This window comes from Actinosynnema sp. NPDC049800 (assembly GCF_040656635.1).
Taxonomy (GTDB): domain Bacteria; phylum Actinomycetota; class Actinomycetes; order Mycobacteriales; family Pseudonocardiaceae; genus Actinosynnema.
Map to the genome: position 1 here is coordinate 110,660 of NZ_JBFAMT010000003.1, position 57,671 is coordinate 168,330.

46 protein-coding genes (2 of these 46 running past the window's edge) are annotated in these 57,671 nt (G+C 72.2%); 17 read left to right on the plus strand and 29 right to left on the minus strand.

The window, feature by feature from the left end; all coding sequences use genetic code 11:
- The 3 genes in view from AB0I91_RS05800 to AB0I91_RS05810 are tightly spaced (at most 56 nt apart) and all read left to right on the plus strand, a layout consistent with a single transcriptional unit that may run on beyond the window.
- A protein-coding gene (locus tag AB0I91_RS05800) for a GNAT family N-acetyltransferase (protein ID WP_499607499.1) crosses the window boundary here: on the plus strand, positions 1 to 69 show its 3' portion. The gene continues 384 nt to the left of window position 1, outside the view; the window shows 69 of its 453 coding nt (coding positions 385-453); its start codon lies beyond the left edge, outside the window; it ends in the stop codon at positions 67 to 69.
- A gap of 56 nt (positions 70 to 125) precedes the next feature.
- Entirely contained in the window at positions 126 to 1,328 is a 1,203-nt protein-coding gene (locus AB0I91_RS05805; protein ID WP_498782947.1) for an acetyl-CoA C-acetyltransferase, read from the plus strand.
- Positions 1,328 to 3,391 carry a 3-hydroxyacyl-CoA dehydrogenase NAD-binding domain-containing protein gene (locus AB0I91_RS05810; RefSeq protein WP_498782945.1) on the plus strand — a complete coding sequence of 688 codons (2,064 nt, stop codon included), beginning with the start codon at positions 1,328 to 1,330 and terminating at the stop codon, positions 3,389 to 3,391. Before AB0I91_RS05805 ends, AB0I91_RS05810 begins: the two co-directional genes overlap by 1 nt.
- A gap of 48 nt (positions 3,392 to 3,439) precedes the next feature.
- Here the strand turns inward: AB0I91_RS05810 and AB0I91_RS05815 are convergent, their stop codons facing one another.
- From AB0I91_RS05815 to AB0I91_RS05825, 3 genes are all read right to left on the minus strand, one after another.
- Positions 3,440 to 6,823, minus strand: coding sequence for a phosphodiester glycosidase family protein (locus AB0I91_RS05815; RefSeq protein WP_499635485.1), 3,384 nt, complete (start codon positions 6,821 to 6,823; stop codon positions 3,440 to 3,442).
- Positions 6,824 to 6,939: 116 nt separating this feature from the next.
- Positions 6,940 to 7,932 carry an AraC family transcriptional regulator gene (locus AB0I91_RS05820; RefSeq protein ID WP_499607492.1) on the minus strand — a complete coding sequence of 331 codons (993 nt, stop codon included), beginning with the start codon at positions 7,930 to 7,932 and terminating at the stop codon, positions 6,940 to 6,942.
- A 248-nt stretch (positions 7,933 to 8,180) separates the two neighbouring features.
- Positions 8,181 to 8,735: a DM13 domain-containing protein gene (locus tag AB0I91_RS05825; protein WP_498782941.1), complete on the minus strand. Its 555-nt coding sequence runs from the start codon at positions 8,733 to 8,735 to the stop codon at positions 8,181 to 8,183.
- Between the two features lie 121 nt (positions 8,736 to 8,856).
- On the opposite strand from AB0I91_RS05825, the gene AB0I91_RS05830 reads away from it, so the two are divergent.
- Both AB0I91_RS05830 and AB0I91_RS05835 read left to right on the plus strand, forming a co-directional pair.
- Positions 8,857 to 9,252, plus strand: a complete 396-nt coding sequence (locus tag AB0I91_RS05830) for a hypothetical protein (RefSeq protein ID WP_498782940.1) — start codon at positions 8,857 to 8,859, stop codon at positions 9,250 to 9,252.
- Positions 9,249 to 10,349 carry a winged helix DNA-binding domain-containing protein gene (locus AB0I91_RS05835; protein ID WP_499635488.1) on the plus strand — a complete coding sequence of 367 codons (1,101 nt, stop codon included), beginning with the start codon at positions 9,249 to 9,251 and terminating at the stop codon, positions 10,347 to 10,349. Before AB0I91_RS05830 ends, AB0I91_RS05835 begins: the two co-directional genes overlap by 4 nt.
- A gap of 168 nt (positions 10,350 to 10,517) precedes the next feature.
- On the opposite strand, the gene AB0I91_RS05840 is transcribed toward AB0I91_RS05835, so the two are convergent.
- Positions 10,518 to 10,772, minus strand: coding sequence for a hypothetical protein (locus AB0I91_RS05840; protein ID WP_498782936.1), 255 nt, complete (start codon positions 10,770 to 10,772; stop codon positions 10,518 to 10,520).
- Between the two features lie 108 nt (positions 10,773 to 10,880).
- On the opposite strand from AB0I91_RS05840, the gene AB0I91_RS05845 reads away from it, so the two are divergent.
- A complete protein-coding gene (locus tag AB0I91_RS05845) occupies positions 10,881 to 12,059 on the plus strand; it encodes a GNAT family N-acetyltransferase (RefSeq protein WP_499635491.1) in 1,179 nt (392 codons plus the stop codon).
- Positions 12,060 to 12,142: 83 nt separating this feature from the next.
- Complete coding sequence (locus AB0I91_RS05850) at positions 12,143 to 13,129, plus strand: LacI family DNA-binding transcriptional regulator (RefSeq protein ID WP_499635494.1); 987 nt, start codon at positions 12,143 to 12,145, stop codon at positions 13,127 to 13,129.
- 97 nt (positions 13,130 to 13,226) lie between these two features.
- Here AB0I91_RS05850 and AB0I91_RS05855 read toward each other — a convergent pair whose 3' ends face one another.
- The 4 genes from AB0I91_RS05855 to AB0I91_RS05870 form a co-directional block, all read right to left on the minus strand.
- The gene (locus tag AB0I91_RS05855) at positions 13,227 to 14,645 is read right to left on the minus strand and encodes a GH1 family beta-glucosidase (RefSeq protein ID WP_499607479.1); all 1,419 of its coding nucleotides are present in this window, start codon (positions 14,643 to 14,645) and stop codon (positions 13,227 to 13,229) included.
- Between the two features lie 8 nt (positions 14,646 to 14,653).
- Positions 14,654 to 15,487, minus strand: coding sequence for a carbohydrate ABC transporter permease (locus AB0I91_RS05860; protein WP_498785825.1), 834 nt, complete (start codon positions 15,485 to 15,487; stop codon positions 14,654 to 14,656).
- A gap of 5 nt (positions 15,488 to 15,492) precedes the next feature.
- Positions 15,493 to 16,407, minus strand: a complete 915-nt coding sequence (locus AB0I91_RS05865) for a carbohydrate ABC transporter permease (RefSeq protein WP_498785833.1) — start codon at positions 16,405 to 16,407, stop codon at positions 15,493 to 15,495.
- Positions 16,408 to 16,472: 65 nt separating this feature from the next.
- A complete protein-coding gene (locus AB0I91_RS05870) occupies positions 16,473 to 17,756 on the minus strand; it encodes an extracellular solute-binding protein (protein WP_498785823.1) in 1,284 nt (427 codons plus the stop codon).
- Between the two features lie 569 nt (positions 17,757 to 18,325).
- Between AB0I91_RS05870 and AB0I91_RS05875 the strand changes: the two genes are divergently transcribed.
- Positions 18,326 to 18,679 carry a hypothetical protein gene (locus AB0I91_RS05875; RefSeq protein ID WP_499635498.1) on the plus strand — a complete coding sequence of 118 codons (354 nt, stop codon included), beginning with the start codon at positions 18,326 to 18,328 and terminating at the stop codon, positions 18,677 to 18,679.
- Positions 18,680 to 18,728: 49 nt separating this feature from the next.
- Here AB0I91_RS05875 and AB0I91_RS05880 read toward each other — a convergent pair whose 3' ends face one another.
- The 5 genes from AB0I91_RS05880 to AB0I91_RS05900 all read right to left on the minus strand — a co-directional run bounded on the left by AB0I91_RS05880 (position 18,729) and on the right by AB0I91_RS05900 (position 27,846).
- Entirely contained in the window at positions 18,729 to 21,266 is a 2,538-nt protein-coding gene (locus AB0I91_RS05880; RefSeq protein WP_499635501.1) for an ABC transporter permease, read from the minus strand.
- Complete coding sequence (locus AB0I91_RS05885) at positions 21,259 to 22,011, minus strand: ABC transporter ATP-binding protein (protein ID WP_498785817.1); 753 nt, start codon at positions 22,009 to 22,011, stop codon at positions 21,259 to 21,261. The genes AB0I91_RS05880 and AB0I91_RS05885 overlap by 8 nt, the downstream gene beginning before the upstream one ends.
- 89 nt (positions 22,012 to 22,100) lie before the next feature.
- The gene (locus AB0I91_RS05890) at positions 22,101 to 25,136 is read right to left on the minus strand and encodes a helix-turn-helix transcriptional regulator (RefSeq protein ID WP_498785815.1); all 3,036 of its coding nucleotides are present in this window, start codon (positions 25,134 to 25,136) and stop codon (positions 22,101 to 22,103) included.
- An 11-nt stretch (positions 25,137 to 25,147) separates the two neighbouring features.
- Complete coding sequence (locus tag AB0I91_RS05895; protein WP_498785813.1) at positions 25,148 to 25,336, minus strand: hypothetical protein; 189 nt, start codon at positions 25,334 to 25,336, stop codon at positions 25,148 to 25,150.
- Between the two features lie 182 nt (positions 25,337 to 25,518).
- Positions 25,519 to 27,846 carry a chitinase C-terminal domain-containing protein gene (locus AB0I91_RS05900; protein ID WP_499607462.1) on the minus strand — a complete coding sequence of 776 codons (2,328 nt, stop codon included), beginning with the start codon at positions 27,844 to 27,846 and terminating at the stop codon, positions 25,519 to 25,521.
- A gap of 275 nt (positions 27,847 to 28,121) precedes the next feature.
- Here AB0I91_RS05900 and AB0I91_RS05905 point away from each other — a divergent pair, with 275 nt between their 5' ends.
- Positions 28,122 to 28,790 (plus strand): hypothetical protein, encoded by a 669-nt coding sequence (locus AB0I91_RS05905; RefSeq protein WP_498785809.1) that lies wholly within the window; start codon positions 28,122 to 28,124, stop codon positions 28,788 to 28,790.
- A gap of 10 nt (positions 28,791 to 28,800) precedes the next feature.
- Here AB0I91_RS05905 and AB0I91_RS05910 read toward each other — a convergent pair whose 3' ends face one another.
- The 4 genes from AB0I91_RS05910 to AB0I91_RS05925 all read right to left on the minus strand — a co-directional run bounded on the left by AB0I91_RS05910 (position 28,801) and on the right by AB0I91_RS05925 (position 34,273).
- Positions 28,801 to 31,656: an AfsR/SARP family transcriptional regulator gene (locus AB0I91_RS05910; RefSeq protein WP_498785807.1), complete on the minus strand. Its 2,856-nt coding sequence runs from the start codon at positions 31,654 to 31,656 to the stop codon at positions 28,801 to 28,803.
- A gap of 723 nt (positions 31,657 to 32,379) precedes the next feature.
- Entirely contained in the window at positions 32,380 to 33,030 is a 651-nt protein-coding gene (locus tag AB0I91_RS05915; RefSeq protein WP_498785805.1) for a DedA family protein, read from the minus strand.
- 185 nt (positions 33,031 to 33,215) lie between these two features.
- A complete protein-coding gene (locus tag AB0I91_RS05920) occupies positions 33,216 to 33,407 on the minus strand; it encodes a DUF397 domain-containing protein (RefSeq protein WP_498785803.1) in 192 nt (63 codons plus the stop codon).
- Between the two features lie 17 nt (positions 33,408 to 33,424).
- A complete protein-coding gene (locus AB0I91_RS05925; RefSeq protein ID WP_498785801.1) occupies positions 33,425 to 34,273 on the minus strand; it encodes a helix-turn-helix domain-containing protein in 849 nt (282 codons plus the stop codon).
- Positions 34,274 to 34,441: 168 nt separating this feature from the next.
- On the opposite strand from AB0I91_RS05925, the gene AB0I91_RS05930 reads away from it, so the two are divergent.
- Positions 34,442 to 34,765 (plus strand): hypothetical protein, encoded by a 324-nt coding sequence (locus AB0I91_RS05930; RefSeq protein ID WP_499607457.1) that lies wholly within the window; start codon positions 34,442 to 34,444, stop codon positions 34,763 to 34,765.
- A 413-nt stretch (positions 34,766 to 35,178) separates the two neighbouring features.
- Here AB0I91_RS05930 and AB0I91_RS05935 read toward each other — a convergent pair whose 3' ends face one another.
- The 3 genes from AB0I91_RS05935 to gnd form a co-directional block, all read right to left on the minus strand.
- Entirely contained in the window at positions 35,179 to 37,383 is a 2,205-nt protein-coding gene (locus AB0I91_RS05935; RefSeq protein WP_498785795.1) for a SulP family inorganic anion transporter, read from the minus strand.
- 313 nt (positions 37,384 to 37,696) lie between these two features.
- On the minus strand, positions 37,697 to 38,314 hold the full coding sequence (locus AB0I91_RS05940; RefSeq protein WP_499635505.1) for a rhomboid-like protein: 618 nt from the start codon (positions 38,312 to 38,314) through the stop codon (positions 37,697 to 37,699).
- Positions 38,315 to 38,339: 25 nt separating this feature from the next.
- On the minus strand, positions 38,340 to 39,779 hold the full coding sequence (gene gnd / locus AB0I91_RS05945) for an NADP-dependent phosphogluconate dehydrogenase (RefSeq protein WP_498785789.1): 1,440 nt from the start codon (positions 39,777 to 39,779) through the stop codon (positions 38,340 to 38,342).
- Positions 39,780 to 39,901: 122 nt separating this feature from the next.
- Between gnd and AB0I91_RS05950 the strand changes: the two genes are divergently transcribed.
- The 3 genes from AB0I91_RS05950 to AB0I91_RS05960 all read left to right on the plus strand — a co-directional run bounded on the left by AB0I91_RS05950 (position 39,902) and on the right by AB0I91_RS05960 (position 44,515).
- Positions 39,902 to 40,909: a LacI family DNA-binding transcriptional regulator gene (locus AB0I91_RS05950; protein WP_499635508.1), complete on the plus strand. Its 1,008-nt coding sequence runs from the start codon at positions 39,902 to 39,904 to the stop codon at positions 40,907 to 40,909.
- A gap of 168 nt (positions 40,910 to 41,077) precedes the next feature.
- Positions 41,078 to 42,958 (plus strand): ricin-type beta-trefoil lectin domain protein, encoded by a 1,881-nt coding sequence (locus AB0I91_RS05955; protein ID WP_498785785.1) that lies wholly within the window; start codon positions 41,078 to 41,080, stop codon positions 42,956 to 42,958.
- Positions 42,959 to 43,129: 171 nt separating this feature from the next.
- The gene (locus AB0I91_RS05960; protein WP_499635510.1) at positions 43,130 to 44,515 is read left to right on the plus strand and encodes a hypothetical protein; all 1,386 of its coding nucleotides are present in this window, start codon (positions 43,130 to 43,132) and stop codon (positions 44,513 to 44,515) included.
- Positions 44,516 to 44,601: 86 nt separating this feature from the next.
- Here the strand turns inward: AB0I91_RS05960 and AB0I91_RS05965 are convergent, their stop codons facing one another.
- Both AB0I91_RS05965 and AB0I91_RS05970 read right to left on the minus strand, forming a co-directional pair.
- Positions 44,602 to 46,371 (minus strand): sigma-70 family RNA polymerase sigma factor, encoded by a 1,770-nt coding sequence (locus AB0I91_RS05965; RefSeq protein WP_499635513.1) that lies wholly within the window; start codon positions 46,369 to 46,371, stop codon positions 44,602 to 44,604.
- A gap of 68 nt (positions 46,372 to 46,439) precedes the next feature.
- Positions 46,440 to 47,042 (minus strand): LysE family translocator, encoded by a 603-nt coding sequence (locus tag AB0I91_RS05970; RefSeq protein WP_498784356.1) that lies wholly within the window; start codon positions 47,040 to 47,042, stop codon positions 46,440 to 46,442.
- 59 nt (positions 47,043 to 47,101) lie between these two features.
- Here AB0I91_RS05970 and AB0I91_RS05975 point away from each other — a divergent pair, with 59 nt between their 5' ends.
- Together AB0I91_RS05975 and AB0I91_RS05980 are read left to right on the plus strand one after the other, a co-directional pair.
- Complete coding sequence (locus AB0I91_RS05975; RefSeq protein WP_499635516.1) at positions 47,102 to 47,608, plus strand: Lrp/AsnC family transcriptional regulator; 507 nt, start codon at positions 47,102 to 47,104, stop codon at positions 47,606 to 47,608.
- Positions 47,609 to 47,617: 9 nt separating this feature from the next.
- Complete coding sequence (locus AB0I91_RS05980) at positions 47,618 to 49,003, plus strand: pyridoxal phosphate-dependent decarboxylase family protein (protein ID WP_499635519.1); 1,386 nt, start codon at positions 47,618 to 47,620, stop codon at positions 49,001 to 49,003.
- On the opposite strand, the gene AB0I91_RS05985 is transcribed toward AB0I91_RS05980, so the two are convergent.
- The 3 genes from AB0I91_RS05985 to pyk are packed head-to-tail and all read right to left on the minus strand — an operon-like array spanning position 48,993 to position 51,957.
- Entirely contained in the window at positions 48,993 to 49,553 is a 561-nt protein-coding gene (locus AB0I91_RS05985) for a Uma2 family endonuclease (protein ID WP_498784415.1), read from the minus strand. The genes AB0I91_RS05980 and AB0I91_RS05985 overlap by 11 nt on opposite strands.
- A gap of 47 nt (positions 49,554 to 49,600) precedes the next feature.
- The gene (gene tesB / locus AB0I91_RS05990; protein ID WP_498784360.1) at positions 49,601 to 50,524 is read right to left on the minus strand and encodes an acyl-CoA thioesterase II; all 924 of its coding nucleotides are present in this window, start codon (positions 50,522 to 50,524) and stop codon (positions 49,601 to 49,603) included.
- A gap of 8 nt (positions 50,525 to 50,532) precedes the next feature.
- Entirely contained in the window at positions 50,533 to 51,957 is a 1,425-nt protein-coding gene (gene pyk / locus AB0I91_RS05995) for a pyruvate kinase (protein WP_230567130.1), read from the minus strand.
- An 82-nt stretch (positions 51,958 to 52,039) separates the two neighbouring features.
- Here pyk and AB0I91_RS06000 point away from each other — a divergent pair, with 82 nt between their 5' ends.
- Entirely contained in the window at positions 52,040 to 52,390 is a 351-nt protein-coding gene (locus AB0I91_RS06000) for a VanZ family protein (protein ID WP_498784362.1), read from the plus strand.
- Positions 52,391 to 52,767: 377 nt separating this feature from the next.
- Here AB0I91_RS06000 and AB0I91_RS06005 read toward each other — a convergent pair whose 3' ends face one another.
- Positions 52,768 to 53,448 carry a DUF2461 domain-containing protein gene (locus AB0I91_RS06005; RefSeq protein WP_498784364.1) on the minus strand — a complete coding sequence of 227 codons (681 nt, stop codon included), beginning with the start codon at positions 53,446 to 53,448 and terminating at the stop codon, positions 52,768 to 52,770.
- 68 nt (positions 53,449 to 53,516) lie between these two features.
- Between AB0I91_RS06005 and AB0I91_RS06010 the strand changes: the two genes are divergently transcribed.
- Positions 53,517 to 55,469, plus strand: a complete 1,953-nt coding sequence (locus AB0I91_RS06010; protein WP_498784366.1) for a helicase-associated domain-containing protein — start codon at positions 53,517 to 53,519, stop codon at positions 55,467 to 55,469.
- A 44-nt stretch (positions 55,470 to 55,513) separates the two neighbouring features.
- Here the strand turns inward: AB0I91_RS06010 and AB0I91_RS06015 are convergent, their stop codons facing one another.
- From AB0I91_RS06015 to gltB, 3 genes are all read right to left on the minus strand, one after another.
- Complete coding sequence (locus AB0I91_RS06015; RefSeq protein ID WP_499635522.1) at positions 55,514 to 56,020, minus strand: hypothetical protein; 507 nt, start codon at positions 56,018 to 56,020, stop codon at positions 55,514 to 55,516.
- Positions 56,021 to 56,107: 87 nt separating this feature from the next.
- Positions 56,108 to 57,613, minus strand: coding sequence for a glutamate synthase subunit beta (locus tag AB0I91_RS06020; protein ID WP_498784370.1), 1,506 nt, complete (start codon positions 57,611 to 57,613; stop codon positions 56,108 to 56,110).
- Positions 57,606 to 57,671: the 3' end of a glutamate synthase large subunit gene (gltB, locus tag AB0I91_RS06025; RefSeq protein WP_498784372.1), read on the minus strand. It continues 4,473 nt past the right edge of the window; only the last 66 of its 4,539 coding nucleotides appear in the window; its start codon lies beyond the right edge, outside the window; the stop codon is at positions 57,606 to 57,608. The genes AB0I91_RS06020 and gltB overlap by 8 nt, the downstream gene beginning before the upstream one ends.

Consider the following 57,671-nt stretch of genomic DNA (forward strand, 5'->3'; position numbering starts at 1 on the left):
CTGTACGCGCGGCTGGGGTTCGTCGGCGAGGGCGAGATCATGGACTACCCGCTCACGCCGGTGAGCTAATAAGTCACCTCGGGAGGTCATGGGCAACCGCCGGCGTGCTCCCTACCGTGGGGTGCATGAGCGAAGCCTTGATCTTCGACGCGGTGCGCACACCGCGTGGCCGGGGAAAGCGCGGTTCGCTGCACAGCGTCAAGCCGATCACCCTCGCCTCCGGGGTGCTCGCGGCGCTGGCGCGGCGCAACGACCTGGACACCTCCGCCGTGGACGACGTGGTGTTCGGCGTCGTGTCGCCGGTCGGCGAGCAGGGCGCGGACATCGCCCGCACGGCGGTGCTGGCGGCCGGGTGGGACCTGCGGCCCGCCGGCGTGCAGCTCAACCGGTTCTGCGCGTCGGGCCTGGAGTCGGTGAACCTGGCCGCGGCCAAGGTCGCGTCCGGGTTCGAGGACCTGGTGGTGGCGGGCGGCGTCGAGTCGATGTCGCGGGTGCCGATGGGCTCGGACGGCGGCGCGTGGATGGCCGACCCGGAGACCAACATGGCGACCAACTTCGTGCCGCAGGGCGTGAGCGCGGACCTCATCGCCACGCTGGAGGGCTTCACCCGCGAGGACGTGGACGCCTTCGCGCTGCGCTCGCAGCAGCGGGCCACGCTGGCGCGCGACAAGGGCTACTTCGACCGGTCGCTGGTGGCCGTGGTCGACCAGAACGGCTCGGTCGTGCTCGACCACGACGAGGCGATCCGCCCGGAGACCACGCTGGACGGGCTCGGCAAGCTCAAGCCGAGCTTCGCGTTCCACGGCGACCTGGGCTTCGACGCCGTCGCCATCGACCGCTACCCGACCGTGGAGCGCATCGACCACGTCCACACGCCGGGCAACTCGTCGCAGATCGTGGACGGCGCGGCGGCGATGCTGATCGGCAACGCCCGCACCGGGCAGGAGCTGGGCCTCACGCCCCGCGCGCGGATCATCGCGACGGCGGTCGTCGGCTCCGAGCCCACGATCATGCTGACCGGCCCGGCGCCGGCCGCGCGCAAGGCGCTGGACAAGGCCAGGCTGACCGTCGAGGACATCGACCTGTTCGAGATCAACGAGGCGTTCTCGTCGGTGGTGCTGAAGTTCCAGCGGGAGCTGGACCTGCCCGACGACAAGGTCAACGTCAACGGCGGCGCGATCGCCATGGGCCACCCGCTCGGCGCGACCGGCTGCATGATCCTCGGCACCCTGCTCGACGAGCTGGAGCGCCGGGACCTGCGACGGGGTCTGGCCACGCTGTGCGTGGGCGGCGGCATGGGCATCGCGACGATCATCGAGAGGGTCTGATGGCTATCCACTTCGAGCGGGACGACGAGGGCGTCGTCACCCTCACGATGGACATGTCCGGCTCGGCGAACGTGATGAACGCCGAGTACCACAAGGACATGGGCGACGCGGTCGCGCGGCTGGAGGCGGAGCGCGACGACATCACCGGCGTGGTGCTGACGTCGGCCAAGAAGACGTTCTTCGCCGGTGGCGACCTGAACGTGCTGATCCGGATCACGCCCGAGAACGCGGCCGAGGCGCTCGGGTTCCTGGAGGAGATCAAGGGCCAGCTGCGGCGGTTGGAGCTGCTGGGCAAGCCGGTCGTCGCGGCGATCAACGGCAGCGCGCTGGGCGGCGGCCTGGAGATCGCGCTGGCGTGCCACCACCGGGTGGTCCTGGACGACGACAAGATCAAGCTCGGACTGCCCGAGGCGACCCTGGGCCTGCTGCCCGGCGGTGGCGGCGTGACCCGGATGGTGCGGCTGCTGGGCGTGCAGCCGGCGTTGCCGCTGCTGATGGAGGGCAAGCAGCTGCGGCCGGCGCGGGCGTTGCAGGCCGGGATCGTGCACGAGCTGGCGTCCTCGCCCGAGGAGCTGATCGCCAAGGCGCGGGCGTGGATCAAGGAGAACCCGGCGCCGCAGCAGCCGTGGGACCGGCCGGGGTACACCGTGCCGGACGTGCGGGTCGGCGACCCGAACCTGTACGGGCTGCTGGCCGCCGCGCCCGCCGTGCTGCGGAAGAAGACGCACGGCGTGTACCCGGCGCCGGAGAAGGTCCTGGCCGCCGCGGTCGAGGGCGCGCTGGTGGACTTCGACACGGCGCTCAAGGTCGAGGCCCGGTACTTCGTGGAGCTGGCCGCGGGTCAGGTCTCCAAGAACATGATCAACACGTTCTGGTTCCAGCTCAACGAGATCAACGCGGGCGGGTCGCGGCCGGCCGGGGTCGAGCGGTCGAAGGTGGCCAAGGTCGGCGTGCTCGGCGCGGGCATGATGGGCGCGGGCATCGCCGAGGTCACGGCCAAGGCCGGGATCGAGGTCGTGCTGAAGGACGTGACGCTGGAGGCGGCGCGGCGCGGCGCCGGTGACACGCCGGGCATCACGCCGACCGACTCCGACGCCGACCTGGCGGGCTGCGACCTCGTGATCGAGGCGGTGTTCGAGAACCGCGAGCTGAAGAACAAGGTGCTGCCGGCGGCGGAGGCCTCCGCGCTGCCCGACGCGGTGATCGCGTCGAACACCTCCACGTTGCCGATCACCGGGTTGGCGTCGGCGGTGGGCGATCCGTCGCGGTTCATCGGGCTGCACTTCTTCTCGCCGGTGCCGAAGATGCGGCTGGTGGAGATCATCCGCGGGGAGAAGACGTCGGACGAGACGTTGGCGCGGGCGTTCGACTACGTGCTGCGGATCGGGAAGACGCCGATCGTGGTGAACGACAGCCGGGGCTTCTACACGTCGCGGACGTTCGGCACGTACGTCACCGAGGCGGTGTCGATGGTGGCGGAGGGCGTGTCGCCGGCGCTGATCGAGAACGTGGCTCGCCGCGCGGGCATGGCGGTGGGTCCGCTGGCGGTGTCCGACGAGGTCACGTTGACGTTGCAGCTGAAGATCCGCGACCAGACGTTGGCCGACGACCCGGCGGTGGCGGGCGCCCTGGGCGATCACCCGGCGTTCCGCGTGCTGGAGGAGCTGGTCGCGGAGGGGCGCACGGGCAAGTCCGGCGGTGCGGGGTTCTACGAGTACCCCGAGGGCGGGAAGAAGTTCCTGTGGCCGGGCCTGGCGCGGTACGCGCGGGCCGACGCGGGCGTGACGGAGCAGGACGTCGAGGACCGGTTGCTGTTCATCCAGTCGTTGGAGACGGTGCGGTGCCTGGACGAGGGCGTGCTGACGTCGGTCGGTGACGCGAACGTGGGCAGCGTGTTCGGGTTCGGCTTCGCGCCGTGGAGCGGCGGCACCCTCCAGTTCGTCAACTCCTACGGGTTGACGGAGTTCGTGGAGCGCGCGGACTACCTGGCCGACACCTACGGCGAGCGCTTCCGCCCACCGGCCTCGCTGCGCGACCGCGCCACCCGCGGCGAGAAGTTCTGACCGGGAACAGGCCCCTGGGCAACGATCCCAGGGGCCTGTCGCCGCGGGTCAGGCGGTGGCGCGGCCCCGTTCGGGGAACGCCGTGGCCACCTCGGCGCGTTGGGTCACGCCGTTGACGGTGACGGCGACGGTCACCTGGCCGGGGCGCAGCGCGGTCAGGGCGCCGGTGTCGGGGTCGAGCCACGCGACGTGCCACGGGCGCAGGCCGGAGGCCTGGCCGAGGTGCAGGTTCGGTGAGCCGGACCAGTCCGCCGTCACCGGGTAGGCGACCGGGACTCGGCGGGAACCCTGGGTGATCGACGCGCTCACCTCGGTCGGGCTGCCGATGCGGGTGGTGGGCTCGGCGGTCAGGGTCAGGCCGTCCACGTGCGGGCGGATCTCGGCGGCCAGCCAGGTGTCGCCGCGCCGCGGGTCGACGCCCAGCATGGTCCAGCCGGTGAAGCCGCCCCGGCCCGCCTCGCCCGCGGGCGCCTTGCCCGAGTTGCCGTTGACCAGGTACGGCACGCCGTCCACCCGCGAGGCGTGGAACAGCCCCACGTGCGCCCCGATGAACGCCGCGCCCTTCCCGGTGTCACGCCGGAACGCCGCCAGCCAGTCCTCGACCACGTCGGCCTCCATCCGGTCGGACAGCTGGCTGCCCTTGGTCGGCGTCGGGTCGCGCGGCGGGTGGTGCTCCATCACCACGACGGAGTCCACCGAACCGTGGTCGCGCAACGCGTCGCGCAGCATCACGGCCTGGTCGAACCCACCGCCGCGCACCGTCCCGGTCGACGAGTCCAGCAGCACGAACCGCGTGCCCTTGTGGTCGAACACCCGGCTGGTCGACCCGAACTCGCGCCGGAAGTTGTCGATCGTGCCCGGACCCATGATCTCGTGGTTGCCCGGCACGTAGTACCAGGGCAGCTCGTCGCCCAGCTCCTCGGTCAGCACCCGACGCGCCAACGTCAGGTCCGCGGGCGACGCCTCGTCCACGAAGTCGCCGTTGACCACCACGAAGTCCGGCCGCTGCGCCTTGATCTCCCGCAACGTCCGCCGCGCCGCGCGCACCAGCTCGCTGTCCGGGTTGCGCGCCACGAACTGCGCGTCCGACATCACCGCGAACCGCCACGGCCGGTCGGCCACCGTGCCGTCCTGCACCACGAACCGGTCGGCCGGCTCGTCCACCACCGGCAGGTCCACCGCGGGCGGCACCTTGGCCACGATGTCGTCCACGAGCACCTCGCCGGTGTACTGCCGGTCCGCCTTGGTCTCGATCGTGTAGAACCTGTTCACCCGCAACGGGAACGCGAGCCCCGACGGCACCGGCACCTCAAGGTGGCGCCACCCCGTCCAGGTGATGTACGGCCCGTAGAGCGACCGGCTGAGCCCCGAGGAGTCGGTGACGGTGAACGCCGTCCACTCACCGCGACCGTGCCCGTAGACCCACGCGCCCAACGCCAGCGGCTGCCCCGGCACCTCGATCGGCTTCGGCGGGATCGCGTAGGCCGTCCGCGTGCCGGTGGACTTCGAGAAGTCGTACGTCATCCGCAGCCCGGCCCCGGTGCGCCCCTCGGCCACCGGCGCGACCGAGCCGGAGCCCCGCGCCGACCCGAACGTCCACGCCGCGCCGTCGTCGAAACCGGCGATCAGCCGCTCCTCCAGCCCCACGGTCACGGGCACGCGCACCACGTGCGACCCGACCCGCGCGACGACCGTCGTGGCACCCGGCTTCAGCGCGGTGACCCGCAGCGAGCCGTCGGCGCCCGGCGCGACGCCGATCACCGAGCGGTCGTAGTCCAGCGACACGTCCGCGGGCTCGACCGGCGCGGTGAACCCGTCGCCGTCCCGCCCGACCACGCCGAACCCGCTCGTCCCACCCACCTCGGGCAGGCTCAGCCGGCTCGTGGTCGCCGACAGCCCGGCCAACGCGCCCAGCACGGTCAGCTCCACCTCGCCGGTCACGCCGCCGCGTTGCGCCACGGCCGTCGTCGTGCCGGGCCGGCGCGCGTGGAACACGCCGTCGTCGTCCACCCGTCCCACGTCGGCGCGCGCCGTCCGCCACCGGTGCTCGTCGTCCCGCGCCGGGCCGTACGTCTCGTCGTGCCCGTCGGCCACCAGCCGCCGGGTCAGGCCGGGGAACACGCGCTCCGGGTGACCGCCCGGCACGGTGTCCGACCCCGGCGCGGCCCGCGGGTCGATCGCCGTGCGCACCCAGAAGCCCGTGAGCTGCCCGCTGCCGGTCGGCGCGTAGAGCGCGAGCCCGTTCGGCACGGGCCGCTCGCCGCCGTCGGACGGCGTGTTCTCCACCGTCACGGTCTCCGCACCGGGCGTGCGTGCCACCAGGGTGGACGAGCCGCCGCCGTCGAGGTTGAGCGCGTTGTGCGCGCCCATCTCCTTCAGGATCGCGGCCACGTCCTGGAGGTTCAACCCGAGCAGGTAGGCGCCCTGGCGGCCGTCCACGGTGAGCAGGAACATCTTCTTGCCGTCCGCCGAGAAGCCGACCGCCGTGCGCGGGTGCAGCGGATCGGTGGGCGCGACGACCTCGCCGTCCTCGAGCAGCAACTGGTTCCCGCCGATCGCGGCGCGCAACGCGCTGCCGTCGTCGGCCTTCGTCGTGTGCTCGACGGCGACCCGCTCCCCCACGGCCAGCCTCGCGAGCGCGTCGGCGCCCGCCTCCCGGCCGACGAGCACCTGGCCGTCGGCGGGCACGGGGTCGTCACCCGCCCGGTCGCGCCGTTCGGCGACCACGCCCGCGCGCACCACGACCTCGGTCACGCGGGTGGCGCCCTGCACGGCCCGCGCCCGGCTGTAGGAACCCCAGATCGGGTCGAACAGCCCCACGCCGCCGGGCTCGACGGCGGCGCTGTTGAGCTGGTCCAGCCCGATGGACGTGCCGTCCGCGCGGGTGATCTTCCCGTCGAAGAACACCTCCATCACCCGGCCGACGCCCGCGGCGTCGAAGCCGACCGCGCGGCGGTGCCCGGCGACGGGCGACTTGACCGTGCGGCCGTCCTGGACGCCGACGCCGCGCGGCGCGTTGGAGTTGTTGATGTCGAAGAAGTCGCCGTTGACGGCGGCGACCGCGCGGGTCCGGTTCGCCTGCGCGGACAGCGGTTCGGCGGCGGCGACCTGCCCGGGGTGCAGGTAGTCGACCTTCGTCCCGGCGGTGAGGTCGACGGTGAGCGCGTCGCCGCGGATCCACCCGCCCGCGCCGCCCGGCTCGTACCAGTCGAACGAGCTCAGCGACACGCCCGGCGCGACCGGCCGGGTGGTGCTGGCGGTCTCGATGCGGCGGGCGGGGTCGACCGCGGGCGCGACGGCGACGCCCGGCAGGTCGACGACGGACGGCGAGGGAGGAGCGGTCGGCGGGTCGGCGTGGGCCGCGGGCGTGGCCGCCGCCAGTGCGAGGACCAGCGACGCGGCCAGGGCGGCGGAGCGAGGGCGAGGGAACACGGGCACTCCCGCAGGGATGGGTGAGGAACTTACGCGATGTAAGTTCACCGTGTTGACGATTCGCCGGACACGGCCGTTCGGCCGCAGTTGACGACCCGATCGGCCGTCCGGCGACGTCAGCCAACCCCACCACCCCGGTAGGTTCCAGGACTGGCGCCCGTCCACCTCTTGAACGCCCGGTGAAATGCGCTCGCCTCGGAGAAACCCAGCCGCAGCGCCAGTTCCTCCACCGACTCGCCGCCGCGCACCAGGCTCGCGACGGCCTGGTCGCGCAGCAGCTGCTCGCGCACCTCGCGGAACGACGTGCCCTCGGCCGCCAGCTTCCGCCGCAACGTCGGCGCGCTCACGCCCAGCCGCGCGGCCACGTTCTCCAGCCCCACCACGCCGCCGCCGAGCATCCGCCGCACCTGGCTGGACGCGTCCGCGCCGTAATCGCGCCGGGACAGCAACTCGGCGGGTGAATTCCGCAGAAACCGCCTTAATGCGGCTTCGTCCTGCACGACCGGCATCCGCAGAAACCGCGCGTCGAAAGTCAACGTGGTGGCGGGTGCGGAAAACCGCAGCGGAGCACCGAAGATCAGGTGGTATTCCGCGCCGTGCGGCGGTTCCGGATAGTCGAGATCGACCCCGCGCAACGGGATCCGCCGGCCGATCAGCCACGACGAGAACCGGTGCCACAGCACCAGCAGCGACTCGACCAGGAACCGGTCCGGGTCGTCCACGCCCTCCGTGGACAGGGTGAACGCGGCGACGCCGTCGTGCTCCCCCAACGCCATCGCCGGCCGCACGTCGAACAGCTCGTAGAACGCCAGACCGCGCCGCAGGGCGTCCTCCAGTGACGCGCAGTGCACGGCGAGCAGGCACATCGTCGGGAACGTGCCGCGCTTGCTCGGTCGCGGCCCGAGGCCCATGAACTCGTCGTCCAGCGCGTCCCACAAGGCCTGGATGAGCTTGGTGTACTGGGCCGGGGTGACGCGCGCGCGCTCATCGGAGAGCAGGGCCTCGCCGATGCCCGCGGTCGCCAGCAGCCGCGCGACGTCGTGACCACGCCGCACGGCGCCGCGCAGCGCGGCGTTGACGTAGTGGATGGCGATGGTCCTGGTGAGCATCACTCACAGTGTGCATCACGGTGGTCCGCAGGCCGTGTGCGGCGGCGCGGAACGGGGAGAGAGAGCGCCGCGCCGCCGCCAACGGTGGCCCACCCCAGTGAGCCGGCTCCTCGTCGATGGGGCATCCGCCCGCCCACCAACGAGGGACGTTGTGGTGCTACCACTGTATGTGGTCTAGACCAGATACGTCAATACTGCGAAAAGGCTATAAGTGGCCCAGACCACCCCGTATTTGTTTCGCCTATGTGTCAGCCCTGTTCCAACGGCGCTACCGCGAAACCGGCGGAAAACCTCTTGCACCAGATCACGACGCTGCGCACCGCGGTCAGGTCGGTGCCGGCGGGCACCTGGTAGACCTGGTTGCCCCGATTCGCCTTCAGTTCACCGAGGTTCGTGAAACCGGAGCCGAATGCCGCTTCGGGCGAGTCGGATGCCTTGTCCGAGAGGTACACGTACAGGTCCGGCCCGTCGCTGGTGTCCAATGCCTCGAACTGCACCGCGTGGCCGCCGTCGGGCAACCGGACCAGCGTCGCGCTGCCGGTCGTCGCGTGCTCCAGCGAGCGGAACGGTCCGGAGGCCAGCGCGACCGGGCCCGCGGGCGGTGCGGGCGTCGTGGTCACCGGAGCCGTCGTCGTCGCGGGAGCCGTCGTCGTCGACCCGACCGTCGTCGTGGCCGGCAGCAGCAACGCCTCGTCGGCCGTCCGGTCGGTGACCAGCCGCCACGGCTGGAACAGGGCCAGCCCCACCACCAGGGCGACCGCCAGCACGCCGGCCACCCCGATCACCACTACCCGCTTGGACATCTCACGCCTTCCGAAGTCGACCCGTCTACCGGACAACTCTGGCGAACCGGACGCCGGTCTGCGGGCAAAACCCGATTACGAAGTTCTGACGTCTGCCGTCCGGCGTTGTTAGGGTCGCCGGGTGGGTGAACGGGCCGGGTTGGCGATCGTGTGCGCGCTCATGGTGGGCTGCGCCGCGTTCGGCCCGTTCCCGCACCCGGTCCCGCTGCTGTTCCTGATCGCCGCGGTCGGGGCCGCCAACGCCGCGTTCCCGTTGATGCGCACGTTCGGGTCCGCGCTGCTCGGCGGGGTCGCGGCGGCGAGCATCGGCCTGGCCTCCGTGCCGTACGTGACCTGCTCCTCGGAGAAGTTCACGGACGTGTTCACCTGCACGGGTGACTCACCGACCTGGCACATGACCGGCGCGGTGCTCGTGGCGGGGCTGGCCGGCGCGGGCCTCGTGCTGGCCCGCGTGCTCGGCACGGCGGTGCTGGAACGCAGGCTCTCGGCCGGGCCGAACCGGGGTGAGCGCCGGTGAGCGTGACGTGGCGGCAGGTCGCGGCTTGGCGCACCCGCAGGCACCACCTCGACGCCCGACGACCGGCCGACGAGGCCGCGGCGGTGGTCTCGCGGCTGTGCGGGCTGCACGCCCAGCTCATGTCCTCGGCCGAGGCGACGTTGCGCGCACGCGTCGACGGGCTCGCGGACGACGCCGTCGAACGGGCGCTGTGGACCGACCGCGCGCTGGTCAAGACGTGGTCGATGCGCGGCACGCTGCACCTGCTGCCCGCCGCCGAGTACCCGCTGTGGCAGGCCGGGTTCGCCACCTACCGGCACTACCTGAAGCCGGTGTGGCTGCGGAACTTCCACATCACCGCCGAGGAGCTGACCACGCTGGTCGACGCGGTCGGCGAGGTGCTGGCCGACCGCGTGCTGACCCGCGCCGAGCTGGCCGACGAGGTCGCCGCGCGCACGTCCGCGCACATCGGCGAGAAGCTGCGGGAGAGCTGGGGCGCGTACCTCAAGCCCGCGTCGTTCCAGGGCAGGCTGGTGTTCGGGCCCGGCGAGGGCCAGTTCGTCCGGTTCACCGCCCCGCGCACCTGGCTCGGGGTCGACCTGGCGGCGCGGGAGGGCGCGGTCGAGGACATCGCGCTGCGGTTCCTGGCCCAGCAGGGGCCCGCGACCAGGGAGGACTTCGCGCGCTGGTGGGGTGTCACGCCGGCCGACGGCGGGCGGGTGTTCAAGGCGCTCGGCGACCGGATCGAGCCCGTCGACGTCGAGGGCGCGGCCTTTTGGGCACGGGCGGAGGACGTCGAGAGCTTGCGCGAGGCGGAGCCGGTGCGGACGGTGCGGCTGCTGCCGGCGTTCGACCAGTACGTCGTCGCGGCGACACGCCACGCCACGCACCTTCTCGATGGTGGGACCCCCGAAAAGGTGTACCGACCGCAGGGATGGCTGTCACCGGTACTCATGGTGGACGGGATGCTGGCCGGCGTGTGGTCGCAGGAGCGCAAGGGCGGCCGGGTGGCCGTCACCCTCGAGCCGTTCCGCTCGTTGTCCGCTGCGGCGCGGAAAGCCGTGCTCAACGAGGTGGACCGGATGACCGGGCCGACCGAGGTGCACTGGGTCGGGTGAGGTCGGTCCGGCGGGCGGTACTGTTCAGCCGCTCACCGTTGCGCCACAAGTGCGTTCTGTTAGGAGGCTTGCTGTGCGGGTGCTGTGGGCCACGTGCGGCTTGGCCGTGGCGGCGTCGGCGCTGACCGGTGTCCTCATCGGGGTGTACCTCGACGGGGTGAACGACGATCAGCAGGCCGACACCCCCGCCTCGACGTGGATCACCGGTCGGCCGTCGACCAGCAGCGTCACCACGCCACCGAGCTCCGTCACCACGGACGCCATCTCGGCGGCGCCGAGTTCGACCACCGCGGTCCGGACCACCACGACGACGCCGCCACCGGCCGCGCCGCCGCCACCGCCGGACACCTCGACCGAGGCTCCGACGACGACCACCACGACCACCACGGTGAAGAACACCGAGTGGCCGTGCAGCCCGCTCAACCCGCTGCCGCCGCCGCACTGCCGGGACTGAGCGCGCGGGGGTCAGTCCTCACGTCGCCGAAACGCCCACGTCGCCCCACCGCAACGTGGGCCGTCCAGCCTGGTCGCATGGACACCACACCGAAGACCTGGCGACTGCGCGTCGAGCTGGACGACAGCCCGGGCGCCCTGGCCCGGGTGACCGTCCGGCTGGCGCACCAGGACTGCAACGTGCTGGCGCTGTCCGTGATCCCGGTGCCCGGCGGCGTGCTGGACGAGCTCGTGGTCCAGGCCGCGCCGGGCCTGCTGCCCGCGGACCTGGTGGACGCGGTGCGCGCCGAGGGCGGCCGGTGCGTCGGCATCACGGCCGCCGACCTGCGCGACCTGGTCGACGCGCCGACGGCCGCGCTGCGCGCCGCCGCCCTCGGGCTGCACGACCCCAACGCCATCGGTGAGGCCCTGCGCATCGTCATGGGCGCCGACTCGGTGGTCATCACCCCCGCCGACCCCGAGGCCACCTCCCCCACCCGACCCGACCACGACCGCGAGGTCGCGTCGGGCGTTCGCGCCTCACTTTCCGGCAATCACGTTTTTCGATTGCCGGAAAGTCAGGCGCGAACGCCCGACTTCGAGGCGACCTCGCCCGCCGTCTGCGGAGCAGCGGCAATCAAACGAGGCTGGGCGCCGTTCACGCAGGTCGAGCTGGCCCGCGGGCAGGCGTTGATCGACCTGCTGTCCGCCGCCGGCGCGGCCACGCCCCAGCCGACCGCGCTGCTGACCGACGACGGCATGGCGCTCGTGCTGCGGCCCGGTCGCGCGGGCGACGAGGAGGCGGTCGCCGAGCTGCACTCCCGCTGCTCGATGGGCACCCTGTTCCAGCGCTACCACTCGGGCATGCGGACCGTGCCGAGGCGGTGGCTGCACCGGCTGCTCAGCCCGCCGCGCGGCAGCACGGTGGTGGCGCAGTGCGCGGACCGGGTGGTCGCCATGGGCCAGCTCATCCCGATGCCCACGCCCGCCAGCGCCGAGGTGTCGTTGCTGGTCGAGGACGGGTGGCAGGGGCGCGGTGTGGGCACCGCGCTGCTCGGTTCGCTGGCCGGCGCGGCGCGGGCGGCCGGGCACCGGGAGCTGGTCGGCTGGTGCCTGCCCGCCGAGACGGGACTGGTCCGCACGGCGGCGCGCGCCGGGCTGCCGACCTCGGTGCGCCGCGAGGACGGGTTGCTGCGGGTGTCGATCGCCACCGACGGGCCGCGCGTCACCGGTCCGGGTCGTCTTGAGAGCGCTTCCCGGCAGGTCGCCTCCGGCTAAGCTGGGATTCGTAGGGCGATCGTCGAGGAGTGGTGCTCGTGTCGGTTCAATCGCACTCAGGCGCGCGGCCCACGTTGGAGGACGTGGCGGCCAAGGCCGGCGTCTCCCGTGCGACGGCGTCGCGGGTGCTCAACGCGTCGCCCAGGGTGAGCCCGGAGGCGCACGAGGCGGTCACGGCGGCGGTGATGGAGTTGGGCTACCAGCCGAACCAGGCCGCGCGGGCGCTCGTGACCAGGCGTTCCGGCGCGGTGGCGGTGGTGTTCTCCGAGCCCGAGCCGAAGATCTTCGACGACCCCCACTTCGCGTGGCTGATCCGCTCGGCGGCGCGGTCGCTGGCCGACGCGGACGTGCAGATGGTGCTCATGCTCGTGCACTCGCCGCAGGACCAGGCCCGCGCGGAGCGGTTCCTGGCGGGCGGGCACGTGGACGGCGCGTTGTTGTTCGTGCCGCACAAGGGCGACCAGCTGCCGGCGGTGGCGCGCAAGCTGCCGCTGCCGGTGGTGTACGCGGGTCGGCCGTGGGGCTCGCTGCGCGGGCTGCACACCGTCGACCACGACAACGAGGGCGGTGGCCTGCTCGCCACCGAGCACCTGATCTCGTTGGGGCGCAAGAAGATCGTCTCGGTGACGGGGCCGTTGGACGAGCACTCGGCGATGGACCGGCTGGCCGGGTGGCGCACGGCGGTCGGCGCGGACGACGAGACCACGGCGTTGATGACGGCGGACGGCGGCTTCTCCCGCGAGGGCGGCAAGAAGGCGATGGAGTCGCTGCTGGCCCGGGTCCCGGACCTGGACGCGGTGTTCGTGGCGTCGGACCACATGGCGGCGGGCGTGCTGGACGCGTTGCGCGAGGCGGGCAAGCGGGTGCCGCAGGACGTGGCCGTCGTGGGGTTCGACGACCACCCGATGATCGCGCCGCACACCACCCCGTCGTTGACCAGCGTGCGGCAGGACACCAGCGCGCAGGTCCGCCACATGGTGACCCACCTGCTGCGGCTGCTGCGCGGCGAGACGATCCGCGCGCGGCGCGAGGTCCTGCCCACGACCCTGGTCCGCCGCGAGTCCGCGTAGTTCGCGAGGTTCGGCCCAAGTCGCGCGGTGCGCGTGATCTGCGGCATAAGAGCCGGGCGGGGGCCGCCGCGGCGACATGCGGCCCCCGACCGACAGGTCACGGCAGGTCGTGCCCGGCGGCCGGGACGGCGTTGGCGCCGATCACCCCGGCCAGCGTCCTACCGCTCCGCTTCACCGTGCGCACCTGCGTGTCGTAGTCCACGTGCACGATGCCGAACCGCTGGCTGTAACCCTCCGCCCACTCGAAGTTGTCCAGCAGCGACCACGCGAAGTACCCGCGCACGTCGACGCCCGCCTCGATGGCCCGGTGCACCGCGCGCAGGTGGTCGACCAGGTACCGGGTCCGCTGCTCGTCCACCACCTCGCCGTCCTCGACCACGTCCGGGAACGCCGAGCCGTTCTCCGTGACGACCAGCGGCAGGCCGACGTCGCGCTGGAGGCGTTCCAGCAGCTCGGTGAGGCCGCTCGCGTCGACCTCCCAGCCCATCCCGGTCAGCTCGCCGCGCGGCGGCAGCAGCTCCACGCCCCGCAGGCCCGGGAACGGCCCCTCGGTCACCACGAGCGGGTCGGCCGCGGCGGCGACGCGGGTCGGGCTGTAGTAGTTCACGCCCATCCAGTCGATCGGCGAGGCGATCACGTCCAGGTCCCCGTCGCGCACCACGGCGGTCCAGTCGCCCAGCCACGCGGTGTCCTCGACGACGTCCCGGGGGTAGCCCCGGCCGCCCAGCGGGTCGAGGAACAGGCGGTTCTGCAGGCCGTCGACCTTGCGCGCCGCGTCCAGCTGCGAGTCGTCGTCGACGGCCAGCGCGCAGAAGTTCAGCACGATGGAGAGCTCGTGGTCGTCCGGCGCCTGGTCCCGCATCACCTGCACGGCCAGGCCGTGCCCGAGCAGGAGGTGGTGCGCGGCCTCCAGCGACGCCTTCGGGTCGACCACGCCGGGCGCGTGGACGCCGTTGGCGTAGCCGAGGAACGCCGAGCACCACGGCTCGTTCAGCGTGGTCCACTGCCGCACCCGGTCGCCCAGGTGCTCGTGCGCCAGCGCCGCGTACTCGGCGAACCGGTAGGCGGTGTCACGGTTGCGCCACCCGCCGTCCTCCTCCAACGCCTGCGGCAGGTCCCAGTGGTACAGCGTGACCACCGGCTCGATCCCGCGCCCCATCAGCTCGTCGACCAGCCGGTCGTAGAACGCCAGTCCCCTCGGCTCGACGCGGCCCGCGCCGACCGGCTGGATGCGCGGCCACGCCAGCGAGAACCGGTACGAGCCCAGGCCCAGCTCCGACATCAGCTCCACGTCGGACGGGTAGCGGTGGTAGTGGTCGCACGCCGGTTCGCCGGTGTGGCCGCCGAACACCGCGCCCGGCTTGGCCGCGAACGCGTCCCAGATGGAAGGACCACGACCGTCCACCGTCGTCGCACCCTCGATCTGGAAGGACGCCGTCGCCGCGCCCCACCGGAAGTCCGGTGGGAAGCGCAGCACGTCCCGCCGGACCCCGGTGTCCGGGTCCGTTGTCGTCATCTCCGAGTTCACCCCTTCACAGCGCCCTGCATGATCCCGCCGACGATCTGCCGCGCCAGCAGGATGAAGATCCCCACCACCGGCAGCACCGCGAGCGACGCGCCGGACAGCATGAGCGAGTAGTCCGTGTAGTAACCGCTTGCCAGCGTCGACAATGCCACCTGGACCGTGGGGCTGTCGTTGGGATCCAGCACGATCAGCGGCCAGAAGAAGTCGTTCCACGCGGTCATGAACGTGAACATGCCCATCACGGCCGCCTGCGGCCGCACGGCCGGGAACGCCACGTGCCAGAACGTCTTCAGCACCGAGCACCCGTCCACCCGCGCCGCCTCGATCAGCTCGTACGGCACGGACTCCTCGCACGCCTGCCGCATCCAGAACACCGAGAACGCGCCGATCAGCGCGGGCACGACCACCGCCTGCAGCGTGCCGTACCAGTCGAGGTCCGACATCAGCATGTAGAGCGGGATGACGCCCAGCTGCGTCGGCACCATCGACGTGCCGACCACGATCAGGAACAGCGAGTTGCCGCCCCGGAACCGCAAGCGGGCGAACGCGAACCCGGCCAGCGTGCCCAGCACGACGTTGCTGATCGCCACCGTGCCCGCCACGACCATCGAGTTCTGCATGGCGAGCCAGAAGTCGACGGTGTCGAACACCCTGGTCAGGTTGTCGATCAGGTTGCCGCCCGGCACCAAGGACGGCACCGCGTCGCCCAGCGCCGAGTTGTCCTTGCTGGCGATGAGGAACGAGTAGTACAGCGGGAACACCGACGCGAGCAGGACCACCACCAGCAACGCGTACGCGATCGGCCCCGAGCGGGTGAGTCGCTTCGTGGTCACCGGCCTCACCCCTTCGACGCGATGCGCCGCGCCACCGTGAAGTTGACGACCGCGACCACCAGGATCACCAGGAACAGCACCCACGCGATGGCCGAGGAGTAGCCCGCGTCGAACAACCGGAAGCCCTTCTCGTACAGGTACATCACCAAGGTCTGGAACTGCCGGTCGTCGCCGCCGGTGCCGGTGGCCGTGCCGCCCGGGTCGAACAGCTGCGGCTCCACGAACAGCTGCATGCCGCCGATGGTCGACACGATGACGGTGAACAGGATCGTGGGCCGGATGCTCGGCACGGTGATCGACCAGAACACCCTCCAGCGGGACGCGCCGTCCAGCATCGCGGACTCGTACATGTCCTTGGGCACCGACTGCATCGCGGCCAGGTAGATCAGCGCGTTGTAGCCGGTCCAGCGCCACACCACCATCGAGCTGATCGCCAGGTGCGAGGCCCACGTCTGCGCGCGCCAGTCCACCGGGTCGATCCCGACGAAGCCGAGCAGGGCGTTGACGATGCCGAAGTCGCGGCCGAACAGCTGCGCGAACACCAGCGCCACCGCCGCCACCGAGATCACGTTCGGCAGCAGCACGCCCGCGCGCCAGAACGCCCGCCCGCGCAGGCCCCGGTCCAGCAGGGCGGCCAGGCCGAGCGCGGCGAACAGCTGCGGGATCGTGGAGAGCAGGAACAGGCTGACCGTGTTGCCCAGCGCGTTCCAGAAGTTCTTGTCCGACAGCAGTTCGGTGTAGTTGGCCAGGCCGGTGAAGCCCTGGTCGCCGTCGATGAGCTGCCACTCGTGCAGCGACACCCACGCGGTGTACAGCAGCGGGTAGAGGCCGAAGATGCCGAACACCACGAAGAACGGCGCGATGATGACGTACGGCGTGTACTTCGCGTCGAGCCGGCCCAGCTTGTCCCGCCACGACAGGCGTTGCGCCGACGGCGGGACGGGACCGGAGCCCCGCCCCGCCGTCGCCCGTTCCGGTGCGACCGTCACTTGGCGGCGTCCCGCGCTTCCTGGACGGCCTGGTCGAAAGCGTCCGAAGTGGACTGCTTGCCGGTCTCCACGCGAGAGAGGGCGTTGCCGAAGACCGGGGTCACCTTGGAGTCCTTGGTGCCGCGGTAGGTGGGCTTGAGGCTCTCGGCGGAGTTGCCGAAGATCTGGCCGACGGGCGCGGAGTTGAAGTACTCGTTGGTCGTCGCGGTGACCTCGGGGTCCTTGTACGCGGCGGGCTCGCTGGGCAGGTTGCCGGTCTCCTTGAAGATCCGCTTCTGCTGCTCCGGCGCGGTCAGCCACTTGGCCAGCTCGTAGGCTTCCTCGGGGTGCTTGGTCTGCTTGGGCACGGCCAGGAACGAGCCGCCCCAGTTGCCGCCGCCACCGGGCGCCGCGGCCACGTCCCACTTGCCCGAGGCCTCGTCGCCGGCGCCGGCCTTGATCAGCGCGAGCGCCCAGGCCGGGCAGGTGGTGGTGGCGAAGGACGCCTGCTTGAGCGCGACGTTCCAGTCCTGGCTGAACGGGGCCAGCGCGCCGGTCTGCTTCTTCTCGCCGAGGCTCGCGGCGAGCGTGAAGGCCTGCTTCACCTTGTCGTTCCGGTCGCCGATGAACGAGTCGTCGGCCTTGGCGAAGTAGCCCTCCTCGGTCTGGTCGAGGATCGCCTTGTAGACGTTCTGCGCGGTGTCGACGAACTTCTTGTCCGGCAGCTTCCGGGTGAAGGTGTCCGCGACCTCGAGGTACTTCTCCCAGGTCGGCCACAGCTCGCCGACCTGCTCGCGGTCGGTCGGCAGGCCGGCCGCCTCGAACAGGTCACGCCGGTAGCACAGGGCGAGGCTGCCCATGTCGGTGCCGAGGCCGAGCACGAAGTTCCCGCCGTCGGTGGTGCCCTGGTTCCACTTCCAGGCGGCCCACTGGCTCTCCAGCTCCTTGGCGCCGTGGTCCGCGAGGTTGACGAACTTGTCCTTGGACTGGCGGAACTGGGTGATGTTGCCTTCCTCGATCGCCACGATGTCGGCGGCGCCCCGACCACCCGCGAGCTGCGTGGCGAGCTGCGTGTGGTGCTGCTCCATCTTGACCGTGCGCTGCTCGATCTCGACGTTCGGGTGCGACGCCTGGTACTCCTTGATCAGGTTGGTGTAGCCGAAGTCGGAGAAGACCCCGATCGACAGCTTGATCTTGCCGTCGCCCGCGTCACCTCCCCCGCCACCACAGGCCGCCACCAGCGTGGCCGCCAGTGCCACCGCGGTGATCGACGTCGCCCGACCGGCCAGAGTCCTGCTCATCCGTCCTCCTCGACGCACTCGCCGGGTACGACCCGACACCGTGAGAGCGCTCTCATGAGAGCGCTCTCACACTTGTGAGTCCCGGTCCCCGCTGTCAACCCGGGAAGGACCGGTCGACACCGTTCCGCAACAATCTGAAGCGCTCTCGTGCGGCGATCGTGACGGTCGCGCACGTTCCGTGAGCCCGGCGGCGGCAATGGCGAAGCCGGGTGGCCCGGCCCTCGCCCGGGCCACCCGGCACCCTGTTAGAGGCGTTTCGCGGCCGGATGTGACGCGCGCTCGCGAGAATTCCTGTGACCCGCGTCGCACGGCGGCGGGCCGTCATCGCCTCGACCCGTCATCCGGCCCGCTGTCCGCCGACGAGTTGGACGCGCTAGAGGTCGCGCTCCGCGCGCTGTGGGCGGTGCCGGCTGAGGCCTGCCACCGCGCCGCTTCCGTCCCGGAGAGGCATGGGGGTGACATCCGAGGCGATCGTGGCCGCACACCGGCCGAGCCGGTGCTCGGCCACGGCGACCCGTTTTGTGCGGTGACGGTCGATAGCCCCTGACGGACCAGCGGCACTGGCGTGGATGACCGCAGAACACCTCTGTCTGCTCGCCGCCCAGCTCACCGCAGCCGATCACGCCTGGCACGACGGGGTGTGCCAACTGGCTTGGAGCATGGACATCTTCCACATCCGCCGCGCGCACCTACATCACCGGATCACCGTATGGCAATTGGCCTTGACCGCCGCCCAGCACATGATGGAGAACATCTACCTGACGTCCGACGCTTTGGAAGGGCTCGGACACCCGCTCTGGGCCGTGGGACGACACGACGAAGCACGGACCGCCTGGCGGGAGGCGCTTGAACTCTTCGAGATCCAACAGAGGTCCGCAGACGCCGAGAGGGTTCGGGAACACTTGGCGTCCATCACGGCGTGAGACCCGGTGGCCCGCTCCTCCCCCGAAGAAGAGCGGGCCACCGGGTCTTTCACGCCTCGGCCATCCCCGCGACGACCGAGGTCCTGGCGGCACGCCGGGCGGGCAGCGCGGCGGCCACGACCGCGGCCACCACGGCGCCGGCCAGCATCACGCCGATCTGCCCGAACGGCACCACGAGGTCGACCGAGATGGTGTCGTTGGACAACGCGCCGGTGATCACCCAGCCGAACCCGATGCCGAGCAGCAGCCCGATCGCCGCGCCCATCAACGCCATCAGCACCGACTCGACCACCAGCATCAGCCGCAGCTGGCCGCGCGTCAGCCCCAGCGCCCGCAGCAACGCCGACTCGCGCGTGCGCTCCAGCACCGACAGCGTCAACGTGTTGGCGATGCCGAACAACGCGATCACCACGGCCAACCCGATCAACGCCCAGATGAACGCCAGCACCTGGTTGAGCTGCTGGTTCAGCTGTTCCTTGGTCTCCGCCGCGCTGTCCAGCACCGCCAGCGGCGAGGGGTCGGTGACCTTCTCGACCGCCGCGCGCCCGTTGGCCACGCCGCCCTTGAGCTTGACCAGGATGCTGTCGTAGCCCTCGGCGGCCTGCTTGAACCGCATCGACGTCTCGATCGTCATGATCCCGTCGGACAGCCGCTGGCCCTCGACCACCGCGACGACCTTGAGCTGCTGGGACGCGTCCCGGCCCGTCTCGACCGTCACCACCTGGCCGACCGACACGCCCTGCCGCTTGGCGTACTGCGCGTTCACCGCGACCGTGCCGTCGCCGAGGTCGTCGAGCGACCCGCTGGTCACCGTCGGCCGGAACAGGGTGCCGAGCGCGTCGCGCGGGATGCCGGTGAAGTACTCGCGCTCCCCGTAGACGACGGTGGTCGGCGCGACCTGCGCCACCTCCGGCACGGCGGCCAGCTGCTCGGCCAGCTCCTTGGGCAGCGGCCGGTCGTAGACCGCGGAGGTGACCGTGTAGTCGGCGGGCATCCGCTCGTCGATCTCGGCGTTCGCGGTCTCCTTGGCGCTGTTGGCGACCACGGTCACCAGCGACACGATCGTCACGCCGATCATCAACGCCGCGGTGGTCGCGGCGGTGCGCTTGGGGTTGCGGCCGGCGTTGGCCGACGCCAGCTTGGCCGGCACGCCGAGCAACGCCCGCGGCAGGGCGCCCAGCACCCGGTTGACCGGGCCGACCAGCAGCGGACCCAGCACGAGCACCGCGGCCAGCAACGCCATCGTGCCCGCGCCGCTGGTGAGCATGGCCGCTTCCTCGTCCTCCAGGCTCATGCCGAACACCACCGCGCCCACACCGATCACGCCGAACAGCACGGCGGTCAGCACGCGCACCACACCGGTGCGGGAGACCTCCTCGCCGCTGTCGGGCTGGCTGCGCAGCGCGGCCACCGGCGCGACCCTGGTCGCCTTGCGGGCGGGCAGCACGGCGGCGAGCACGGTCACCAGCGTGCCGACCGCGAACGCGGCGAGCACGGTCGTCACCGTCACGGGCAGCAGCACGGTGCCCTCGCCGCCGCTGAACGAGAACATCACCCGTTGCAGCAGGGCGGACACGCCGATGCCGCCGAACAGGCCGATCACCGACGCCGTCAGGCCCATCACCAGCGCCTCGGCCAGCACGCCCCGGAACACCTGGCCCCGACTGGCGCCCACGCAGCGCATCAGCGCCAGCTCACGGGTGCGCTGGGCCACCAGGATGGTGAACGTGTTGTAGATGACCATGGCCGCCACGACGAGCGCGATGATCGCGAACGCCAGGAGCAGCGTGGTGAACTCGCCCGACCGGGACTCGACCCGCTCCAGCGTCTCCTTCGTCAGCTCTTCGCCGCTCTGGACCTTGAACCCGGTGCCGCCGATGGCCTTGCGGACGTTGTCCACCACCTGCTGCTGCGTGAAGCCGGGCGCGGCGGTGGCGACCACCTGGTACGGCGGGCGTTCGGGCTCCAGCGCCTGGAACGCCTCGGGCGTCAGCCCGACGTGGTCGTAGCCCGCCAGCGACAGCTGGTTCGTGCCCTGCTGGTAGGTGCCGACGAGCGTGTACGTGTGCCGCACGTCCTCCTTGCCCAGCAACACGACCGGCTGCCCGATCGTCAGCTTGGCGGTGGTGGCGGTGCGCTTGTCGACCGCGATCTCGTCGGCCGCGGTCGGGTAGCGACCGTCGGCCAGGTCGAACTCGCGCAGCTTCTCGTTGCTCGCCAGCGGAACGGCCCACGCGGGCTTCGCCTTGCCGTTGGCGGCGACCAGCGGCACCTGCTGGAAGTCGCGCGGGTCGGCGCCCGCGACGCCGGGGGCCTGCCGGATCTTCGCGAGCGTCTCCGGGGAGATGCCCGGGACCTCGGTGGACGACTCGCCGGACGACGCGCTGCCGTCCACGGTCACCGAGACGTCGACGTTGCGCGCGTCCTTGGCGAACTCGTCGCGCAGGCTCGCGTTCATGGCGTCGCCCAGCACCAGCGTGCCGGTCACGAAGGCGACGCCGAGGGCGATCGCCACCGAGGACAGCACGAGCCGCGCGGTGCGGGCCTTGAGGCCCGCGATGATCGTGCGCAGCATCCCCTCACGCACCCAGGTGCTTGAGGGCGGACAGCACGGAGTCGGCGGTCGGGTTGTCGATCTCGCCGGCGAGGTGGCCGTCGGCCATCAGCACCACGCGGTCGGCGTAGGAGGCGGCGACCGGGTCGTGCGTCACCATGATCACGGTCTGGCCGAGCTTGCGCACGGACATGCGCAGGAAGTCGAGCACCTCGGCGCCGGAGCGCGAGTCGAGGTTGCCGGTCGGCTCGTCGGCGAACACCACGTCGGGCCGGGCGACCAGGGCACGGGCGCAGGCCACGCGCTGCTGCTGGCCGCCGGACAGCTCGGTCGGCTTGTGCTTGAGCCGGTCGCGCAGGCCGAGCACGTCCACGATGGTGTCGAACCACTCGCGGTCGGGCTTGCGGCCCGCCAGTTCGAGGCCGAGCAGGATGTTGGCCTCGGCGGTGAGCGTGGGCAGCAGGTTGAACGCCTGGAACACGAACCCGACCCGGTCGCGGCGCAGCCGGGTCAGCTCCTTGTCACCCAGCGAGGTGATCTCGGTGCCGCCGATGTGCACGCTCCCGCCGTCGACGTTGTCCAGGCCCGCCAGGCAGTGCATCAGCGTGGACTTGCCGGACCCGGACGGCCCCATGATGGCGGTGAAGCGGCCCGCCGCGAACTCGACGCTGACACCGTCGAGCGCCCGCACGGCGGTGTCGCCCTTGCCGTAGACCTTCACCAGGTTCGCGGCGGCTACGGCGGTGCGGGTTCCGACATCGGACACCAGTGCGGACATGCTCCCTCAATTCCTCGGGTCTGGCTGACGTCGAGAAAGCTAGGGGGCACGCGGATCGGCAGGCGTCACCTCGGCGGCGGAACCGGAGGTCAGCCGGCGGGATGACGGGCACTAGTCCCGAGGTCTGACGGCTCCTGCCCGACGGGGTGTCCGGGCAGGTCGAGCAGGCCGCGGTCGAACGCGTTGGCCACCGCCTCGGCCCGTCGGCTCGCGCCGAGCTTGGACATGATCCGGCTCAGGTGGACGCTGACCGTCTTCTCCGAGATGTAGAGCTCCTCGCCGACCTGGCGGTTGGTGCGGCCGAGCGCCACCAGCTCCAGCACGGACCGCTCACGCGGCGTGAACGGGTCGACCCGGTCACGCGGGCCGACGTCGCGCAACGCCACCCTGGCCCGCCGCGCGACCAGGTCCAACGCCTCGCGCAACGGCGCCGCGCCCAGCTCGTCGGCCACCGCGCTCGCCAGCCGCAACTCCGCCGCGGCCTCGTCGCGCCGGTCCGCGCCCAGCAGCGCCTCGGCCAGCCGCCACCGGCACACGGCCTGCTCGAACACCGACCCGAAGCCGAAGCCGTCGACCGCGCGCCGCCACAGGTCCGCCTCGCCCGCGCCGGTCAACCGCGACTCCTCGGCCGCGGCGCGCGCCAGCCACGCCCGCCCCTCGGGGCCGAGCTCGCCCGACCGGGGGCTGCCCATCTCGGCCGTCGCGCGGGCGTACTCGGCCAGCTCCCGGCCGGCCAGCACGGCCTGCTCCTCGGCCGCGTGGTCCTTGCGCCGCCGTGCCCGCGCGGCGATCTCCACGTGCCCCGCCACGCCCAGGGCGGCCAGCCGGATGCCGGCCAGCATCCACTCGCCCTCCTTGCGCGACCAGCTGATCGCGTCCGCGACCCGGTCCACGGCCAGCTCCGGCCGGCCGCGCCACAACGCCAGCTCCGCGCCCGTGCCGCCGGTGATCAGGGCGATCTGCAGGTCGCGGTGCCAGTCCGCGCGCAGCTCCCGGATCATCCGCTCGGCCTGCTCGAACTCGCCCCGGCTGACGGCCACGTGCGTGCCCGCCGCGGCCAGCCGCGCCGACACCGTGCTGGAGACCCGCAGGCCGGGCGGTTCGGCCGCGGTCGCCGCGCCGTCCCACTCGCCGCGGTAGTACCTGGTCAGCACCTGGAGGATGCGCAGCTCCAGGCCGAACGAGCTCCACGTGAGGCCGGTCGCCTTGGCCCGCGCCACGCCCTCGTCGAACACCCGCCCGGCCTCGGCCAGCTCGCCGAGGTCGTAGTGGTGCAGGCCGAGGAAGTACCGGGCGCGCAGCTCGGTGCTGACCGCGTCCGCCTGCATCGCGCACTCGACCGCGGCCGTCAGGTGCTCGTGCGCCCGCGACACCTGACCCTCGGGCTCGTCGAGCAGGCCCAACGTGGTCAACGCGTCGGCCACGGCCGACTCCGCGCACACCGCGCGGCCGTCCGCCACCGCCATCTCGGCGCGCTCACGTGCCTCGACGTACTTGCGGTCGTGCCGCAGGCACGCCGCCCACACCGCCAGCACCCACGCTCGGGCCGGGCTCGCGGGCCGGTCCCGGACCAGCCGCCACGCCTCCTCCACCGCGTGGTACTTCTCCTCGTCGGTGCCGTCGAGCACCTGCAACGCCTGCGCGAAGCGCCGCCACATCACGGCGGCCTCTTCGGGGTCGGACTCGTCGATGACGGTGGTGCCGGTGCGGGCGAACGCGATGGCCCGCTCGGGCTGGCCCGCCGTGCCCGCCGCCCACGACGCGCTGCGCAGCAACGACAGCTCGGTCAGGCCCGGTGGCCGCTGGTCGGCGGGCACCGCGTGCCACAGCTTCAGCGCCTGCTCCAGGTGCCGCAGCGACTCGGCGGGCGCCCCGGCGGCCCGCGCCTCCTGCCCGGCGTCGACCGACGCCCGCAGCGCGCGGGGCAGGTCGTGGGACTCCAGGCTGTGGTGGGCCAGCGCGGCGGCGGCGCCGCGGTCGTCGGACGACGCCAGCCGGTCCGCGTAGGCGGAGTGCAGCCGCACGCGTTCACCGGGCAGCAGGTCGTGGTAGACGGCCTCGCGCAGCAGGGCGTGCCGGAACGTGTACACCTCGGCGCCGTCGACCACCAGCACGTGGTGCTGCACGGCCTCGCGCAGCACGCCGTCCAGGCCGACGTCGTCCATCCCGGCCACGTCGCGCAGCAGGCCGTGGCGCACGGACCGGCCACCGACCGACGCCACCCGGACCAGGCGCTGCGCGTCCGGGGAAAGGCCCTCGATGCGCGCCAGGAGCACCTCGGCCAGCGTCCACGGCACCTCGCGGTCACCGCAGCAGGCGACCGCGATCAGCTCCTCGGCGAAGAACGGGTTGCCGTCCGAGCGCTCGGCGACCTCGAGCACCACGTCGTCGGGCAGGTCGTCGGCCAGCGCGGCGACGAACGAGCGCGCGTCGATCGCGCTCAACGGGGTCAGGTCGAGCCGCTGCACGGCGGGCAGCCGCACCAGCTCGTTGAGCAGGGGTCGCAGCGGGTGGCTGCGGTGCAGGTCGTCGGACCGGTAGGTGCCGACGACGAGCAGCCGCTGCGCGCGCAACCGGGAGAACAGGAACGACAGCAGGTAGCGGGTGGAAGCGTCGGCCCAGTGCAGGTCTTCGAGCACCAGCAGCACGGGCCGCTCCTCGGCCAGCTCGCCGAGCAGGCCGTGCACCGCGTCGAACAGCTGGAGCTGGCCGACGTCCTGCTCGGGACGCCGCCCGACCAGGTGCGACGGCAGGCCGGACACCGACGTGCTGCCGTCGTGGCCCGCGGGCAGGGCGAGCTCCGGCAGCAGCAGGCCCAGCGCGGGCCGGGCCGCGACGTCGAGCAGACCGGCCTCCCGCACCTGCCCCAACGCCTCGGTGAAGGGCAGGTACGGCAGGCCGGTCTCGCCGACGTCGAGGCAGCGGCCGTTGAGCACGAGGGCGTCGCCCGCCGTCGCGGCCAGCTCGTCCACCAGCCGCGTCTTGCCGACGCCCGCGTCGCCGGCGAGGAGGATCGCACCCGCCTCGCCGCGCGCGGCGGCGTCGAGGGCGGCGCGCAGCCTGGTCATCTCCCGGCTACGCGCCACCAAGGGGATTCCGGAACCGATGCGTGCCACACCAGGCATGCTGTCACACCTCAGGCGGCGTCGCGGTGGCCATTTCCGGCGCCTGGCACGTCCGGGCCGGATTGGTGGCCGAGCCGCCGCCACCAGGACCGCCTGGCCGCGTGGGTCTGCCGGCCGACGCGGTAGTGCGCCGCGTCCGCGCGCAGGGCGGCCTGCCGGTAGTCGATCTCCGCCTTCAAGGACTCGGGCGTCCACTCCATGACTTGCTCCTCGTGTCGTTTCGCTTCTCTCTGGTGACACGAAGAGTCGTCCTGAGGCGGGGGTGCGGGCATCGGGCGTTCACGTGGGTTGCGGCGCTGGTCCCCTTACCCGCCGCCGTAAGGGGTGGCAGACGGCGGGTAAGGGATGCCTCAGCGGCACGTCAGGGCAGGTCGGACGCCCCTCAGCAGGCGCCTTGGTCGCGCCAGACGCCCCACTCGCCGGTCGTGCCCGGCTCCTCGCCCTGCGTCCACCACTTGGCCTGCCAGCGCTTGCCCCGGTGGGAGACCTCGTTGCCGCCGTTGTAGACCTTGGCGCGGTCCCACGCGGGCACGGTGCAGCTGGGCTGGTCGGTCGTGGTGGTGGTGGTGGTCGTGCTGCTGGTCGGGTCCGTGCCGCCGCCGCCACGCGGGTGGTCGGAGGCGATGGCGTAGGACCGGCCGTCGAACGTGAGCTTGACGTTCGACGGCGACGCGATCGGCAGCTGGTAGCTCAGCGCCACGTCCACCGACGCGCCGGGCGCGAGCGACTGCCAGGTGGGCAGCGTCAGCTCGACGTGCTGGAAGTCGCCCCTCAGGCCGCCGACGTTGCTGCCGGAGTGCCCCTTGGCGGTGACCCGCAGCCCGAAGCCGGACTGGTCGGCCATGCTGCCCGGCGCGCTGGTGCCGTAGTCGAACTCGATCTTCGTGCCGCCCGGCAGGGTGGTGGTCGAGCGGTTGGTCAGCTTCAGCTTGGGCGTGATCGGGTAGTTGCTGTCGCCGAGCGCGAACCCGGAGACGGTGGCGCTCACGTCCAGCACCTGGTTCGGCATGGTGCCGGCGGCCTTGCGCGCCCCGTACGGCGCCGCGCCGCGCAACCCTTCGTTGATCTTGGTGAGCAGGGTGTCGCCGACCGTGTACTGGCCCTTGGCGCTGTCGAAGCGGTAGTCGCCCGCCAGCTCCCAGATCATGATGCCGCCGATGCCCTTGTCCGCCACGTACTTCGCCTTGGCCGCGATGGACTGCTCGTCCTCAGTGGACAGGAAGACCTTCTTGTCCGCGTTCCACAGCCACGGCGAGGTGAGCGTGCTGTCGTAGAACCTGGTGTAGGAGCCGGAGACCCGGTCGGTCGGGTCGTTGGCCGGGTCCAGGCCGTGCTGCGCCAGGTAGTCCGGCGTGATCTCGTTCTCCAGGTTCTTGGCGTGCCACATGGGGTTCACGCCCGACGGCACCTCCGCGCCGCCCGCCGTGGAGTCGTGCCACAGGTTGTCGATGCCGACCGCGCCGTTGCCGCACGGGGTGGTCGAGCCGACGCTCGAACCCGTGCCGGGCGGGCACTTCGCCTGGTCCGGCAGCGCGGCGCGGCCCCACAACCCGTTCGTGCCGCCGGTGACGCCCTGCCAGCCGCGGCTGTAGAACGGGACGCCGATGTTGATCCGGCCGGCCTGCATCGCGCCGCGGTAGTAGTGGTAGGCCCAGTCGGTGTTCAGGTAGCCCATGCCCTCGTACTGCGGCGCGGTGTAGACGCCGCCGGCGGCCAGCTCGCCGTCCTTGCCGTCGTCGTAGAGCGCGGCGTTCGGGCCGACGAAGTGGTTCCACGACCCGTGCAGGTCGTAGCTCATCACGTTCAGGTAGTCGAGGTAGCGGGTGACCTGGTAGGCCTCCTGCCCGCGCAGCAGCCAGCCGGACGCGGGCACGGCGGCGGTGAGCAGGTAGTGCCTGCCGTCCTGCGCCGAGGCGCGGTCCAGCTTCTCCCGCAGCGTCTTCATGATCTTCTCGTAGCCCGCCCACAGCGTGCCGCGGTTGGCGTTGGAGATCCAGAAGTCGTCCGGGTTGCCCGCGTGGTTGTTCGACGTGGCGTACTCGTAGTCGATGTCGACGCCGTTGAACCCGTACTTGCGGATGAAGTCGACGGCCGAGTCGGCGAACGCGTCCACAGTGGACTGAGGCTGGGCGCCGAGCCGGTAGAACCCGCCGGAGGCGTTGCGCGTGCCGTCCGGGTTGAGGAAGCCGCCGGTCTCCGCCCAACCGCCGACCGAGATCAGCGTCTTCACGTTCGGGTGCTGCTTCTTGTACTTGTTGAGCAGGTTGAAGTGACCCTTGTACGGCAGCGACGGGTCGAGCTCGACGCCCGGCCAGGTCATGCCGGTGGAGGCGTTGTCCGGGCCGTCGGGGCCGACGGAGACCCGGTTCTGCGCGTCGACGTGCGCGAACGCGTAGTTGAGGTGCGTGACCTTGGTCCACGGGATGTCGGACGCCAGGTAGGCGGGCGTGCCGTTGCGGCCCGTGCGCCAACTGGTGAAGTAGCCGATGACGCGGCGGGAGTGGGCGGCACCCAACGACTCCCGGCCCTCGGTGTCGTAGACGGAGCAGTAGGGCACGGCGACGCCGGGGGTCTGGTAGAGGCCGTCGGGACGGCACTCCTCCCCCGCGGCGGCGGCGCTGGGCGGTGTCGGGGACACGACGGCGACGACGAGTCCGGCCACCGCGGCGAACAACGCCACGAGCGGCGACAACCTGGTTCTCTTGGGCACGACCGGCACACCTCCTGCACGAGGCGGCGGCCACGACGCAGCCACCGAACCGTAAATAGGTCTAGACCTCTCTGTCAATAGGTCCAGACCACCAACCGGAACCGTCGGACGACCACCCGCCGTGAGGTCCGCGCACCCCGGATCCCACTCCCGCCGGGTGACACCCTCTCGGAAGTGGGACGTTCCGCTTCCGGACCGGATTCGCGTGGGACGGTGGCCATCGCCCAGTCAAGCGCGGTGCGCACCTCGCCCGCCGTCACCGTCGGAGGACACCGATGCCCTTCCCGCTCACGCCGGACGCCCTCGACACCTGCATGAAGGACGTGTTCGACTACCAGTACCCGGACTTCGCCGCCGCCAACAACCTCGTCGGCGGCGGCGGTTACGAGAACTGGGCGCTCGTGAACTTCCTGCGCTACCTGAAGTACCGCTACGGGGACTTCGACTACCGGCGTGAGTTCCCCGCGCAGCGGACAGGGGGGACGCAGGTGCGGGTGGACCTCGCGTTCAACGCCAACTCGGTCACGCCCGCCACGCCGCTCATCCTGACCGAGTGGAAGTGCAACCCGGACCTCAACGCCCTGGCGACCGGCTGCACCCAGGACGTCCAGAAGTTCGTCGACGTCCTCGGCTTCTACGGCTCGCGGAAGTTCTACCCGCTCCCGCTGGTCTTCGGCATCGGGCCGGACGGACCACCCGTCGCCAACGGCTTCACCAAGTTCGGCTTCGGCAGTGGCTTGGCCCTCTACGCGTCCAGCCCGGCCACCTGGAGCGCCCTCGGCCTCCTCGGCTACACCTGGTACGAGCACCAGCCGCTCCCCGAGCCCGTCGCCCAGGACGGCGCCCCACCCGCCCCGGTGCTGATCGCGAACCACCCGAGCCGACCGCGGCCACCGCTGCCCCGTCGCGCGGAAGCGGAAGCGGACCTGGCCGAGCCGGTCTGAGCGGCAGCGGTCAGACGGTCGTGGTGGCCCGGGCGCGCGCCAGGCGTTCCCGGACCTGGTCGGACTCCGGGGTGCCGAGCTCGGTGAACAGCGCCAGCGCCCGCTGCCAGTGCGCCACCGCGCCGGGCAGGCCCTGGCGGTCGAACACCGTGGCCAGCCGGTCGTGCGCCATCGCCTGGTGGTACGGGCTGGCCGCGGCGGAGGCCACCGACAGCGCCGTGCGCGCCGACGTGACGGCCTCACCGCCCTCGCCCGACTCCAGCAGCACCATCGCGAGGTCGGTGTGGCAGGTCGACTCACCGCACTGCTCGCCGACCTCGCGGTACATCGTCACCGCCGCCCGCAGCCACGTCTTGGCCTCGTCGTAGCGGCGGGACGCCAGGTGCAGCAGCCCGAGGTTGTGGTGGGCGTTCGCCTCGGCCCACCGCGAGCCGGCCGCCCGGCTGACCTCCAGCGCCTCCCGGTAGGAGGTCTCCGACTCGTCGACCCGGCCCAGGAACGCGAGCATGTCCGCGACCGCCGTCAGGGCTCTGGCCTGCGCGTTCACGTCGCCGGACGCCCGCGCCACCTCCAACGCCTCGCGATGCCGGGCCAGGGACTCGTCCATCCGCTGGAACTGGGCCAGCGCGATGCCCAGGTTGAACAGCATCACGAACTTCGCCTCGGGGTCGCCGAGGGTGGTGGCCGCCTCCAGCGCGGCCTCCGTGGTGCGCAGCCACGTCGTCCGGTCCGCGCGCAGCCAGAGGAACCGCGACAGGGTGTACGGCAGCTGCCAGGCGTGCACCAGCCAGCCCGGGTCCGAGCCCGGCGCGGCGGCCAGCTCGGCGGCGGCGATGATGTTTCCCTGCTCGGCGTCCAGCCAGGCGCTCGCCTCGGCGGAGCCGTGCAGCTTCGGCACCTCCAGCGGCACGTGCTCGGGCGCGACCCGCACGCTGCTGCCGCGCGTCACCGGCAGCCGGCCGTCGGCCAGGTCCGCGCAGTGCAGGTAGAAGTCGAGCATCCGGCTGGTCGCCTCGTGCCGCACGGGCGCGGGCAGTTCGGCGGCCAGCGTCCGCATGTAGACGCGCACCAGGTCGTGCGCCCCGTACCGGCCGGGCTCGTTGACCGACAGCAGGTTGGCCGCCGTCAACGCGTCCAGCGCGCGCTGCGCGTCGCCGACCCGCACCTGCGCCATGGCGGCCACCACGAACGCCGTGACGTCCGGACCGGGGTGCAGGCCGAGCAGCGCCAGCAGCCGCGCGGGCAGCGGCGACAGCGCCCGGCGTGACGCGTCCAGCGCCGCGCGCACCGTGGAGTCCTCGTCCTCCAGGCCGAGGGCCGCCAGCCGGCCGTGCTCGTCGTCCAGCTCGGCGACCAGCTCGGCCACGCGCAACGTCGGCGCGACGGCGAGGCGGGCCGCCGCGATCCGCAGCGCCAGCGGCAGCCCGTCGCACAGCACGGCCAACCGGCGCAGCGCGGCGGCCTCCGTGCCGTCCCGGCCGGCGACCCGGCTGACCACGGCCACCGACGCGTCCGGGTCCAGCATGTCCAGCTCGACCAGCCGGGCCTCGGCGTGCGCGACCAGCCCGACCAACCGCCGGCGGGACGTGACCAGCACGCACGACGGCGGTCCGGGCAGCAGCGGCAGCAGTTCGGTCGAGCCGCGCGCGTTGTCCAGCATCACCACCATGCGCCGGTCCGCGATGAGCGTGCGGAACAGCGCCGACCGCTCCTCGACGGTGACCGGGATGTCCGCCGACGGCACGCCCAGCGTGCGCAGGAACCGGCTCAGCACCTCGCCCGCGCCCAGCGGCTCCTGGTTCGGGTCGTAGCCGTGCAGGTCGACGTACAGCTGGCCGTCCGGGAAGTCCTCGCGCACGCGTTGCGCCCAGTGCAGGGCGAGCGCGGTCTTGCCCACGCCCGCGGGGCCCGTGACGACGAGGACCAGCCCGCCCTCCGGGTAGGAGGCCAGCAGGCCGTCCAGGCGCTTGAGCTCGTCGTCGCGGCCGATCAGCGACGCCGAGACGCGCGGCAGCTGCGCGGGCGTGATGGCGGGCGAGGACTCGGCGACCGGGCGCACGTCCATCGGCCTGGTCGGGCGCTCGGGCTCGGGGTTCTCCCCCGCCAGCACGGCCTGCTGGAGCTTGCGCAGCTCCGGGCCCGGCTCGACGCCGAGCTCCTCGACCAGCACCCGGCGCGCCTCGCGGTAGACGGCCAGCGCCTCGGCCTGCCGCCCCGCCTGGCACAGCGCGCGCATCAGCAGGCCGTGCCCTCGTTCCCGGAGGGGGTGCTCGCCGACCAGCGTGGTCAGGGACGGCACCAGCTCCGCGCCGCGGCCGATCAGCAGCAGCAGCTCGGCCCGCTCCTCCAGCACCGCGAGCCGGCGTTCGACCAGCCGACCGCGCTCGACCTCGGCGAACAGGCCCGCGACACCGCCGAGCGGCTCGCCGCGCCACAGGCCGAGCGCCTCGTCCAGGGCGGTGGCCGCCGCGATCAGGTCGCCGGAGGCGCGCAGCCGGGCCGCCGACACCACGCCGCGCTCGAACTCGTCCAGGTCGACCTGCTGGGGGTCCACCCGGAGCAGGTAGCCGTCGCCGACCGAGGTCAGCAGCTCGGCCGGGGCGCGGCGGGCGCGGCTGGGCTCCAGCGCGCGGCGCAGCCCGGCCACGTAGGTCTGCACGAGGTTGACCGCGCTGGTCGGCGTGTTGTCGCCCCAGACGGCCTCGATGATCTGGTCGCGGCTGACCGGCGCGTTGCGGGCCAGCAGCAGCACCGCCAGCACGGCACGCTGCTTGGCGGCGCCGAGGTCGACCTCCCCGCCACCGCGCACCGCCCGGAGCAGGCCGAGCACCTCGAACCGCAAGCGCTCGCCGCCGCCGTCTGCCACCGACCGATCCTTCGCCGAAACGTTGAGAACCCCGACCGAGCCTAGGAGATCACTTCAGTCCGGCTCCAGTCGTCCTGTAGCCGCATTCTTACGCTAAGCGTGTCCGATCAACCACACAGGGCGAACCCCGGTGAGCGAGGTTGGACCAGACAGCGGAACATCCGCTGCTCTCCCTGAACGACGAGGGCAGGCCGGCGTGCAAGGGGCATCCAGCCCGCGGCGGCGGAACGCCGGCCCGCCCTCGTCCCCTTCTCCACCGGAGACGGGTCATCCGGTAGGGGATGGCCCATCTCCATTGCCCTCCCCCCAGTCGAAGGGGCCGTGTCCGGGACCGAACCCCCGGGCACGGCCCCTTCGGCGTTGCGCGGCCTCCCGTGACCTCGACCGGCGGCGCCACCGCAGTTCTGCGGGCGCCGCGGTCCTCGAGTTGAGGAAGATCGGGTGATGGCCGGTTCGGGTCGCGCGCGGTGGGTGGTCGGCAGCGCGCTGGTCGGCGGCGCGGCGGCCGGGCCGCTCGGGGAGGTCGCCGCCTACTACCGGTCCTTGGCGCTCGGCCGGATGGTGGTGCCGGGCGAGACGGGGGCGGGCAAGACGGCCATGGTGCTGCGGTTTCGGCCACCGGACGATCCAGGCCCTCCTCGCCGCGGTGCCCGAGCACCTGCCCGAAGGCTCGCGCCGGGCCGACGGTCGCGCCGCCCGGTCACCAGCGCGGTGAGGACAGGCTCAGGCGACCTCTTCCAGCTCGCGCGGCTCGCTGCCGGCGTTGGCCGCCTTGCGCCGCTTGCGCAGGAACACCACGACACCGACCACGGCGGCGAGGCCCATCAGGCCCCACATCGCCCCGTTGAACACCGACTCGATGTACTTCGCCGACGCGCCCGCGGCCGAGCCGATGCCGATGTGCAGCGCCGACCAGCTCACCGCGCCGGCGATCGACGCGGGCAGGAAGCGGCGGTACTCCAGCTTCGACGCGCCCGCCGACGCGGGCACCAGGGTCCGCACCACCGGCATGAAGCGGGCGAAGAACACCGCCCACGCGCCACGCCTGCGCAGCAGCGCGCCGGCCTTGTCCCAGTGCTCCTGGCCGAGCTTGCGCACCACCTTGCTGTCCCGCAACCGGTCGCCGTACCGGCGGCCGAGGAAGTAGCCGATGCTGTCACCGGCCACCGCGCACACCGACACGACCAGCCACATGACCAGGAACCGGGGCACGCTGGTGACCGTCGTGGCGGCCAGCAGCAGCGCGCTCTCGCCCGGCGCGATGAAGCCGACGCCCAACGTGCACTCCGCCAACGTCAACGCGCCCGTCACCGCGAGCACGGCGGGCTGCGGCAGACCGGCGAGCCCTTCCAGGGCGTCGGTCAGCAAGGCCATGGTTCATCCCCCTGTGGATCATGACGAGCACTCGGCGTGCAGGCTAAGGGGAGTCCACCGCAACGACGCCGGCGGGCGCATCGGACCGGGGTCTGACCGACCGCCAGACCAAGGTCGTACGGGTGGGTGGCCGAAGGTCGGGGACGCGCCTTAAGGCACGTCCCCGAGGTGAACGGACCGGTGGGTCACCGGCTGTCGAATGCGCCGCCCTTCGCGCCGACCACGAATCGGGACCACTGCGCGAATCCGAAGCCCAACTCGCCACCGGTCCGGTTCTTCGAATCACGCAGACCGGCGCCGTTCTGGCCGAGCGCGATTTCCACGCACTCCGGACCACCCGCGGACGACCACGTGCTCTTGCGCCACTGGCGTTGCATGGCAGTTCACCTCGGATTCAGGCGAGCTCGCGCGCCACCCGCCCGATCAGCGCGGACGAGGCGGCCGGGTCGAGCGATTCGGCGCTGAGCCGTGCGAACATGTCGGAATACCGGGCGACGTCCGAGGGCTGTTCCCAATAGAAGTCGCCCCTCGGGCTTTCGATGTATACCACGGCCGGATCCGACTGCTCGGGAAACGACAGGATGACGAACGGACCGTCCATCGCAGCGTGACCGCCCGCCTCGAAAGAGGCCACCTGGAGAGTGATGTTCGACAGTTCTCCGACCTCGTTGAGTCGCGCCAGCTGCTCGGCCATCACCTCCGGGCCGCCTACCAACCTCCGCAAGGCTGCCTCGTCCACGACCACGTGCAGGCACAGCGGGTCGTCCTCCAGCAGCAGCGCCTGGCGCGCCTTGCGCAGCTCCACCCGGCGGTCCACCTCGGCCGGCGCGGCGTCCGGCAGCACGGCCCGGATCAACGCCCTGGTGTACGCCTCGGTCTGGAGCAGGCCGGGCACCATGAGGCCCTGGTAGGTGCGCACCCACTCGGCGTCGGCCTCGAACCCGACGTACCGGCCGGGCGCGATGTCGCCGAACTCGTCCCACCACGCCCGGCGCCGCGCGTCACGGGCCAGCTGCACGAGCTCTTCCGACGTGGCCCGGTCGGCGCCGTAGGCCGAGAGCATGTCGCGGACGTCGCGCGGGGTGACGCCGACGCGTCCGGTCTCGATGCGGCTGATCTTGGACGCCGAGCACTCCAGCCGCTCGGCGACGTCCTCGATGGTGAGGTCGGCCGCCTCGCGCAGCCTCCGCAGCTCGCTGACCAGCCGTCGCTTGCGCAGCGTCGGGCTGCTGCCCCGTGGCATCCGGACACCTTTCGTCGACGGCCCCGACCCGGGGGCCGCGGTCCAGTCTGTGCGCGGCCGCGAACGGAGCAAAGTGACGTCATCCATTCGTGTACTGCAACTTGCAGAGGGCCGGACGCGGTAACAGGCTGCGTGCAGCACACCGCCCCCAGGGAAGGAGCGCTGAAGGTGTCCACCACCGTCTTCAGCCAGCTCGACCGGTCCCTCCGAGAACACCTGGCCACGCTGGTCCGCCTCGCGTCGACCGGCGACGACGAGACGGCGGTCGAACTGGCCCGCTGCGAACTGCCCAGGGTGGTGACCGCGATCAAAGGGCTGCTCGACGAGCACACGCCCGACGAGCACGGCCGCTGCCCGACCTGCCGGACCCGCCGCTTCCGCCGCCGCCTGCCCTCGCCCTGCCGGGCGTACCTCGGCGCGCAGCTGGCGCTGACCGTGGGCGGCGACGAGCCGTCCGGCAACCACCGCAGGCACCTGCGCAGCGTCGGCTAGCCCAGCTCGGTCGGGCGACGCGCCTTCCCCGCAGATCGAGCCCCACCAGCGCCGCCCGACCTGATCCGAGCCCGCCGACGGACCGGCCACGCACCCCCGACCGAGGCCGGTCCGCCGACGAGGCTCGGCACGGGGTGGTCGGTCCGGTGAGGGGGCCGACCACCCTGTGTTGGATTGCCGCTGCTCCGCAGGCGGCGGGCGAGGTCGCCGGGAAGTCGACCGTTCGCGCCCTGATTCCCGACGATCGAAAAGCGTGATCGCCGGGAATGAGGACGCGAACGATCGACGCGACCTCGCGGGTCGGTGTGACCGTCAGGTGAGGTGGGGGCGGTGGCAAGGGTGGAGTGCGTGGCGTTGGGGCGGTGGGTGGTGGGGGCGGTGGGGAGGGGGGTGGGGAGGGGGTGGCGTGGGGGTTAGGCGTAGACCGGTTGGAGGCCGTCGCGGTCGGGGTCGATCAGGTAGACGCGGGCGGCGGAGATGTCGAAGTACATGCCGACCAGGCGCAGTGATCGGGTGGCCACCGCCTCGCGCACGCTCGGGTAGGCCATGAGGTTGTCCAGTTGTTGCGCCACGTTCGCCACCGACAGCCGTTCCACCACCGGCAGGTCGGACTCGGTGGCGTGGAACCGGATCAGGCTCGGTTCGACCGCCTTCAGCCACGCGTGCAGCTGCGTGCCCGGCCGCGTCGAGCCCTGCACCACCGCCTTCATCGCGCCGCAGTCCGAGTGCCCGCACACCGCGATCGTCTCGACCGCCAGCACCTCCACCGCGTACTCGATCGCCGCGCCCACGGAGTCGTCGCCGTCCAGCGGCACCAGGTTGCCGATGTTGCGCACGCAGAACAGGTCGCCCGGCCCGCTCGTGGTGATCAGGTTGGGCACCACGCGGGAGTCGGCGCACGTGATGAACAGCTGCCGCGGGCGTTGGCCTCGCGCGGCCAGCTCCGCCAGGAACGGGCGGACCAACGGCGCGGTGGTGCGCTCGAACTCGCGCATGCCGCGGATCATCGGGTCGACGTCGGCGCGCGGCCGGGGCAGGGTGACGTGCCGGTGGCGCTGCCAGTGCGACCACGGCGCGAACCACCTCGGCAACGGCGACAGCGGTGTCTTGCGCAGCGCCGGGATGCCCTTCCGGGCCTTGCTGAACCACGTGTCGTGCACCTCGTCCACCTCGACGTGGCCGCCCAGCCGCTCGTAGCCCACGCGCCAGTCGTCGATCGCCTCGTACGCGCCGTGGTCGAGGAAGTCGATGTGCAGCTCCAGCACCACGCGCTGCCCCAGCGGGATGGCGCGCAGCCCGCGCACCAGCCGCCCGGCGCCCAGGAACACGAGCGAGCCGCGGATCGTCACCCGCCAGGCGTCCGGCTCCTCCTCGATCCGCACCGACGAGCGGGTCAGCCGGTACAACGACCGCAGCACCGCCGCCGCGACCCCCAGCAGCACGCCTTCCACCAGCCCGAGCACGAGCACGCCCACCAACGTGACCGCGTACGCGGAGAACTCGCCGTGCCGCCACAACGCCCGCATCCGGCGCACGCTCACCAGCCGCACGCCCACCACGAACAGCACACCCGCCAACGCCGCCAACGGGATCAGCTCGAGCACCCAGCCGAGCGCGAGCACGAACACCGCGATCCACAAGCCGTGCAGCACGGTCGACGCGCGGGTGCGCGCGCCGGCGACCACGTTGGTCGAGCTGCGCGCGATCCCACCGGCGATGGGCAGCCCGCCCAGCGCACCGGCCACCACGTTGGCCGCGCCCTGCGCGATCAGCTCCCGGTCGAGGTCCGCGCGCGGGCCGTCGTGCAGCTTGTCGACGGCCACGGCGGACAGCAGCGACTCGACGCTGGCCACCACGGCCACGGTCAGCACGGCGAACGCGACCGCGCCGAAGCTGCCGGACGGCATCTGCGGCAGCACGACCTGGCCGAACGGGTCGCCGGGCAGGTCGACCCTCGCCACGTCGAGCCCGACCGTGGCCAGCGTCGCGGCCAGCACCGCCACCAGCGGCGCGGGCACGAACCCGGCACGCGGCACGCGCGGCCACAGCAGCAGCGCCAGCACGGCGAGCGCGCCGACCAGCAGGGCCGACCACCCCACGTCGGTGGTGAACACCTTGGCCAGGTTGTCGAACACGGACGTGGCCGCCGAGCCGCCGAGCACGACGGACAGCTGCCCCAGCGCGATGCTCAGGCCGATGCCGGCCAGCATGCCGTGCACCACCGCGGGCGACAGGGACAGCGCGACCCGGCCGAGCCGGCCGAGGCCGAACGCGACCTGCACCGCGCCGGCGGCGAGCGTGATGGCGGCGGTCGCGGCCCAGCCGTACTCGGCGATGACGCCCGCGATGATCACCACCGAGCCGGTCGCGGGTCCGCTGACCTGCACCGGCGTGCCGGACAGCGCGCCGGCCACGATGCCGCCGACGACGGCGGAGATCAGCCCGGCCATCAGCGGCGCGCCGGTCGCGGCGGCGACGCCGAGCGACAGCGGCACGGAGATCAGGAACACCACCAGCGAGGCGGGCAGGTCGTGGCGCAGCACGGCGGCGACACCGCCCGGAGGGCCTGCCGTGGTGTGCTCGCCCGCGTGGGACTTGTTGGGGCGCGGTCGGTTCATGTCGGGTCCTTTCGAGCGCAAGGGGTCCTCGCCCCACGCGGCGCGCGGGGTGTCGTCGATCGCAGAGGGGGTCTAGCGCCGTGCTAAGGGCGGCAGCAGGCGCGGCCAGAAGGCGTCGAGTCGGAACTCGGCCCCGGCGCGGTGGTGAGGGTTCGCCACGGTGGCACCTCCGTGTCGGCACAGGGGAACGTGTCGGCACAGCCCGCGTCGCACAGGTCGCGTCCACACCATGATGACTGAGGAAGTGGGCGGTCTGACAGCGGATCCACCCGGTCGTGTTGATCACGAGCGGGCGTCACGCCTGGTGACGGACCTACCGGCCGACGGCGGCGTAGGCGCGGCCGACCGCGACCGTGCCGCCGCACAGTCCGATGAGGACGGCCGCGACCTGGCCCACGGCGGTGAACTCGGGCACGGCGCCGAACCACTCCGCGTCCGCCAACGGGTACGCGAGGAGCAGCGCCAGCCACGGCACGCGCAGCACCACCGGCCCCAACACGGTGATGCCTCCGGCCGCGGCGCACGCCACGTAACCGGGACCGACGTCGACCACGTCGGTGAGATCGGTCGGGTAGACACCCGAAGAGATGACGAGCGCCGTCACGAGCGTCGCGCCGACGTGTCCTATGAGGACCACCGCCACCGCGCGCCACGGCCCCGCCTCGCGCTCCAGCACGCCGAGGCAGACCGCCACGGCGACCAGGGCCAGACCGGTGGCCACCAGGCCGTCGCCCGCGGGGTCGAGCACGAACGCGCTGCCCAGCAACGCGTTGACCGGGTGGTCGTCGAGGTTCGTCGCGTTCGTGCTCAGCGATTCCCGCACCTGGGCCGACATCCCGTCGGCGAAGACGAACCGCGTCAGCAGCGCGAGCACCGCCACGGCCGACAGGTAGCCGGCCGTGACGGGGTGGCGGCGGAAGCGTTCACGCACCCGGCCATGATCTCCGCCGGTGGTCTCAGGCGTCCACTTGAGACCTGTCACCCGACCAGAGGGTGTGGAAGCTGCCCTCGCGGTCGGTGCGGCGGTAGGTGTGCGCGCCGAAGAAGTCGCGCAGCCCCTGGATCAGCGACGCGGGCAGCCGCTCGGACCGCAACCCGTCGTAGTACGCCAGCGCGGAGACGAAGCCGGGCGCGGGCACGCCCGCGGTCACCGCCTTCACCACGACGCGCCGCCACGCCGCCTCGGCCGACTTCACCGCGTCGCGGAAGTAGTCGTCCACGAGCAGGGACGCCAGCTCCGGCGCCTTGTCGTAGGCCTCGCGGATGCGGTCGAGGAACCGGGCCCGGATGATGCAGCCGCCGCGCCAGATCGTGGCCATCGCGCCCAGGTCGAGGTCCCAGCCGTACTCGGCGCTCGCCGCCCGCATCTGGTCGAAGCCCTGCGCGTACGCCACGACCTTCGAGGCGTACAGCGCCTGCCGCACGTCCTCGACCAGCGAGCCGTCCGCGTCGCCCGCGACCTCGGCGGGCCCGAACGCCGACCGCACCGCCTGCCGCTGACCCGCCCGCCCCGACAGCGACCGGGCGAACACCGCCTCCGCGATGCCGGTCACCGGCACGCCGAGCTCCAGCGCCTCCTGCACGGTCCAGCGGCCGGTGCCCTTCTGCTCGGCCTCGTCCGCGATCACGTCCACCAGGGCGGCGCCGGTCTCGACGTCCACGTGGCCGAGCACCTCGGCGGTGATCTCGACCAGGTAGGACTCCAGGTCGCCGGTGTTCCAGCCGCGGAACACCTCGGCGACCTCGGCGGGCGCCAGGCCGCCGACCCGGTGCAGCAGGTCGTAGGCCTCGGCGATGAGCTGCATGTCGGCGTACTCGATGCCGTTGTGCACCATCTTCACGAAGTGCCCGGCGCCGTCCGGCCCGACGTGCACGCAGCACGGCACGCCGTCGACCTTGGCCGCGATGTCCTCCAGCACCGGCCCGAGGTGCTGGTAGGACTCCTTCGAACCGCCGGGCATGATCGACGGGCCGTTGAGCGCGCCTTCCTCGCCGCCGGAGATGCCGGTGCCGACGAAGTGCAGCCCGGCCTCCTTCAGCGCGGCCTCGCGGCGGCGGGTGTCGGCGTAGTGGGCGTTGCCGCCGTCGATCACCATGTCGCCGGGCTCCAGCAGGGGCACGAGCTCGTCGATGACGGCGTCGGTGGGGCCGCCCGCCTTGACCATGATGATGATCTGGCGGGGCGTCTGGAGGCTCGCGACGAGCTCCTCCAGCGTCTCGGCGGGCACGAAGTCGCCCTCGTGGCCGTGGTCGGCGATCAGCGCTTTGGTGCGGGCGTGGCTGCGGTTGTGCACGGCGACGCGGTAGCCGTGCCGGGCGAGGTTGCGCGCCAGGTTGCTGCCCATGACGGCGAGCCCGGTGACGGCGATCCGCGCGGGTGCCTCGGAGGTGGTCATCTGCACAGCCTGCCGAAATCCGCGCCCGCGCGCACCTGTGTGACACCCCTCAATGCCCGCGGCGCCGAACTCGGCCGACCGCGCTGTAACATCGTGAAACACCAGTGGAACAGGGGGCGCGGATGGCCAGGGCGACGGTGCGGGACGTGGCGCGGGCGACCGGGCTTTCCATCGCCACGGTGTCGCGCGTGCTCAACGGTCAGACCAACGTCGCCGAGCACACCCGCGAGCTGGTGCTGCGCGCCGTGGCCGGGTTGGGCGCGGAGGCGCCGCGGGCCCGGGGCGCGAAGCCGGCCGGCCCCATCTACGTGCGCTGCCCGTACCTGCTGACCGACTACTTCGGGCTGATCGTCTCCAGCGTCGCCGAGACGTTGGCCCTGCACCACCGCCAGGTCGTGCTGAGCGCGGGCGTGTCGGCGCAGCGGGAAGCCGTGCTGCCCGGATTGGCGGCCCGCGCGGACGTGGGCGGCGCGATCCTGATCCTGCCGCCGGAGCCGGCCGAGGAGCTGGTCCGGCTGCGGGACCGCCGGTTCCCGTTCGTGGTGGTCGACCCGCGCACCGAGCTGCCGCGCGACGTGGCGTCGGTGTCGGCGGCGCACTTCTCGGGCGCGCGGCGGCTGATGGCGCACCTGGTGGAGCTGGGCCACCGGAGGATCGGGATCATCGGCGGCCCCGGCGACTGGCTGGCCAGTGACGGCAGGCTCGCCGGGTACGCGGCGGCGTTGTCCGACGTCGGCGTGCTGCCGTCGGCGGAGCTGCTGCGGCACGTGGACGAGCCGACCGAGGAGAACGGCTTCCTGGTCGCCCGCGACCTGCTCGGCCTCGCGGACCGGCCGACGGCGCTGGTCGCGTTCAACGACAAGATGGCCGTCGGCGCGCTGCGGGCGGCCCGCGAACAAGGCCTCGACGTGCCGGGCGACGTGTCCGTCGCCGGGTTCGACGACCTCGACCTCAGCCGTGCCACGCGGCCGGAGCTGACCACCGTGCGGCAGCCGTTGCAGGAAATGGGCCGACTGGCCGTGACCCTGCTGATGCGGTTGCTCGACCGGCACGAGCTGGAGGCGCTGCACGTCGAACTGGCCACGGAACTGGTGGTCAGGGCGTCCACCGGGCCCGTGCCGCGCGGCTGACGCCCGGCACCCTTCACGGTCTTTACCGGTATCCACCGGTGGGTATTGCACGACCTTGACACGGGTTCGGCAGCATTGTTTCCTTTCACCTGCGGACAAGTTCCATAAATGTTCCAGTTTGTTACAGACTGCCGACCCCTGCCCACAACGTCGTGAAAGGAGTCCGGGGTGCCCTCTTCCCACCGTCGGGCTTTCGTCAGCGCCGGCATAGCCGTGATCACCGTCGCAGCCGCACTCGCCGCCTCGCAGCCGGCCGCGGCCGCCGGCGAGACGGTCAACGTGTACCTGACCACCACCTCCGACAGCGGCGGCCGGGTCGTCACCCGCGGCCTGGCCCAGCAGCCCTCCATCGCCTTCGGTTCCAACGGCGGCAGCGCGACCCACACCATCACCGTCAACGAGGGCACGACCTACCAGCAGTTCGAGGGCGGCGGAGCGTCGATCACCGACACCACCGCCTACCTGCTGCGCGGCGGTCCCGTCTCGGCGGCCACCCGGGACGCGGTGATGCGCAAGCTGTTCCACCCGGTCGACGGCATCGGCCTGTCGTTCGTGCGCAACCCGATCGGCGCGTCGGACCTGTCCCGGCCGGGCCACGTCTCGCTCGACGACACGTGCTGCGACCTCGACGACTGGGGCGCGAACGGCTACGACACCAACGTGCGGCTGCTGACGCAGCAGGCCAAGCAGCTCAACCCGCAGCTGCGGGTCAAGGGCGTGCCGTGGAGCGCGCCGGGCTGGATGAAGGACAACGGCCGCATGGACCAGATGGGCTGGCTCAAGTGGGAGTACGCGCCGATGTACGCGCAGTACTTCGTGAAGTACGTGCAGAGCTACCAGGCCGCGGGCATCCCGGTCGACTACGTGTCGGTGCAGAACGAGCCGAACTGCTGCCAGGCGTCCAACCCGACCGCGATGAACTACCCCGGCATGAGCTGGAACCCGGCGGGCCTGGTCGAGTTCACCAAGAACAACCTCTACCCGGCGTTCCGCGCGGCGGGCATCAACACCAAGGTGCTGGTGCACGACTGGAACTACGGCGACTACGCCAACTTCGGCTCCGGCGTCCTCAACGACGCGGGCGTGCGCAACGACCCGCTGTTCGGCGGCATCGCGTGGCACGGCTACTTCGGCGACCCGGCGGTCGGCACTCAGGTGCGCAACCAGTACCCGAACGTCAAGCAGTTCAGCACCGAGCACTCCGGCGGCACGTGGATCTCGAACCAGCACAACGAGGACATGGCCGACATCGTCAACTACGCCCGCAACTACAGCTCCAGCCTGGTGAAGTGGAGCCTGGCGCTGAACCAGAACATGGGCCCGCACAACGGCGGCTGCGGCACGTGCACCGGCCTGATCACCGTGCAGGAGGGCGGGTCGCGCGCCGGTCAGGTCGACTACACCGTCGAGTACTACACTACGGGTCACCTGACGAAGTTCGTCCGGCCGGGCGCGTACCGGATCGACTCGACCGCGAACGGCACGGTGCAGAACGTGGCCTACCGCAACCCGGACGGCTCCAAGGCCCTGATCGCGCACAACGGCGGCACGTCGTCCCAGTCCATCCGGGTGAACTGGGGCAACCAGTCGTTCACCTACACCCTGCCCGCCCGCACCTCGGCGACGTTCACCTGGCAGGGCACGCCGGGCTCCGGCAACCCCGGCGGCAGCGGCGGCGCGATCACCGGCCTGGCGGGCAAGTGCGTCGACGTGGCGGGCGCGAGCAGCGCGGACGGCGCGGCCGTCCAGCTCTACACGTGCAACGGCACGGCGGCGCAGCAGTGGTCGCGGCCCGGTGACGGCACGCTGCGCGCGCTGGGCAAGTGCCTGGACATCAAGGACCGCGGCACCGCCGACGGCGCGCAGTTGCAGCTGTGGAGCTGCGCGGGCGGCGCGAACCAGCAGTGGACCTACACCTCCGGCCGCGACCTGGTGAACCCGGCGACCGGCAAGTGCGTGGACGTCACCGGCAACACCAGCGCGGACGGCACCAGGCTCCAGATCTGGACCTGCACGGGCGCGGCCAACCAGAAGTGGACCATCGCCTGACCGCTGCCGCCTGACCGCTGTCGTCCGAACAACCGCCGTCGCCCGATCACGGTCACGGCCGGTGTCGCCGACCGCTGTCGTCCGATCGCGGTCTCCGACCGCTGCGGGATCCCGCTCCACCGGGGCGGGCCACCGCTGACAGCCGGCCGCGACGGGGCGAGAGTCGGGGGAATGACCCGATTACTCGTGCTCGTCGCGGCCGTGTTCGCGGCCTCCCTGACCGCACCGGCGGCGGCACAGGCCTCGTGGACGCTGACCACCGCGCAGCGGCAGGCCTACCTGAACCACTACGCACCGGTCATCCTCAAGCGGGGTGACGAGAACGACGGCAAGCAGGGCCGCGACTGGCTCGCGAACTTCGACTTCGACCGGGACGGCGTCTACGCCACCAACCGGGCGAACTGGAAGCTCGTCCCCCAGTACGTCGCCAACGCCGCCGGCTACGACCGCTGGCGGATCCGGCCCACCCTCTACACCGCGCTGCTGGAGTTCACCGAGAACGGCAGCAAGTCGTTGGTGCTGCTGTACCACGTGTACAACGCGGCCGACAAGGACGGCGACGAGATCCACGACTGGGAACGCGTGGAGATCGTGGTGCGCGGGGTGACCGGCACGCCGGGCGGCGCGGGCGAGTCGTTCGGCAACGCCACCGTGACGCACCACAAGGACCACGTCATGCGGCGGTCCTACGACTCCGACGTGAACTTCCTCCAGACGCCCACCGGCAAGCACTTGCTGCTGTGGCAGGCGGACGAGAGCGACTTCGACCTGCCGAGCGCCGGGCCGCACGCCCACGAGCTGCGGTTCGTCACCGACACGTGGGCCGTCATCTCCGGTCGCATGGCGGCGGCCGGCAACGCCGAGGTGCGCATCTCCGGCGCGGACGACCGGCGCAACGTGCACTACGCGTTCGTGCCGGAGGGCGCCGCTGGTGCGGTGGCGGCGTTCGGCGCGGTGCCGCTGACCTGGGCCAACGCCTCCGCGCAGGCCAGCCGGGTCGACAACGGCACCAAGGTGACGTGGCCGCGGGTCAAGCGGCTGACCTACGAGTTGCAGGACCTGGCCGACATCGTGCCCACGCACTGGTCGCAGTCGGCGTGGCAGCGGCACTGGCTGGCGACCGACGTGGTGGACGTCCGGTTCGAGACGCCCGCGCTGGGCATCGGCACGGGAGTGCAGCGGTTCTACAACCAGTCCCGCGACGACGCCGCGTCGGACCTCACCGACGGCCGCGAGGGCTACCTGTCGAAGGCGTGGTTCTTCGGCGCGTACTCGGCGGAGCTGGACGAGGACACGCCGTCCGGGTCCGACGACTTCGGCGGGTTCGCGGGCACCGGCCTGGACAGCTCGGGCCGCAGCCGAGGCGCGGTGAGCGGCGACCTGGCGTCGCACGGAGCGTACTGGCGGCAGCACGAGTACTTCGTGCACTCGGGCGGGATCGACGACAGCACGAGCCGCGAGGTGGGCGTGTGGTTGCCGCCGGGCTGGCACCTGGCCGCGAACGGCGGCTTCGACGGCCGGTGGCAGCCGCTGTTCGACGACCGGCCCGCCGCCTGAGGGGTACCCGGCCCGCCGCTGCTCGACCAGCGGCGGGCCGGTACCGCGGAGCGCCCGTCGCCGCACGACCGGCTCCGGGCGCTCGCCTAACCGGTGGCGCGGTAGGCCTCGCCGGCCCGGTTCGGCGTCCCTCCCGGCACGTACAGCCCCGTGCCCGGTTTGTCGGCGGGGAGCGCGAACCACGCGTAGCGCTCCAGGTAGGGCAGGTCTTCGAGCATCCGGGACGACGCGCCGGCGAAGTCGGCCAACTGCTGCGCGTCCGGGTAGCGCACGCCACCGCCGGCGAAGTCCATCAGCGAGTACTCGGTCAGCCAGATCGGCAGGCCGTAGCGCGCGTGCACGGCGTCCAGGTAGTTCTTCAGGTGGCCGACGGCGGCCGGGCCGAAGTCCGAGCCGTACCAGTGCAGCGTGATGAAGTCGACCCGCAGGCCGCGGTGCCGCGCCCCGGCCAGGAACCGGTCGAGCCAGCCGCCCGCCCGGTCACCGCTGTGCGCGACGGCCGGGCTGCCCAGGCGCATCCCCGTCGCCTGGAGCTGCGGCCAGAGGTCCAGCGCCTGCTCCACGGTCAGGTTCGACTGCTCGGCGAGGTCCGGCTCGTTGAAGCCGAGCAGGGTGGTGCCCTGGCCCCGGACCGCCTGGAGGTTCGCCGGGGTCACCGTCTTCGCGCCCCAGATCATGGGCACGTACTCGACGCCGGGCGGCGGCTGCACGTCCTCCCTGGTCGGGGCCCAGTTGTAGAACCAGCCCGCGCCCACGTCGGACAACGCCGCGGTCACGCCGTCGAAGTGCCAGGTGCCGACACCCTTCTTCACCGACCTGGCGACCTGCTGCACGACCGGCGCCGGTGCTGCCGTGGTCGTGCTGGTGGTGGTGGTCGTTGTTGTCGTCGTCGTAGTGGTCGTCGTGGACGGGATGGTCGAGGGCACCCGGCTGGTCGTCACGGCGACCGGGGCGGCCGCGGGCGGTGGCGTCCGTTCCAGGGGCAGCAGCACGACCGCGCCCGCCACCGCCGCGACGGCCGCCGCCGCGATCAGCGGTTTGGTGGCCGCGTGCGCCCAGAAGCCCTTCTTCGCCACCGCGATCACGGGCTCGGCGGCGGCCAGGTCGAACCCGGCGGGCAGCGGCACGAGCGGGATCCTGGCCAGCAGGCCGTCCACCGCGGCCAGGTCGTCGAACCCGCGGGCGCAGCGGGCGCACTCCCGCGCGTGCCGCACGATCCGCTTGCGCCACAACGCGTTCGGCTGCCCGTCCCAGTCCGCGATCACCTCGGCCAGGTCCCCGCAGCGCGGCAGGGCGAGCACCCGGACGACCACCCGCGCCCCGTCGAGCTGAGCCTTCATCCGCTGCACCCGCACCGCCGCGTGCTGCGGCGTGAGGTCGAGCGCCTCGGCCAGCTCGGCGCGGGTGATCCGGCCGACCTGCTCCATCCACCACAGCGACAGCAGCTCGCGCTCGTCGTCACCGATCCACCGGGTGGCCGCGACGACCTCGCGGCGTTGGCCGGTGAGCTGGAGCCGGGTGATGGCCAGGTCGGCGAAGTCCGCGCCGGGGTCGGCGAGGTCGGCCGGTTCGGCGTCGGCGAGCGGCGGCCGGGCCTTGTGGTGGTCACGGACCTGGTTCAGCGCGATGGCCAGCAGCCACGACCGGAACGCCTCGGGCTCGCGCAGCTTCGGCAGCCCGTTCAGCGCGCGGAGCATGGTCTCCTGCACCACGTCGTCGGTGTCCGGGTGGCCCGCCAGGGCGCGTCCCACCACGTTGTAGACCAGCGGCAGGTAGGCGGCCACCAGCGCGTCCAACGCGCCCGGCTCGCCCCGCTGCGCGGCCGTCACCGCCGCGGCGTCCTCTGGTGTGCGCATGCCGTTCCTCTCGGCCGAGTCGGTCTTACCTCACCGGAGACCCCTCGGCCGCGACACGATAACGACAATTACGCGGCGAGCACCGAAGCCGCCATGCCGATCAGCGCCGTGCCGCACAGCCGCTCGAACACCGGCCGCACCTTCGGCCGCGACAGCAGCGCCGCCAGCCGGCCCGCCAACGGCACCACCACGGCCCAGAAGCACGCGAACACGCCCACCGCGACCGCCGACAGCAGCGCGGCCTGCGGCAGCGGCGGCGACGCCGGGTCCATGGCCTGCGGCACGAGGCTGAGGAACGTCAGCATCACCTTCGGGTTGAGCAGGTCGCACAGCAGGCCGCGCAGGAACAGCGACCGGTCCGACCTCGGCGCCTGCCTGATCGGCCCGCCGCGCCGGGCCGCCAGCAGCGTGGCGATGCCCAGGTGCACCAGGTACAGCGCGCCCACCGCCTTGACCGCCAGCAACGCCGCCGGCGCCGCCGCGACCAGCGCGGACAGCCCCACCGTGGCCAGCAGGGCGTGCACGAGCAACCCGGTCACCACGCCCGCCGCCGTCAGCGCGCCGTACCGCACGCCGCGCACGGCGTTGCCGGTGACCAGCACGAAGTCCGGTCCGGGCACGACGGTGATGACGACCAGGGCGAGCAGGAACGAGGTCCAGGCGATGTGCACGGCCGCATCCTGGGCGATCCGTTCGGGTGTATTCCACCTGACGATTACAGTGTTCGGTTGTGAGCGAGACAGCCGAACTGGATTCGGTCGACTGGCTGATCCTGGAGGCGTTGCAGAACGACGCGACGCTGCCGAACCGGAGCCTGGCCGAGCGGGTCGGCATCGCGCCGTCGACCTGCCTGCAGCGGGTGCGCCGGCTGCGCGACCTCGGGGTGATCACCGGGTTCCACGCCGTGGTCGACCCGCGGACCACGGGCCTGCCGCTGGAGGCCGTCGTGTCGGTCAACGTGCGGCCGCACACCAGGCCGGTGGTGGCGGCGTTCCGGCGGTTCGTGATGGCGCAGCCCGAGACGCGGTCGTTGTTCCACGTCAGCGGCCAGGCGGACTTCCTGGTGCACATCGCGGTGGCCGACAGCACGCACCTGCAGGCGTTCCTGATGGACAAGATCGCCTCGCGGACGGAGGTGCGGAACCTGACCAGCTCGGTGGTGCTGGAACGGGTCGAGACCCGGGCCCTGACCCCGCCCGACGATCAACGGCCCACCCACCGCAGGCGACGCGTATAGATTTCGGGCATGGACCCTGACGAGTTCCGCCGGATCGGCCACGAGGTGATCGACTGGATCGCCGACTACCGCTCGCGCGTCGAGGACTTCCCGGTCTCCTCACCCGTCGAGCCAGGCTGGGTGCGGGGGCAGCTGGCCGGGCTGCCCGACCGCGGCGAGGGGTTCGACGGGCTGCTCGCGGACCTGGACCGGGTCGTGCTGCCGGGGACGACGCACTGGCAGCACCCCGGGTTCTTCGCCTACTTCCCGTCGAACGCCTCGCTGCCGTCGGTGCTCGGCGACCTGCTGTCGTCGGGGCTGGGCGTGCAGGGCATGTTGTGGTCCACCTCCCCCGCCGCGACCGAGGTCGAGCAGCACCTGATGGACGAGCTGGTCGGGGCGCTCGGCCTGCCGTCGTCGTTCGTCGGCGGTGGGGTCATCCAGGACACCGCGTCGTCCGCCGCGCTGGTCGCGGTGCTCGCCGCGCTGCACCGGTCGTCGGGTGGGAAGTGGCGGCAGTCCGGTGTGGACGGGTCCGAGACCGTGTACGTGTCGTCCCAGACGCACTCGTCGCTCGAACGGGCCGCGCGGATGGCCGGGCTCGGCGAGCAGGCCGTGCGATCGGTCCGGGTGGACTCGCGGCTGGCCATGCGGGTGGACGACCTGGCCGACCGGATCAGGTCCGACGTGGCGGCGGGCCGGCGGCCGGTGATGGTGTGCGCGACCGTCGGCACCACGGGCACCGGCGCGGTCGACCCGGTGCGCGAGATCGCCGCCGTGTGCGCCGAGCACGGGATCTGGCTGCACGTGGACGCGGCGTGGGCGGGCCCGGCGGCGCTGTGCCCGGAGTTCCGGCACCTGTTCGACGGCGTGGACCTGGCCGACTCGTTCACCGCGAACGCGCACAAGTGGATGCTGACCGCGTTCGACCTGTCCCTGTTCTGGACCGCCCACCCGGACGTGCTGGTCGACGCCCTCACGATCCTGCCGGAGTACCTGCGCAACACGGCCACCGAGTCGGGCGCGGTCGTGGACTACCGCGACTGGCAGATCCCCCTGGGCCGGCGGTTCCGGGCGCTGAAGCTGTGGTCGGTGCTGCGCTGGTACGGCCTGGAGGGCATCCGGGAGCACCTGCGCGGCCACGTGGAGCTGGCCGCGCTGCTCGAATCGTGGGTGGACGCGTCCGACGACTGGGACCTGGTCGTGCCGCGCTCCCTGTCCCTGGTCACCCTCGCGCACCGCTCCGGCGACGCGGCGACCCGTGCCGCGATGGACCGCGTCAACGCCAGCGGCGACGCCTTCATCACCCACACCGTCGTCGACGGCCGCTTCGCCATCCGCGTGGCGATCGGCGCGGAAGCGACCAAGGAGCACCACGTGCGGGCGCTCTGGGACGCCCTGCGGATCAGGGGTTGATCAGCGTGGTGAGGTCGATGGTCACCGGGAAGGGCTCGGGGACCTCGACCTCCCCGGTGCCTTGCGCGATCTGCTTGTACCTGCCGGCGACCAGGCTGAACGCGATGAGCGTGGCCGGCTCGTCCAGCTCCACCACCCAGTAGTGCGGGATTCCCACCTTGGCGTACTCGATCGGCTTGAACACGCGGTCTGTCCGACCCGTTCCCGGCGACACGATCTCCACTGCCAAGTGCAGGTCATCGGGGTTGAACCGGCTCGGGTGCTCCCAGTAGCGCTCGGCAGGCACCACTACGACGTCGGGTGCGCGCAATGAGAGCGGAGGCCCCGGGTCGATCACGACGTCGACGTCCTGGACCGCCACCACCCCGGCGGGCAGTTGCTCTTTGAGGCAGCTCCGGAGGTTCGCCATCGCCACTTGGTGCTTCGGTGCCGGCCTTGGCGCCACCAGCAAGACTCCTTCGACCAGCTCGAAGTGGCGCGACTTGTCCTCTGGAAGCGCGTCCCACTCCTCAAGCGTGAACAAGTGGTCAGGCCAGGGCAACGTGCTCATCGCGGCCACCTCTCTTGCTCCATTGATCGCGCAGCGTAGCCGATCGACTACAGGACCCGAAGCAGGCCCTCCTGGACCACGGTAGCCACCAGCTGGCCGTCGTGGCTGTAGAAGCGGCCCGTGGCGAGGCCGCGCGCCCCGGACGCGGAAGGCGAGGCGCAGTCGTAGAGGAACCACTCGTCCGCCCGGAACCGGCGGTGGAACCACATGGCGTGGTCCAGGCTCGCGCCCAGCACCTTGTCGGTTCCCCAGTACACGCCGTGCCTGACGAGCACCGAGTCGAGCAACGTCATGTCCGACGCGTACGCCAGCACGCACACGTGCAGCAGGTCGTCGTCCGGCAGCTTGCCGTCGGCCCTCATCCACACCTGGCTGCGCGCCTCGCCCGGCCCGTCCTCCCGCGCCCGCCACGGCGGCTCGGTCACGTACCGGATGTCGATCGGCCTCGGCAGCCGCGCCATGCCGACCTTCTCCAGGTACCCGGCCGCCGACTCGGCGTAGGTGGGCAGCGAGGACGGCGGCGGCACGGCGGGCATCGGCTCCTGGTGGTCCAGGCCCGGCTCGTCCAGCTGGAACGACGCCGACAGGGCGAAGATCGCCTTGCCGTGCTGGACCGCGACCACGCGCCGGGTGGTGAACGAGCGCCCGTCGCGGATCCGGTCGACCTCGTACACGATCGGCACGGTCGGGTCGCCACCGCGGATGAAGTACGAGTGCAGCGAGTGCACCCGGCGCTCACGGGGCACGGTGCGGCCGGCGGCTACCAGGGCCTGACCGGCGACCTGCCCGCCGAACACCCGAACGGGCGACTCGGCGGGTGACACACCGCGGAAGATGTTCTCCTCGACGCGCTCCAGGTCGAGCAGCGCGACGAGTCGGTCGAGCACGGGCTGCCCGTGGGGCACGCCGTCGGCGTCCAGTGGAACGTCCGAGAACTCGGCGGTCGCCGCGGCACGGGCAGCCTCGGTCACGTCATCTCCTAAGCGTGGTCGTCCTCCCCCAGGCGGTGCACCCGGATGAGGTTCGTCGAGCCGATGGTGCCAGGCGGCGAGCCTGCCACGACCACGACGAGGTCGCCCGGCTGGTACCGGCCGATGTCGATCATCGACAGGTCCACCTGGCGGACCATCTCGTCCGTCGAGTCCACCTTAGGCACCAGGAACGTCTCGGTGCCCCAGGTGAGAGAAAGCTGACTGCGCACGCTGGGCTCCGGCGTGAACGCCAGCAGCGGCAGCGGGGTGTGCAGGCGGGCGAGCCGCCGCACGGTGTCGCCGGACTGGGTGAACGCGACCAGCGCCTTCGCGTTCAGCCGCTCGCCGATGTCGCGCGCCGCGTACGAGATCACGCCGCGCTTGGTGCGCGGGACGTGCGTCAGCGGCGGGACCACGGTGGACTCGGTCTCGACGGCCACGATGATGCGGCTCATGGTCTTGACCGACTCGATGGCGTAGCGGCCGACCGACGTCTCGCCGGACAGCATCAGCGCGTCGGCGCCGTCGAGCACGGCGTTCGCGACGTCCGAGGTCTCGGCGCGGGTCGGCCGAGAGTTCGTGATCATGGAGTCGAGCATCTGGGTGGCCACGATCACCGGCTTGGCGTTCTCGCGGGCGATCTGGATGGCCCGCTTCTGCACCAGCGGCACGTGCTCCAGCGGCAGCTCCACGCCCAGGTCGCCGCGGGCGACCATGACGCCGTCGAAGGCGAGCACGATCGCTTCGAGGTTGTCGACCGCCTCGGGCTTCTCGATCTTGGCGATGACCGGCTTGCGGCCGTGGCCCACGCGGTCCATCACCTGGTGGACCAGGTCGATGTCCGCCGGCGAGCGCACGAACGACAGGGCGATGAAGTCCACGCCCAGGTTGAGGGCGAACTCCAGGTCCTCGATGTCCTTCTCGGACAGCGCGGGCACGGACACGTCCATGCCGGGCAGCGAGAGGCCCTTGTTGTTGCTGACGGGGCCGCCCTCGGTGACCTCGCAGACCACGTCCGGCCCGTCGACCTCGGTGACGGTCAGGCCCACCTTGCCGTCGTCCACCAGCAGCCGGTCGCCCGCCTTGGCGTCCTGCGCCAGCTGCTTGTAGGTGGTGGAGACGCGGTCGTGGGTGCCCTCGACGTCCTCGACGGTCACCCGGACGATGTCACCGGTGCGCCACTCGACGGGGCCGTGGGCGAACCGCCCGAGGCGGATCTTCGGACCCTGGAGGTCGGCCAGGATGCCGACCGCGCGGCCCGACGCTTCGGCCGCGTTGCGGACGAGGTCGTAGACCTGCTTGTGGTCGGCATGGCTGCCGTGGCTGAAGTTCATCCGGGCAACGTCCATACCGGCCGCCACCAGCTCGTTGACCTTGTCCTCGGTCGCGGTGGCAGGACCCATCGTACAGACGATCTTCGCGCGTCGACTCACGTCTAGTCAGAGTAGTCCCTGTCACTGGACCGATCAGGATGTACCGGGAAGTAATCTCCGCGAAACAGGCAGAATCTGCACCGTGGGCCCCAGAATCCTTCCGTTCGTGGTCGCGGCGTTGCTCAGCGTCATCGTGCTGTTCACCCCGGCGTCAGGTGTGCCCACCGCGCCCCCGGGCACCGACAAGGTGGTGCACTTCGTGCTGTTCGCCCTGCTCATGGGCGCTGGGAGGTACGCGCGACTGCCGTCCGGACCACTGGTCATCGGCCTCTTGGGTTACGCCGCGGTCTCGGAAGTGTTGCAGTGGCTCATCACCGCGCTGAACCGCGGCGGGGACGTCCTGGACGCCCTTGTGGACGTCGCCGGCGTGGGCTTCGGCGCCCTGCTCGCACGATCGACCGCCCGAAAACGTCGTACCCCTCTGGGAGAATAAGAACAGGGGTCCCCTGGCGGGCGACGCCTGCGCAGCCATCACAGCCACAGCCATCACCGGTGCCGCCGGTGCCGCCCGTCGGCGGTGCAAGGCGAGGCAACCGTCGGCGGCGCAGGGCGGGGCAACCCGTCGGCGGAGGAAGCCGGTCCAGCCATCAGCGGCGGAAGCCGACCCAGGTCCGCCGACGCCCGTGAGCGGCGGAAGCCGGTGCGGCCCCGTCAGCGTCGGTGAGCGGCGCGAACCAGCCCAGCCCGTGACCGCCGGTGAGTGGCGCAAGCCGACCCCAGGGCCGTCGGCGGCGCAAGCAGGCCCGGCCAGCGGCGGCGGCGGTGGTGGCGGAAGCAGCCCGGCCGTCAGCGGCGCAGGCGGAGCGGCCGTCAGCGGCGGAAGCCGATTTCGGTCAGGCCGATGTGGTCGGCGCACCAGTCGACGAGCGGTGTGACCTGGTGCCAGGCTTCGCGGACCCGGTCCAGGCAGCCGGGCTCGTGCAGCACGTCGTCGGGCGGCCACACCTTGGCCACGTAGAGGCGCTTGTGCTTGAGCAGCTCGATCCGGGGGTGTTCCGGGTCCAGGCCGCGCGGCGCCCGCTTGAGCTTGTCCCCGCGCAGCTCCCAGCCGGACTTGGCGAGCTTCGCGAGCAGCTTCTCCAGCGCACGCCCGCGCACGTCGTCAGCCACCGACTCGCGGTAGCGCGCGAGCTGGTCGGACGCCATCGCGAACGACCCACCGGCCACGAACAGCCCTTCGGTCCCGATCTGCACGTAGTGCGCGCCGCCGCCGCGGCCGAGTTCGACCACTCCGCCGCAGTGGTCTTTGTACGGCGTCTTGTCCTTGCTGAACCGCACGTCCCGATAGGGCCGAAAGACCTTTCCCTTGCCGAACTCGGGCTCGAGCACGGCGAGCAACGTCTCCATGGGCGTGCGCACATCGCGCTGGTAGACGTGCTTGTGGTCGTCCCAGTAGGCCTTGGAGTTGTCGGCGACGAGTCCGTCGTAGAAGTCGATGGCGTGTTCGCCGAACCCGGTGAATTCCACGGCGCCCAGCTTACGTTCGTCCATTCGTGGCTCATTCGAACGCTCTATCGCAACGCATCACCGAGCCGTCACGTTCTGTGCATAATCGCCGGGTGGGTAGGAAAACGGCGCTGGCCGGATGGCTGCGCGAGCTCGACGCGGTGGAGATCCGGGACATCTTGGCGCTGCGCAAGGACGCCGCCGATCGCAGGCCCCACTCGCTGCGGGCGCTGGCGGACGAGCTGACCTCGACGGCGTCGCTGCGCGCGGCGGTCGACGGGCTCGACCAGGCGTGCCGGGACGTGCTGGACACCGTGCTGCGGCTGGGTGACGAGGCGGGCGTGGAGGTGCTGGCGGAACGGTTGCGCTGCAACGGGAAGGCGTCGCGGGCGGAGCTGAAGCGGGCGTTGGGCCAGTTGCGCGCGAGGGCGTTGGTGTGGCCGGCGGCCGGGCGGTTGGCGAGCTCGCCGGGGTTGCGGCTGCTGGAGGAAGAACCCGCGCGCCGCATCACGCCCGCGCCGCGCACGCCCCGCCGCGCGCCGCAGAACCGGGGATTCGCGGACCGGGCCGCGATCACGCCCGCGACGTCCACTGTGGACGGGGTGACGCGGCTGGTCGACCTGTGCGACGTCGAGCAGGTGGCGTGCCGCGCGGTGATGGGGTTGCGGGAGCTGAGGCGGCTCGCGGGCGTGCTGCGGTCCGACGAGGGCCGGACCCGGTTGTGGGTGGGGTTGGCCGTCGAGGCGCGGTTGCTCGCGGTGGACGACGGCAGGCTGGTGCCGACGGTCGGCGCGGACGCGTGGCGGGCCGCGTCGCCCGCGGAGCGGTTGACCGCGTTGGCGCGCGCCTGGCCGCGGCTGACGTGGACGCCGGGCAAGCAGCGGCCCGCGTCGGCGGAACCGTCCTCGACGGACTCGGGCGACCGGACCAGGCGCGGCCTGCTGGAGCGGTACGCGCGGTTGGACGAGGACGAGGCGTTCGAGCACCGGCACGAGGTGGTGGCCGAGCTGGTGTGGACGCGGCCCGCCGTGCACGGGCGCGCGGCGACCGAGGCGGCGTTGGTGGAGGCCGAGTCGGTGGGGTTGGTGGCGCTGGGCGCGGCGACCGCGCTGGGCCGGGCGGTGCTGGCGGGCGGGGTGGACGAGGTGGCGGGTCGGTTCGTGCCGCCGGAGGCGGTCACCGCGCACCTGCGGCCGGACCTGAGCGCCGTGGTGGCCGGGCTGCCGTCGCGCGAGCTGAGCGCGGTGCTGGAGCTGGCGGCGGACGGCGCGGCGGGCGGGTGGCGGTTCAGCGGCGCGAGCGTGCGGCGGGCGTTGGACGCGGGGCACGAGCCGGACGCGTTGCTGGCCCGGTTGGCGTCGGTGGCCGAGCACGGCGTGCCGCCGACGTTGGCGCACCTGGTGCGCGAGGTGGCGCGGCAGCACGGGCGGATCACGGTGACGCCGGTGGCGTGCTGCGTGCGCACCGAGGACCCGGTGCTGTTGAGCGAGATCGCCGCGCACCCGTCGTTGGCGCCGCTGTCGTTGCAGCCGTTGGGGCCGACGGTGCTGGCGTCGGCGAAGCCCGCGGCGGAGACGTTGGCGTTGCTGCGGGCGGCCGGTTACGCGCCGACGACGGCCACGGTGGACGGCATGGCGGTGGTGGAGCGGGTGCCGCGACGGCGCGTCGAGCCACCGCCGGTGCGCGCGGCGACGGGCGGGTGGCGCACGCCGTTGACCGGGCACGAGGTGGGAAAGCTGGCGGCGGCGCTGGTGGAGCGGGAGCGGCCGAGGCCGCAGTTCGTGCTGCCGCCGGTGGAGTCGCAGCGGATCGGCACGGTGCGGCTGCTGCGCGACCAGTCGCTGGTGCTGCGCGATTCGGAGGTCGTGCTGCTGGCGGACGCGCTGGTCAGCCGCACGTCCGTGGAGATCGCGGTGGCGAACGGCCCGCGGAGCACGGTGAAGCACGTGATCACCCCCGTCGACCACGCGGCGGGCAACCTCAAGGCCAACTGCGCCCCGCGCGGCGAGCACCGCGAGTTCCTGGTCAGCCGCATCCGCTCGGTGCGCGCGGTGACCGGCGTCTGACCGGCGGGCCCGACCCGGCCCTCTTCGGGTCGGGGCAGCGTGCGTCAGGGCAACCGTCCCTGGACCGCCGGCCACTCCCGCACCTCGTGCCGGAGGTGATCGTCGCGGATGCGGTCGACCAGGTTGCCGAGCCGGCGGACGAGGGTCCGCACCTCGCGCAGCTCCCGGATCTCCTCGATCGGGCGGTCGGTCCGGTTCTCCGCCATCCGGAGGGCCTCCTCGCGGGACAGCCGGATGTTGCCCAGGTTGCGCCTCGCCGCACCGTCGGGGGTCAGCTCGGGCGGCACGTCGGCGAGTTCCGGGTACTCACTGACGACGGAGGCGAGCATGGCCAAGCGGTTGGCGACCTCCTGCCCGCTCACGTCCCCGAAACGGGTCGTCAGGCCGTTCAACGACTGGATGATCGACAGCCACCAGTTCGTCCGGTGCTCGCCGTCGGGCTGCGACTCCACCAGCCAACGCCGCCGTTCCTCGTCGTCCCACGCCAGGAGCTGCCCGAACGTGATCCCGAATGACCGTAACGTGTCGTTGTCCGGAATCCCGCTGCCCATTCGCATCCTCCTCCGAAGAAAGCAAAAGGCCGCCCCGACGTCATTGTCGGGGCGGCCGGGTACCCAGCGAACGGCGGGTCTAAGGGGTCACACCACGGCCAGCGGCAGCATGTTGGGGATCACCGGTGACGGCAGGTCGGACGAGCCGGTCAGGTAGCGGTCCACCGCGTTGGCCACCGAGCGGCCCTCGGCGATCGCCCACACGACCAGCGAAGCGCCCCGGTGCGCGTCACCGCAGACGAACACGCCGGGCGACTGGGTCTGCCAGTCCGAGCCGCACGAGATCGTGCCGCGCGAGGTGAGCTGGATGCCCAACCCGTCCAGCAGCGGCATGTGCTCGACGCCCTCGAAGCCGATCGCCAGCAGCACCAGGTCCGCCGGCAGCAGCTCGACCTCCTCGGACGTCGGCACGACCTGGCGGCGGCCGGAGGCGTCCTTCTCCACCCGCACCTTGCGCAGCTGGATCTGGCGCACGTGCCCGTCCTCGTCGCCGACGAACTTCTCCACCGCGACCGCGAACTTCCGCTCGCCCGCCTCCTCGTGCGCGGGGTAGGTGCGCAGGATCCACGGCCACACCGGCCACGGCGAGCGGGCGTCGTCCCGAGTGGACGGTGGCATCGGGTACTGGTCCAGCTGCAGCACGGAAGCCGCGCCCTGCCGGGACGCCGTGCCGTAGCAGTCGGCGCCGGTGTCGCCGCCGCCGATGATCACGACGTGCTTGCCGGCCGCGTCGATCGCCGGCGGGCCGTCGCCCTCGCACGCGCGGTTGGCGGGCACCAGGTGCTCCATCGCCAAGTGGATGCCCCGCAACGAACGGCCGGGCGTCGTCGTGTCGTCACGACCGCGCAGCGCGCCCACGGCGAGCACCACCGCGTCGAACTTCGACCGCAGCTCCTCGACGGTCAGGTCGACGCCGACCTCGCAGCCGGTGACGAACTTCGTGCCCTCCTTGCGCAGCTGCGCGAGCCGCCGGTCGAGGACCTTCTTCTCCATCTTGAACTCGGGGATGCCGTAGCGGAGCAGCCCTCCGAGCCGGTCGTCCCGCTCGAACACGGTGACCTCGTGGCCCGCCCGCGTGAGCTGCTGCGCCGCCGCCAACCCGGCCGGGCCGGACCCGACCACCGCGACCGCCTTGCCCGACGAGACCTGTGCCTGCGTGGGTCCCACGAGCCCCTGGTCCCAGGACACGTCGGCGATCGCCTGCTCGACCCGCTTGATCGCGACCGCGCCGCCCGCGTCGTGGCTGATCGACAGCACGCACGCCGCCTCGCACGGCGCGGGGCACAACCGGCCGGTGAACTCCGGGAAGTTGTTCGTCGCGTGCAGCCGGTCCGACGCCGACTCCCAGTCGCCCCGGCGCACCAGGTCGTTCCACTCGGGGATCAGGTTGCCCAGCGGGCACCCGGCCGACCCGGAGTGGCAGAACGGGATGCCGCAGTCCATGCACCGCGTCGCCTGCGTGCGCACCTCCGCGTCGCGCTGCTCGGCGGGGACGTCGAGGTACACCTCGTCCCAGTCGCTCAGCCGCTCGGCGGCGGGCCGCTTCTTCGGCTCGGAGCGGGAGTGCTTGAGGAAACCGTACGGGTCAGCCACGGGAGGCCTCCATGATCGCCTGGTCGACGTCCCTGCCTTCCGCGCGGGCGAGCCTCAT

Coding starts and splice junctions, on each gene's coding strand:
- AB0I91_RS05805 (WP_498782947.1), top strand. CDS start 126: ATGAGCGAAGCCTTGATCTTCGACGCGGTGCGCACACCGCGTGGCCGG.
- AB0I91_RS05810 (WP_498782945.1), top strand. CDS start 1,328: ATGGCTATCCACTTCGAGCGGGACGACGAGGGCGTCGTCACCCTCACG.
- AB0I91_RS05820 (WP_499607492.1), bottom strand. CDS start 7,932: ATGCTCACCAGGACCATCGCCATCCACTACGTCAACGCCGCGCTGCGC.
- AB0I91_RS05825 (WP_498782941.1), bottom strand. CDS start 8,735: ATGTCCAAGCGGGTAGTGGTGATCGGGGTGGCCGGCGTGCTGGCGGTC.
- AB0I91_RS05845 (WP_499635491.1), top strand. CDS start 10,881: ATGGACACCACACCGAAGACCTGGCGACTGCGCGTCGAGCTGGACGAC.
- AB0I91_RS05855 (WP_499607479.1), bottom strand. CDS start 14,645: ATGACGACAACGGACCCGGACACCGGGGTCCGGCGGGACGTGCTGCGC.
- AB0I91_RS05870 (WP_498785823.1), bottom strand. CDS start 17,756: ATGAGCAGGACTCTGGCCGGTCGGGCGACGTCGATCACCGCGGTGGCA.
- AB0I91_RS05875 (WP_499635498.1), top strand. CDS start 18,326: ATGACCGCAGAACACCTCTGTCTGCTCGCCGCCCAGCTCACCGCAGCC.
- AB0I91_RS05885 (WP_498785817.1), bottom strand. CDS start 22,011: ATGTCCGCACTGGTGTCCGATGTCGGAACCCGCACCGCCGTAGCCGCC.
- AB0I91_RS05890 (WP_498785815.1), bottom strand. CDS start 25,136: ATGCCTGGTGTGGCACGCATCGGTTCCGGAATCCCCTTGGTGGCGCGT.
- AB0I91_RS05895 (WP_498785813.1), bottom strand. CDS start 25,336: ATGGAGTGGACGCCCGAGTCCTTGAAGGCGGAGATCGACTACCGGCAG.
- AB0I91_RS05905 (WP_498785809.1), top strand. CDS start 28,122: ATGCCCTTCCCGCTCACGCCGGACGCCCTCGACACCTGCATGAAGGAC.
- AB0I91_RS05915 (WP_498785805.1), bottom strand. CDS start 33,030: ATGGCCTTGCTGACCGACGCCCTGGAAGGGCTCGCCGGTCTGCCGCAG.
- AB0I91_RS05920 (WP_498785803.1), bottom strand. CDS start 33,407: ATGCAACGCCAGTGGCGCAAGAGCACGTGGTCGTCCGCGGGTGGTCCG.
- AB0I91_RS05925 (WP_498785801.1), bottom strand. CDS start 34,273: ATGCCACGGGGCAGCAGCCCGACGCTGCGCAAGCGACGGCTGGTCAGC.
- AB0I91_RS05935 (WP_498785795.1), bottom strand. CDS start 37,383: ATGAACCGACCGCGCCCCAACAAGTCCCACGCGGGCGAGCACACCACG.
- gnd (WP_498785789.1), bottom strand. CDS start 39,779: ATGACCACCTCCGAGGCACCCGCGCGGATCGCCGTCACCGGGCTCGCC.
- AB0I91_RS05950 (WP_499635508.1), top strand. CDS start 39,902: ATGGCCAGGGCGACGGTGCGGGACGTGGCGCGGGCGACCGGGCTTTCC.
- AB0I91_RS05960 (WP_499635510.1), top strand. CDS start 43,130: ATGACCCGATTACTCGTGCTCGTCGCGGCCGTGTTCGCGGCCTCCCTG.
- AB0I91_RS05965 (WP_499635513.1), bottom strand. CDS start 46,371: ATGCGCACACCAGAGGACGCCGCGGCGGTGACGGCCGCGCAGCGGGGC.
- AB0I91_RS05980 (WP_499635519.1), top strand. CDS start 47,618: ATGGACCCTGACGAGTTCCGCCGGATCGGCCACGAGGTGATCGACTGG.
- AB0I91_RS05985 (WP_498784415.1), bottom strand. CDS start 49,553: ATGAGCACGTTGCCCTGGCCTGACCACTTGTTCACGCTTGAGGAGTGG.
- AB0I91_RS06005 (WP_498784364.1), bottom strand. CDS start 53,448: ATGGACGAACGTAAGCTGGGCGCCGTGGAATTCACCGGGTTCGGCGAA.
- AB0I91_RS06015 (WP_499635522.1), bottom strand. CDS start 56,020: ATGGGCAGCGGGATTCCGGACAACGACACGTTACGGTCATTCGGGATC.